Source organism: Stieleria varia (assembly GCF_038443385.1).
Classification (GTDB): domain Bacteria; phylum Planctomycetota; class Planctomycetia; order Pirellulales; family Pirellulaceae; genus Stieleria; species Stieleria varia.
Window position 1 is genome coordinate 2,998,918 of the sequence record NZ_CP151726.1, and the last position, 57,671, is coordinate 3,056,588.

Here is a 57,671-nt window from a genome sequence, read left to right on the forward strand (position 1 = left end):
CAAGTTCCAAACGCGAACCGTTTTATCATGGCTGGCGGAGGCCAGCAGTCTGCCATCACGTGAAAAATCGAGACTGTTCACTTCGTGTGTGTGTCCACGCAACAAATACGTCACGCTGCCTTTGCGTAAGTCGACGATTTGAATGTCACCGATGTGATCGTCCAGCAAGGGAGAACCACGGCCGGCAACGGCCAGCCATCGCCCATCCGGTGAGATCGCGCCGCAGTACATCAGCCCTTCTTGTCCTTTCCCGGCATGCAGTCGAATGGACTGACGCAACGTCGGATGCCAAGGATCCTGAACGTCCCAGATCCGGATCACTTTGTCGTTGCCGACGGAGACAAGAGACCGGCCATCCGGTGTGAAGTCCAGCCACATGCAGACTGCCGTGTGCCCGCCGGTCTCAAGCACCAGGAACGGAGTTTCGACAGACTCAGGATCGCGTTGCTCCACATTCTGCGAATTGCCGCGAGTGGCAAGCATCGCGATCAAGAGTGGCATGCAAACGGCGAGGACAAATCGATTCCGCTGGGACGAGGCCACGCACTTGAGTAAACATGGGTTCGTCTTCAGACGGAGGAGCAGTCTTTGACGGGGGATCAAGGAACGATCTCGGTGGGACGCGGGCGGGGCAAGGAAGGATTTTTTAGCGTCTCAACAGCATACCAGAATCCCATCGATTCTACGTAGTCGCTCGTTTGCCTTCCGTAGCGAAGGAGCCGACCACGCCCCACGTTCATCAACAGAGACGGTGAAATCAACCGCTGTTTTTATTCCAATGCCCGACGATAGCGGAATGCTGCGCCCCAACTCCCATTCCCAAAGTCATTCCCAGCGTCATGGAATCGCTCATGGAATCGCTCAAGGGATCAACGATTCCCAGCGACAGTGTTTCCAGTGAGAGCGATTCCGATTCAATCTTCTGTCGTGCCAGTTCGTTGATCACTTGCAGGGCGTCCAACGCGCTGACTCGATTGTCGCCACTGACGTCCCAATACCACTCTCCCGGATTGCGTATGGCAGGCAGCGTTCGACCGGGACCCTCAGAAAGTGCATTGACGATCAGCAAGGCATCCAGTGCTGTGACGATGCCGTCCGAATTCACGTCAAATCGCAACAGTGCGTTACGATAGGGCCGCGGGTTTGATTGAACGATGAAGGTCACGACAAAGCGTTTCAGGCCGAGCACGTTGTCATGGACGGCCACCGTCAGTCCGTTGTCCTCCAACGTCAGAACCGCGTCCTCTCTCAAACGAAAGACGCCACCGTCGACATAAAAACGTGTGTCCGCGCTGACAAACCCCTCCAGGACTTCATCAAGGACATCGGACACCTCAAAGAACTTGAGCCCGCGAACGTTTGCCGCAGCCCGCACTTCGACGGACTCGGAGACAACGGAGGCTCGATAGGAAACGAAATCGTTGAGAATGATACGATCGCCCAATGGAGATTGAACCGTCACCCGCGTGTCGATCCTGTGATTGCCCGCGACGGCAGCACCCCAAAGCTGATAGTGCCAGGTCTCACCAGGATCGAGCAGTTGATTGTGGTTGACGTCGCCGTACACCAATTCATTCGCGGCTGCGACAGCTGCGACATGGACCTCATTCCGGCTAGCACTGAGCCTGATTCCCAGGAGGTCGTTTCTCGCAATCAGGGTGTTCGGTGACCGATGCCCCGTAAGGTAGTCGTACACTTTGCTCCAACTGGAAAAACTGTCCGACCCAAACCGTGTATAGGACGTTCCATCGGCGGGATGCTTGGCCGTCTCCTCGTGGACATCACCGATAAATGCATTGAACCCGCCCAGATTGAAACCATCCGATACGCGGCGACGCGTGACGATGGCAAGGTTGAGCCCCGGAACGTAGGTGTCTGCGATGACATATTCGTTTCCGTTGCTGTCCTGACTAAACTCAATTCCTGATGCGTGTGGTTGCAATAAGTCTCGCTCGGCGGCAGGAGTCCGCCAACGTTCGATCGTCGCGGCAGCTCCGATGTCATAGCACACCAACTGAGAATTGAACCCGTTGCGGTAGTAGAGCCTGCCACCGTAAACCGCGATCGTGCCAACGTCCTGGCGAGGCGTGGGGATCGTCTCCATCAAGACGTTTCCCGTGTGGTCGAAACGTTCAATCCCATGGTCGCTCAGCAGAAAGAATTCGCCTTCTGGACTGAAGGTCAAATCGTGAATGGCGCCGCGCATCTGATCGGTCGATGGAGCCAATACTTGCCTGCCCCACTGCATCGAGTCGATGTTCAACTCCCAGACTTCGTGGTCGGATGTCCTCGCCAGCATTCGAGATGCTCCGGCGGGCAGAAGTTGCACGATCGACGCTGATCCAAAATCAAAGGGAACAGCGTCGATGGTCGAGAAAGAAGTTGCTTCGAACTTTTGGATCTTTTTGCCGTTCTGATCCGCGATGAAAATCAGTGGTTTTGTCAGGTGCATGCTGATCGCTGTGATGGCTGCATCCGAGAATCTCCTGGTGCCCAAATAGCCACGCATCGCCGCGCGTTCTTCGTCATCCGGCGGTAAGACAATCAATTCTGTGTTACCAGGATGTTCAGCCAAGGCGTCATTGTTTGCACCCCGGGTGTCGAAAAACGTGATGTCTTTGAGGGGAAAGTTTCCCGTGTTGGTCAATCGGTAATCCCAGCGAAGGGAGTCTCCCGCAGTGACTGAGCTTAAATCCTGAGCTCGCGTGCTGCCAAGCATCTCATCGGTCGCAACCAAATCGAAGTCAAATTCCAGTCCCATATGGGCCACGATCGGACCGGTGGCTGAAAGAACACGTCGAAGTAGTTTCACAGGAGCGTCCGTGTCGGCGGTGATGATCAGTTCGATGGTCTGGATACCCTCGGCTGCAGGATGCGTGACGGTGAACTCCCATTTTTCAGATTCAGCCATAATCCCGTCACGTCTCTGATCTCCAGAGATGTACTTCGCCTCGACGGAGTTTCCACCATTGACAGAGGCGAGGACCTGGAGATTCACGGCATCTAACAGACCTATTTTTTCGACCGAGATGTTCCACACAACATTCGACCCGGCGGTCACAATGCTATGCCCAAAACTTGTTCCGAGGAAAACAGACGGCTCAACTACCTCGCCACTAGCGGTATACGCATGAACTTTGAGAGCATCCTTGTCGATTTCCGCCGTGTAGACGTGCTGCGGAGCGCTCCATTCATTTCCGCCCTCTGGTTTAAAGACGGTTGAAACTTCGGCGGAGAATGTTGCTCCCGCGTGCCGATCACGGTTCACACCGTATGCCCACTTGTAGGTGAACTCCCAGGTCTCACCAGGATCGAACACCTTGTCCCAACTGGAGTAGAAGTCTTTTGGATCGTCTCTGAATCGTCCTGTGGTGCGAAAGCCCGCGCCGTACGAGCCAGCAGTACTCGTGATCAGGTACCGATCGTCATGACTCAACGCTAAGCGGTACAAATCTTGAGTATCCATCTCTGCGACCACCGATCCGAGATCCAGATTCAGGACGAGGATTCTGTCTGTGGAGGACAAGTACGCGAACCGCTCATCGTGGCTGATTACAAAATCATAGGCGTAAGAGAAATCTCTGGGCGGATCATCGATCGTCGTGTCCAACACGAATGTCCGCGAGATGAACGTTTCTGTGATGTATCGCCCGGACTCAGAGACTTCGATCCTGCCGCCCCCTTTATGTCCGACGCCCCATTGCTTTCTCACCGGTGATTCGCCGACCAAAACGGACACGTCAATGGATTCAGCGAAAACATCCAACTCTGGTGGCGGACTGATGAACAAGGTGCGACCATTATCTGAAAGCGTTGCATCGACGACACCGGTGAGAGGCGGCGCAAGTGGCATTCCGTTCTTCGGATCCAGCACATGCAGTCGCTGAGATTCGCCCACAAAGAGTTGACCGCCGGCAGATGCGAAGACCGTCGACGCCGCGTAGGGCAACTCGATGGTCCGCACGATCGTCCAGCTTGTGGTGGCGATCACGGTGATCTGGTTGGACAGATTCGTTGCGACAAACAGTTCCCTATCGTCGGGCGAAAAGGAAAAGCCCGTCGGGTAGTTTCCCACCCAGACCTTCTTGATCAATTGATGGGTGGACATGTCGATGATGGAAAGCGTCTCATCGTCCTCCGAAAATCCGATCAGCCAATCTTGGCTCGGATGACTCACGAAATCAGAGATGAGTGCTCCGCGAGCAGCGCCTGCTGACACAGCAAAAGCAGGTTGTCCGCGAACGATCGGGTTGGTGTCAAACGCCTCTCGGTTCACGGAGGGTTCCGGATCATCCAGGATCCGATCTCGAAGTTTAAAATCAGGATAGGTTCGATCGGATGAATTGGTGACGCGATACTCCGAGCGGACGACGCCGAGATGTTTCTTTTTAAGCCATTCCCGATTGTTGAACGTCGCGTCGTAGTCGAGTTGTTCGACGGTCACCTCGACTCCAAACTCACCCGCCAGCGGCAACCGCGATTGAAGTTTCTCGAAAACGAGTCGTCGACTTTTGAGATTGCCTCTAGCGTTCAAATCCTACATCCCCCGAGCAGGCGTTCCTTATCATTCGTATGTCGGAATTCGTCGGACGGATTCCAAACGGGCACTCACTCTACTCAGTCAGGATTGGTTGAATAGGCAAAGATCGTCGCTCATGCGCACTTTTCACAGGTGGTTTTCCGCTTGGCGACGATCGGCACCGACGATGACCATGGATTTCCGCAAATCTGATAGATTGACGGTGTCGTACAACGAACGATTTCAAGGCTTGCGGTACCGTGGAAAACCGATTTGGAGAAACGGATGAATCATTTTGAGCTTCTCTCGGTTCTTTTCCGACAGGCACTAGGCATATCGCTGGGAATCGTATGTTGCTTGTCAGCTTGGGGCGGGCCGCCGACCAACGGTCTGACGCTGAGAGCGAAGATCCAATTGTCAGACGGCTCCCCGGCTCCCCACGCCGTCGTGCATTCGCATGATCTGGATCGTCAGTCGACGATCACCGAGATGGCGGACGCGGAGGGCGTTGTAGAGCTGACGGACGAGTTTCTTTCGGGTGTACTGCTGCACGTCGCGTCAAAAGACCACCGTCACCAAACGGTGTTTCGAGAGTCGGCAGGCAACGCGCGACTACGACTTTCTAAACCGCTCTTGATCACGTTGCAGCCTTCGTTGCAGCGCTCGGTATCGGTCACACATGATGGCGATCCTGCTGCCAATGTAGCAGTCGCGGTAACAGGAATGGGATTTGAGATCGTGGGCGAGACGGACGCGAACGGGATGTTCGTCGCTGACTACCCATCCAATGATAAACTCATCTCGGTTGTAGCAATTCACGATGAACTTGGGGTGGCAGGCGTGGCAGGTGCGGCTGCCATGGAGGATGCACAAACCTCTCTGGCATTAATTCCTACTGAAACTCACGCGGTGAGGGTTTTGGATTGGGATGGAAATCCAGTTCCCGGCGTAACAGTCGCCGCCAACGCATACCTGTCAATGGGATATCGCATTTCCAGCAAGACAATGCAGCAAACTCGGGCGACCACGGATCAAGACGGTGTGGCGAAATTGACTTGGTTTCCCAAAGAAGAACCTTACTATGTCTTCGTTGAATTACTCTCCGACGGCTGGAAACAGGATTTGGTCGATCGATCGAGGACGGACGAAGGCCTCACAACCCTTTGGGTCAGGCGGATGTTTTCTGTTGCGGGACGAGTTGCACTGCCTGATAGTGTTGACGGACGAGGAATGCTGGTGACTGGCAATGGTTATGCATCGCCCAAATACGAAAGTTGTGTTGTCAATACAAGGATTACTAACGATGGATCTTTTAACCTTCTAGTGCCATCAAGACATGGGTTCGCATTGCTGGTGTCCGATTTGGAATGGACAAGCGATGTCTTTTCGAAACCTATACTGGCAGCAAACGATGCCGAACAAAGCCCATTGACACTGCACGCGGTCCCCGCGACCCCTGTTGAAATCGAGTGTACGCTGGGAGTTGACCGTGCTCCGGTGATGGAGTGCAAATTCAATCTCAGCAGTGATGTGGAAGTCACATGGATTGATCCATCGGGGCAGGAGAAAACCCGCAACGGACAGGTGCGTTATTCCGTTTGGCCGAGTGAAGACGGAATTGCCCGTCTGGGCATTCGACAAGCAGCCGTAAACGTCCAATTGCGATCTGACCTTTGGAGCGAAACGAAAATCCTGGCAGTAGAGTCCACCGACTCCCAGCGGGTCGTTTTCCATCGCGACCGTCTCGGAATGGTTCATTTTGTCGCACGACCGGTGACGGAAGATGGTCCCTTTGAGCTTTCTACAGACGTGAAATCCTACGGATGGAGTTTGGAGGCCGGTGACTTGCACGCCTTTATCAAGCAGTTGCCCGTTACCGACGGTGCCATGAACGTTTCTTGCGATGTCTCGCAGCTTTCGACGCTGGTGGTTGACCGGAAAAATGGTCGTTCAGGTTTTGCAACCGTGGACCGCCATATTCAAAACGTCGATCTGCCTATGGAATCCAACGCGAGCCTCACTGGCCAAATCATCGATCAAGACTCAGGAAAACCACTATCCAATGTGTTTGTCAGTCTCGCTTTGTCGTACGGACTTCCCGTCGGCTGGACGGTCCAGACGGATGAGGAAGGTCGATTCCAACTCGATTTCATTCCACCGGAGATTCCATTAAGACTCGTCATCGAAAACTCATCGAAAACGGATGTGACTGGTGTCTCACCTGCTGTACGAGTATTTGAGCCCGGTGAAGAGATCGAAAACGAAGTGTTCGAGGTGCGGTTGAGACACGCCCTCGAGCCGGATTGGCAAGATTGGAAACTTATCGCGTTGGATCGAGCTCGTGGCAAAGCAAAGCACCTTGGGATCCCCGCCATCATTTTTGTCGCAGCGGGCGATGCTGAACTGGCCCTGGGGCGTGAGATCCGAAAGCGTTTTACGATGGATCCGGTGCCACGTTTCAGCCCTGTTTTGATGACAGCCGATGAGATGCTAGCCGAGGCGGATCGCTGGGCAGCATTGGACTGGCCTCAACCGCGTCCCGGAGAACTGTTGATGTTTGTCACCACAGACAGCGCAACCGTATCGGACAAGATCACACTGGACGTCGCCAAGGCAGAAGTGACACGGGGCGTTGATTTCATCCAAGAAAACGTTCCGTACCAGAACGACGGTCGCCGCAAGCTGGAAAGAGCTCGCATCATGGCGAAGGCGAAAAAGCAAAACATTTGGTTGCTGACTGGGAACACGCTTTCCAATTCAGTCTACGATTTGGCGATGTGGGTCAATCGGCATCGTGACGTTCTTGAAAAGGATCTCGTCATCGTCACTCTGATTGATGGACTGGATGATCACGCTGCGGAGATTCGCCTTGAGTTGGGCAGCCAACGGACGATCGGAGCGTTCCACGCCATGCTGTCACTTGACTTGGGCGTGATCGTTTCGAGCGACGGGCCGTTGCGTAACGCCGGACTGCCGAAGTCACCTCAAGGACGTGAGTACTTTCGAATGATGCTGAAAAAAGTACAAAACCGAATGACGAACGAGGAAGTAGATGCTTTGATGGAGTCGCTGTGAACCATTCCTCTCCATGACATTTTGAAAACGGTAAAGAGCACATTGATGATGACGATGACACGATTGTTTTGCATGGCCGGCTTGGTGATGGGCATGTTGACGCATGCGTTATTTGCTGAATCTGAGAAGTCCAATGTCTTGTTCTTGATCGCGGATGACTTGAACACGGCATTGAGCGGATTTGGGCACCCGCAATGCAAGACTCCGAACCTGGATCGATTGGCCCAACGCGGGGTCAGGTTCGAAAACATGCATTGCCAATATCCCGTTTGCGGTGCCTCCCGAGCGTCGCTCATGTCGGGGCTCTATCCCTACTCCAACTTGACGTTGGGCAACGAAGGCACCTTGCGTGGCAACATGCCTGACGTGACGACTCTGTCACAAGCCTTCCGCAGCCAAGGCTACTTCGCTGCTCGCGTCAGCAAGATTTATCACATGGGCATCCCGCATGAGATCATTGCTGGGACTGCAGAGCGAGACGACTCGCTGTCTTGGGACGAAGCGTTCAATGTCACTGCACCGGAGCAGAACGCGGACGGTGAATTGACGAATTGGTCGCCCAAGGATAAAGGGTCGCAGAGTTTTACCTCGGTCGTCGCCTCCGGCGGCGATAGCGATCACGCCGATGGAATGGCGGCCGACCGAGCGATCCAAATCTTGGAACGAGTCAAAGACAAACCCTTCTTTTTGGCCGTCGGATTCGTGCGTCCCCACGTGCCGCTGGTCGCTCCCAAGGAGTACTTCGATCGCTACGATCGCCATGACATGGTTCCGCCGATCATACCCGAGGGTGACTTGGATGACGTCCCGCAAATCATCCGCGACTACAAGAGAAACAGCACCACGTACGGCGTCACGCCGGAGTTGCATAAGGGGTTGCTACAGTCGTACTACGCGAGTGTTTCCTACATGGACGCGCAAGTCGGACGGGTGCTCGATGCACTCAGAGATCAAGGGCTGGAAGACAATACGATCGTCGTTTTCACCAGCGATCACGGGTACCTGTTGGGGCACCATGAAAAGTTTCAGAAACAGCATTTATTCGAAGAAGCGACTCGTGTGCCGTTTATCATCAGCGTGCCTTGGTTGACCGACCAACACGGTCAAGCGACGGAGCGGATCACCGAGTTGGTGGACTTGTATCCGACGCTAACGGACCTTGCCGACATCCCCGCGCCCAAAACGTTGCAGGGATCAAGTCTCAAGCCGCTGTTGGTCGACATCAATTCACCGCAGTGGGCCAAGAAACACGCATTCACGATCAGCCGCAGCGGTGGCGAGTCGATCCGAACCACGGACTGGCGATTCACACAGTGGGGATTTGGCGAGGCGGGAGCGGAACTGTATGACTTACAAAACGATCCCGGTGAGTTTACCAATCTTGCAAATAATCCCCAGTACGCTGCCACGGTCGCCGAGCTGCAGAGCACGCTGAACGCGAGACGTAATGACGCCGGTTACCAGAAGAATGAAACTGCCATCAGGCGGAAGGTCAAACTGCCGAAGTCAATCACGGCGAACGGCAAACGAGGAAGCGGCAAATGATCCGTGGCGAACGCTGGAACGCTGATCGAAACCCGTTGGAGTGTTAGGCTTTAGCCGATCCGAGCACTGAGCAAACCCAGATTCGAACGGCTAAAGCCTGGACTCCAACAGAGCGCGACCCCTCTCCAAAGTTCCTTGGTGGAGGTGATGCGGGGGACAAAACGATGGCGGCAAAACACAGTGTCAACACCAAGTTTTTAGATGCCCAGGCGAACGGCCTGTTCACGATTGATCAACAGTTCACTCCACCGGGTCGAGTTGGACCGGCAGCGTGTTTTCCCACTTCTGCTTCTTTTCTTCTTCGCTGGGTTCGGTCAGCGGGCGGACGACACGAAAGCCGACCGACAGGGCATCGGTGTGATACCAAATGCTGCGTGGAACCTGAGGGTCTTGGTCCTTCCATTCGGGTGATGACGGCATTCTCGCTGCGCTGCGCAGTTGGTCGGCGTCATGCTCCCATCCTCCACCGCGGACGACGCGGGGATAAAGTTTGGTCGGAATCTGCAACGGGTTGTCCGTCGATTTGATCGTCTCGTAAGGCGTGTATTGATCGAGCACCCATTCAGCGGCGTTACCGTGCATGTCGTGCAGTCCCCACGGATTGGGCTTCTTTTGGCCGACCGGTTGGTAGTTAAAGTCCGTGTTGCCGGCATACCACGCGTACTCATCGAGTTGATCGGGATCGTCGCCGAACGAGTACGCCGTGGTGGTTCCGGCGCGGCATGCGTATTCCCATTCGGGTTCGGTGGGCAATCGATAGTATCGCCCGGTCTTGGCCGACAACCATTTGCAAAAAGTTCTCGCGGCGTGTTGTGTCATGCAGATTGCCGGATAGCCTTCGCGGCCCATTCCAAAACTCATGTCGGTGTAGGGTTCCGTCGGTTTGGAAACGCCGTCCACTGCGATGTCGCGTGGCGTTTTGGGCAGAGACAACAACTCGCGTCGTCGCTGATCCATTTCTTCGCCCCACGCGTCGTAGGCGTCCCAAGTGATCTCACACTTGCTCATCCAAAACGGTGCAACGGTGACTTTGTGTTGTGGGCTCTCGTCATCGCCTCGGTCCTCTTCCGATTCTGGACTGCCCATCAGGAATTGACCGCCAGCAATCGGCAGCATGTCCATCTCGACTTCCGTGTGCTCCAACAACTCCGTGTACGGCTTCATCTCCGCTTGGGTCTTGGCATCCGCGTCGGCCACGGGCAGCGGTACACGCTGAGGGGAATCCGCCGAAACGACGAGAGACAAAATGAAAATCAACGATAATGCAGAGAGTGTATGAAATCGCATTGCAGGACGCGGTTGGGTTGAGAGGAAACGAAAAAAGTGGTTCTGAATCAGTAATGGGATTCGCCAGAATTCATTCACCACGCATACTCCCCCTACTTATTGGGTTTTGCAACGCAGTAAAGGTATTGATCTGACCGAATCAGCAGACGGTCATCGGCGATTGCTGGAGTCGCGTTGAAGCGTTCGGATTCTGTTCCCAGATGATTGATGGCGATCTCGCGATAGGTCGGTTCGGCTGCCAACACCAACACACCGGCGTCGCGCGTGGTCAAGAACAGATGCTTGCCATCACTGACAATGGAGGCGTAAACGCGACTGCGTGTCGGCATGCGTTCACGAAAGACTTCTTCACCATCACTGGCTCGCACGCACAGTGCGATGGATTTGTCATGCGACCAATAAAGGTGACCAGCGACGAGTACTGGGCTAGTCACATTCGCCCCTCGGGAGGCTTCCCAGACCAAGTGGGACTCGCTGACATCGCCTCGACCACCGCTCTTGATCACAAAGGTCTTGTTTTCGCGTCCACCGCTGCAATACAGGGTTTCTCCTTCTGCAACGACGCATGGCACCACGTAGTCTTCGATCGCATCGCAACTCCACAGCTTGGAGCCGGTGGCGGGGTCCAATCCCAGGATCGCGTTTTGCTGATTGAGCACCATCTCCGTGCTGCCCTCAGCCGTTTGTACCAAGGTAGGTGTCGTCCACGCTTTGGTGATGCCGTCGGTTTTCCAGCGAATCTTGCCTGACGATTTTTCCATGCCGTATACAGATCCGTCTTCGATCGACGCGTTCATGATCACCAAGTCGTTGAACACAATCGGGCTGGCGGCGGCACCGAAACCGGCGGTGTTCGTGCCGACCTCCTGTCGCCAGATTTGCTCGCCCGAATGCGAAAACGCGACCACACCTGATGGACCGAACGATGCGTACACGCCGTCCGCATCGACGCAGGGAGTTGGCGATGCGTAGCCGTGGTCGATCACACGTTTGTTGGCATCTTGTTCGGCCGGTGACGGGGAGATCGTTTGGTCCCAAAGCAGCTTGCCATCGCTGAGCGACAGACACAGGACGTGTAGTTTCAACGCGGTACGGTCACCTGGGTTGTCTTCGTCCACCGCGTATCCGGAATAAGCCGTCAGGAAAACACGGTCAGCGAATGTGACAGGACTGCTGGATCCTTTTCCGGGAAGCCTTGTTTTCCAAGCAAGATTCTCGGTCTCACTCCAAGTCGTCGGCAGGTCGCTGGCGACAACGCCGCGTCCGTCTGGACCACGGAAACGGGGCCAGTCCTCGGCCTGCCCCATCCCGGCTAACAACAGGAGACCGACTGCGATTGAAATGCGTGACATAGTGAATTTCACGAGTGAGTGCGATTGCCAAGAACAAGCCCGGCGTGCGTGAGCGGCGTGCGTGAGCGGCGAAGTCGGCAATGTGATCACTGTATTGTATTCACTGTTGGTGGCTGGCGATACGCTGCGCCGTTGCCAACAACTCGTCGCGTTTGGCGATCTTTTGTTGTTCGCTGTCGGTGATGGTTTCCGGAGGGGGTGTGGGGATGCTTCTCAGCGTCGCAATGGCTTGGTCCGCGCGATTGAGCACCCGCAGTTGAACTTGGGCTAACCGCAACATCGCGTCCACGGCGAGGGCACCGTGTTGCGATGCGATGACCGAAAGCGGGCGAACGACATCCACCCATCGTTTCTCGCTTCCCAGCAACGTCACGTATTGCATCAGCGATTGCTCGTTCAAACCGATTGTCAATTGCAGCCGATCCAGTTGCAGAAACGCTTGTTGCGCGGAGAACAGATTCTTCTGCTGAACGCCTTGCCGGAACAAGAATGCCAAACGGTTGTATTCCGGATGCGACTGGGCGCGCTGCTGTACGGCTGGATCGATGCAGTGTGCCGTTGAGACTGCCCCCGCAAGCGAGACGCCGGGACGTGTGGCGTTTGGCATCTGACTGGGACGCGATGCAACTTGCGGTGACAGACTGGCTGTCGCGTTGGCTGTTGGCGATGCGACCGTTGGCGATGCCGATGCAGATGCGCTGGCGGCTGCCGGTTTGTTGCTGACCAAGCTGAGCCGTCGTCGGGCATCTTCTCCGGCACCCTCCAACGCCAATGCAGTGCCCACGGGATCATAAACTTCGACGACGCCTTGTTTGTCCTGTTGGCGTTTCTCTGGACTGTACAACAACGGATAATCGTGCAGCCACTCATTGCGAGAGATCACGTCCCAGCCTTCGCAATCCACCATGCCAAGCCGCAGCATTGCAAAACCTATCGGTAGCCCGATCAGGATACCGATCACGTGCAGCATCTCCGACGACATGCTTTGGCTCAAGAACACCAACAGGAATTGAATCGCGATATAGATCCCGCCGAACGTGATCACTCTCGCTTCGAATGTTCCCCAGTAGAGAAACACGAGATAGAAACAATCCAGTTCGTTCTCGGGAGCCCAAAGCACTGCGATGGTCAGAACGGCAAAGATCACACCGGAGGCGCCCAACGCGGCGCCTTCGCCGCTGATGAAATACATCGGGACTTGAGTGACCGCGCCGTCGATGAATGCGATCACCAAGTACAGCCCCAAGAAAGGCAGGTTGCCGATCTTGCCCTCGACGATCAGGCCAAAGGCAAACAAGAAAAACATGTTGCCCAACAAGTGCATCAGGTCCGCATGCATGAACTGTGCGGTCAGCCACTGCAGCGGATTGATGGTGTCAAAATTCAAGATCAGCCACGTGACGGACTCTTCTTCGAGATTGCCTAAATGAAATTGAAATGTCGTTGTGAAGTAGAGCACGACGTTGACCACGATCAGCGAAATCGTGGTGATCGGCCAATGATAGAGAGGTGCGTCAGTGCTGTAAGGAACGATCATGACAGACGGCTAACCATGTGGGACGTCGCGTCGAGAGGGTTAATTTGTAGTGGCGGCACAATGAAGATTCTGTGAGTTTGCAAAATCGATTGAATGGGGTCTTGTGTGACCCCCTAAGATAATGGATCAGAGGCGAGGGGGGGCAAAATGGCTAGGAGCATTGGTTGATTAATTCCCTGCGAGTCGACGAGCATGTCCAAATTGGATCGTCAATTAGATGACGTATATGGCGAATCCCGAGTCCGATTGGACTGGAGTCGTGTGGAGGAGTGCATTGATGAGGTGCGGCAACATCTTAAAAACGAGATCGACGAGCACAAAGCCCGAATTCCGTTGGATCTCAGAAGCATCCGTGGAGCACCTCACGCATTGATCGACTTGCTCGTCGAATGTCAACAGTATGCCGCAGATCAAGGCAAGGTGCTGAGCGTCAGTACGGCATTGCCGCCGATGCAGGACGCCTTGTATGGCCTGAAGCGAAAAAAGCCGGGTAGACAAGAAGGTGCGGCATCTGAGGATGCAAGCCAGAGTGCACAGTCGATCTTGGATACACGGAGACAGGATGCGTCTGCCAGTATCCCACCACCCCATCCTCGCAAAACAGCGTCAAGCCCGAGTCGCCGAAAACTCAGGCCTTTTTGGAAACGCTACGCGATCCACATAGCGGTCATACTCGGTTTGACAGCGATGGTCGCTATCGTCGAGTACTTCCTCATTTTCCATGCCGATCATGAGACCGTGGCGGTTCCGACAAAGACCTTTGAACAATGAACGTGCGCAGCTAACGGACCGTTGATTCCGTCGGAATTGGGATCGCAAGAGTGGGCCGTAGGGATGTAGGGCAGTGCGTTAGGCTGGGCTGATCAAAATCTGGGCTGATCAAAATCTGGGCTGATCAAAATCTGGGGTTGACTTGATGTTTCGGCGTTTTTCTTGGAGCCGTTTCTTGTCCACTGGACTGCTCAAAGATTAGTGTTGACGCTGCTATTTTTGTCAATGTTTTTGTTCCACTTTTCGCAATCAAAGTGAGCCTCAGGCGCTAGCCGTGGGCCGGCACCACTTGTCGCAATCAACGTGAGCCTCAGGCGCTAGCCGTGGGCCGGCACCACAATCCGCCTCTGCCCCACGGCTAGTGGCCTGTTGATTTAATCGAAATTGGGAACGCAAGGGTGAGCCGTGGGCCGTAAGGCACCGGGCAACGCGGTAGGCCCGGCCGCTTACGCGTCGCGGCTCACTAAATCAACAGCCCGCTAGCTTCTGAGGCTCACTGGAGTCCACCAGCCCCAGGACTCGTGACCTCGTCCACTACACCAGTGAATGATTGCTCGTTGCGAATGAATCGTCCGGGCTTGTTATCGCATCGGCGAGACTATTGCAACGATCCTAGGAACCAAGCGACGCGTTTGCTGAAGTCCATCGGGTTGACGCCCACGACGGATTCAAAATCGCGGAGTCGATCCGCCCGTGAGTAGTCCGCATAGGTCGGCTTGCGAGACGTCAACTGGAGGATTTGGGCGAACGCCTTTGGTTCACGTTCGGCCAAGTAGTACATCATCGCCCATGAGATCGCGTACGCATCACTGACCGTGTCTCGGCCTTTGAACAGAGCGTCGTCGCCGATCAGTTCCATCATCCGCAGTGCGAATTCGGGTGACCTGCCTGAGTCGTAATTTCGGATCAGCAGCGTCATGCTGTCTTGGTTGACTCGATCTCGGATTGCTAAGCCGGCTTGCTGGCTGACCATGCTCTCCGGTTCGAACATTTGCCCGATGCCCTCACTGATCCACTTCGGCGTGTTGACCACTCGGCTGTGCACCCCGTAGTTGAATGCGGATTGGTGGGCGGCTTCGTGACGCACGGTTTGGGCGACCGAAGGCGTGTAGCCGCCGTCGTGAGTCATCACACGATTGGAGTCGCTGGAGTAAATACCGGCCACGCGTGGCATGTCGATGGATCGGCGTTTGAATTCTGCGTACATCGCGGAGGAATCCGGAAACACGACCGCGATCATGGGAAAACGACCGCGGCGAATTTCCACACCGCGTCGCGACATGTAGCTGACAAAGGCGCGGTGAGATTGTTCGAACAAGTCCGGCCAGCGAGTACCACGTCCACGAGGTTGCACGACCAGAAAATTCTGCGTTGTGAGCACTTCGAATTGCTTGCCAAACTCACTTTGCAAGCTGTTTTTGAGCTCCATCACGGACGCCGGTTCGTAGGACGCGTCCAACTGGCGGACGTTTTGCTTGGCCTGCCTGTCCAGCCAGTGAATCTCTCCGTGGCGATCCAGGACGACCATCTCGTGTTGCAGATCGATCAAGGCGATTCCGTGCTGCACCCGTCCAGAAGCCAGAAACTCCAGCATCCCTGGCGAGGCTGCGGAGCATCGCGGTGAGCCCACGAGAGCGGCAGTGATACTTGACATCACGAGCAATGGGGCGAAACAGCGACGGGCAATCGTAGAGATTTTGATTGCAAGGGTTGAGTTCGTCATGGCGGTTTTGGCAGAAGAAACCGAGCTTGTCGGTTGCGGACAGAGACGGGCTGCCAAACACTAGGTTAGAATCGCGACTGCCGCCTTTGCCGCGAACCGCCCACGCGACGCGTCGGGTGCGAATGAACGCTTGACACCCTGTCGCCCATACGTCTGTGAGGATTGTGATGATTTCAATGGCTGAAAAACGACGCCCGCTCTTTGCGATGAGGTTTTCGACCGGATCGCTGATGGCCAGGTGTTGTCCAGTTTCTTTGTTGGTCCTTGCCATTTTCGTGACGAACGCCCCAGGACAAGATTTGCCAGCCGATTTCAAGAGCGATGTGCTGGAATGGCTCGACGAACTCGACGCACCGAGCTTGTCCGTCCGAAAAGAAGCCGAGCAAAAACTGATCGAAGCCGGACCGGCCGCGTTTGAGTTTCTGCCAGAAGAGAAGGCAGGCCTTTCGATCGAAGCCGCTGAGCGTCTGAAACGTGTTCGTAGCAAACTGCTCGCGGCGCGTGTCACGGAGGAGTCGTCCGACATCACGGTTCGCTTGACCGATGTGACGAACTTGGCCGAAGCACTTGAGGCGATCAGCCGGGACAGTGGCATTGAATTCGAAGGCGGCGACAACGACACCATTGCCATCCAAAGCGTCAGTACGCCGCTACCCTTCTGGCATGCCGTGGATCTGGTCTTGGACCAAGCCGATTTGGACATCAATTTCTACAGCGGCGAAACAGGCACACTCGCGTTGGTCGAACGGGCGGAAGATCGACCCTCTCGCGTCGACTCCGCAGCCTACAGCGGTGTGTATCGGATCGAGCCCACCGCGGTCAGCTCGCGGCGAGTACTGAATCAACCCGACCAAAGTGCATTGAACATCAGTTTGGAGATCGCTTGGGAACCTCGGCTTACTCCCATCGGACTGACCATTCCCATCGATCAACTCAGCGGCACGCTCGACAACGGTCAACCGCTCAAGCCGCAGGAATCCGGCGGTACCGTTGACATCGCAGCCAACAGCGATCTTGCGTTCAGCGAGTTCTATCTGCCGATGCAGTTGCCCGCCGACCAGCCCGGAAAGATCGAATCGCTTTCGGGGGTCATCGAGTCATTGCTGCCAGGAAAGACAAAAGACTTTGAACTCGCGTTGAGCGATCCTGGCAGCGAAAACAAAATCGATTCGATGACCGTCAAGCTGGAGGATGTTCGCAAGAACGGTGCGATCTACGAAGTCCGACTGGGCATTGTCTTGGCCGACGCCGATCGGTCGCTGGAAAGCCATCGTCAATGGATCTTTCAAAACAAAGTCTTCGTGATGGACGAAGCAGGTAATCGCAGTGAGCATCTCGGATACGAGCTGTACCGACAAACAGAAGACAGCATTGGCATCGCCTATTTGTTTGACATCGGAAGTCTGGGGAAATCCAAGGTGATCTATCAGTCGCCCACCAGCGTTATCAAGAACGAAGTTCCTTTCGTACTGCAGGACATCCCGTTGCCATGACCACTGGAACACTTCACCGCCTTTGTTCTGCCGGCGTTTTGGCACGGCTGCTCGTCGCCCTGCTGGTCGTCGCTCTGCTGCTCGTCGTCTTGCCGGTCGCCTCCATCTCGCAAGCCGCTGATGATAAGTATTCCCCCGAAGATCCGATCGCGTCGGTCGCAGGCGAGCCGGTTTTCTTGGGTGAACTGAATCTCGTGCTGTTGCAGCGGTTGCAATTCAAGAGCTTGCAACAAGTGCCGATCCAGGTCCAACAAGCGACGGCCGCGTTGTTGGTTCGCCAACACTTGGCACGCAGGGCGTTGGAATCCAAAGGTGGCGCGGCCCTGCAGGCAATCATTGATCGTGGGATCGCGTCGTTCGAAAACGACTTGCAGCGACGCGGCGGCTCGCTCGCACAGCATGCCGAAGCAAACCGGTGCAACCAACGCGGTCTGCTGGATCAGCTTCGCTGGCAAATCGCATGGAGGGAATATCTCAAGAGCCGACTGAACGACAAGAATCTGAAATTGTTCTACGAACGCAATCGGGCAAAGTACGCGGGCGGCCGCTGGGAGGTTTCGCATCTCTTCCTACCCGTGGACCCCAAGGATCCGTCCTCCGCAGGCATCAGCGACGATCGCATCGAGCAGATCCTCAAGCATCTCGGGGACGCGTCAGACATCATCACCGAATTTGCCGCCGCTGCGCGAGATCACAGCGAAGGAGGAACAGCGCGTGAAGGTGGCTACGTCGGTTGGGTTTCCAAAGACGGTGACTTGCCGTCGTCGGTCATGAATGCGGTTCGCGAAACCAAGCCAGGTGCCGTCAGCACGCGAGTCGTTAGCCCGCTCGGACGTCATCTTGTTTTGGTGCACGCGTTCGAACCCAAAGAAGTCGCCTTCGAAGATCTGCCGGATCAGTCAGCGATTCGACGCGACGCAACGGACGCTTTATTTGATGCGTTGGTGGGCAGCCAATCGTCTGTGAATGTCCAATGGCTGATTGGTGCACTGAAGCCACCGGCAGGAACCGAGCTGGCTCCATAACAAGTCGTCAGTGTTGCTGAAAGCGCCACTGGATGGACACGAGTGCAACGAAAACATGTGGGTTAGGAGGCAAGTTCAATTAGCGCTCGCAGCGCTAGCCCGGATTATTCACGCGACTCAATACGGTCATCGCAATACGTTTGAACGAAACGACTTGCGCGGATTGGCACGAAAACAGTCTGCGCATATCAGCCGCCACGCGATAGCGTCCGGTTCTTGCACCCATACTCGGGAACCGGACGCTATCGCGTGCCGGCTGATGAATAATCCGGGCTAGAACGCGCCAACCACGAGCGCAAAAAAAACGCGTCCGAGGGGTTGGGGCAAAACCTCTCGAACGCTGGCGAATGCGGCGAACCGCTTTCGTTGTCGAAATGATAGAGCAAAGTTGGTTCGAAGTCGAGTCTAAAGTGAAAACTTCATTCATCTCTCTATAGGTACACCTGTTCCACCTATCCACTCTAACGGCGGTGTGATTTCCTCTGAGCCGTTGTTTTTCTCAATTGTTCATTGATTGTTTCGATCACTCGGGAACTTCCTGATTCGTCGTCGCAGCGCCCTCGATGCGTCTCGTTGTCGCACCGAACATCGCCATGGCTGTGAAACTCATGCGTGTAGCGTTAACGAGAAATGGTCAGCCTTTGAATGAGGCTGACCGGCGTATTATTTCTCATAAGTATCCGGGGCGTCCGATTCTTGATGGATTCCCGTAACCCTCGTTGGTCGATTAGACGCGGTCAAACTGCAAGCCACCGTTAGTGGAACCGTCGAGTTGAAAGGTAAAGCCGTTCGATTTTTCGCTCAGGGATCCCGCCATTTGCTGAAGGTCATTGGAGCGAACAAGCGTCAAGCGACCTCCATCCATTCGGTACTGCCCGTCGAACTGTGTCGTTTTTCCCGCACTGTCCCTCACGCTCCAGCTGAATTTGCCGTCTTGGTCCAGCGACAACGTGATGGTGACTTTGCTAGGCAGCGTGGCTTGCCAAGTTCCCACGAACGGCGACGCTGCGGCGGTGCTCGTTGCCGGTGAGAAAGTCGGTACCCCACTGTCGACTGCCGCGTTCGTCGGTTCGGGGGATGCGTTGGCGGACGTCAGCGATGCAAGTGCCGCCAAAGCAGAGGCCTCCGGATTTTCCGTGGGATTTGTCGCAGCGGGCTGGACAGTTGTTTGTTGAGCAGGTTGCTGCGCCGGCTGAGCCGATGGCTGGGTCGGCTGCGTTTGGCGAAGCGTTTGCGAACGTTGGTTCGGCGTCGAGTTCGTCGAGTTCGTCATGCCAGCCGAAGCAGCGAAGGCTTGACGCGATGTCGGAGCCGAGTTAGGCACCACTTGATTCGATGATGCGGTCGCAAACTGCTGGCCTTGAGGTGCCGACTGTTGCACGACCGGGCCGTTTTGGACGGGCTGTGTCTGCATCGGCTGGCCCAGATGAGTGGGCTGGCCGTAAGTGATCGGCTGTCCCTGTGTGTTCGGTTGTGCATAGGTGATCGGTTGTGCATAGGAGCTCGGCTGTGCATAAGAAACACTGGAGCCGTATGAAATCGGAGCAGGTGATCCGTAGCTGTTGCCGTAGCGAACCGAATGACCGCTGCTGTACGTGGCTGCAGGTCGCGAGTATCCCGAGAAACCGCCGCGGCCGCCGCATGCGGAGGCGTCAGAGATTTGGCCGACGGTGGCAGCTGCGAGAGTGGTCAGAGCGACGATGGATTTGATGGATCGTTTCATGGCTTGGTCCTGATGGAGGGTGTTTTGGCTGGTATGGGAAGCACTTGACTTGCCTCCTCTGCAGATCCAAGCGAACCCGTGGGCGATCTGTTACAGAAAAAAAATCAGGGAGCGTCGATTGGGAAATCGGCCGCTCCCTGATCCGTCAACCAAGCCATTGGTGTCGGTTTGTTCTGCCGGGTGTTTTGGGAGACTGCTGACCTTGTGAGCCGCATGGCGCTAGCCGCGGATTATTCATCAGCCGGCACGCGATAGCGTCCGGTTTCCGATTACAGGCGTGAGAACCGGACGCTATCGCGTGGCGGCTGATCTGCGCAGACTGTTTTCGTGTCAATCCGCGTAAACCGTTTGGTGCAAACGTATTGCGAAGACTGTAGTCAGTGGCGTGAATAATCCGGGCTAGCCGCGGGCCTCATGGTGTCGAGGAAAGCCTTCGAAGCCCGTGGCTAGCGCCATCGGCTCACAGGCCCGTGGCTAGCGCCATCGGCTCACAGGCCCGTGGCTAGGCCATCGGCTCACAGGCCCGTGGCTAGGCCATCGGCTCACAGGCCCGTGGCTAGGCCATCGGCTCACAGGCCCGTGGCTAGGCCATCGGCTCACAGGCCCGTGGCTAGCGCCATCGGCTCAAAGGTACAGCGCAACATGACCAAGTCAGCAGTCTCCATCGGGGGCCCGATCACTCGGCGAGCCAAGAAGCCAGGGTTTCTTCGGCTGATTTTTCTGTTGTTTTTGGCGTCAGCTCCTTGTTCATCGCTGCGGCGAGTCGGCCGACGTAGTCCACGGTGCTCTCCAAGGCTTCGTCACTGGCTGTGGCATCCAATTTGGCGACGAAAAACACGATGTAGCCTTCGGTTTCGTTCTTTTCGATCGCCCAAGCCCCCAGCTTGGTCGCCGAACTCTGACGCATCAGACGCATCATCAGGTCGGCATCCGGGGCGGTTTGGGACGTCAAGACGGTGGACCAGACGCGGCGAATGTCGGCTCGCTCGTGATATTCGGTATCCTTGGCGACAAAGACGGCCTGCGTATTGGTGCCGATTTTGCGGTCGATTTGGTAGTGCCCGCTGGTGTGTTTGGTGTACGGCATGCCGGTTTCGTCCAACAGCACCTTGCTGGGCAGCGGAGCACTTTTCCAGGGGCTTGCGATGATGTTTCGGATCTCGGTGACGTCCACACAGTAGCTGACCAGGGGGCTCGATGGCGAAAACGATTGAGCGATGGCGATGAGCTTTCCGTCGGCGTCCACGATCGGGCCGCCGCTGTCGCCCGGTTTGATCAAGGTCTGGGTTTCGACGGCCAAGAACTCGTGTTCACCATGGTTGGACTTGAATTTTTTGTCGTAAACCGATCGCACCGTCCCGTCGGTGTAGACCCACAAGATGTCACCATCGCCAGGGTTTCCGATCAAATCAATGTCGGCACCGGGAGTCGTGCTGGCATCAGCCAAGTCCATGGGGACCGCGTCACCGGGGACATTGGGTAATTGAATCAACGCCAAATCGCGTTTGCGATCCACGGCGACGACGTTGCCTTGGATGCCCAATTTCAGAATGTTGGACAGATAGTGTTTACGCTTGACTTGCGGTTTACCGTCTTTGACGTCTGCGAAGAACACGACGGCTTTGCGGCTTTCGCCGACCACGTGCGCGTTGGTGACGATCAGCTTTTTTTCGGCGTCGATGTAGACACCTGTGCCGGTGGAAGTCTGATTTTCCGCGTCGCTGGTGATGATCCAGGCGGTGCTTCGCAGGATCGTTTGGTAATCCCCTGCTGACGCGATGCCCGCGAAGGACGAGGATGCGGCAAGCAGACAGACGGCATACAACTGGCGGCGAATCAACTCGCCGGGTTTGAAATGGAACACGGCAGATACCTCAACGTGAATGGCTTGGTTGACACCCTGTTCGTCAAACGACAGGTGGACTGTCAGACCAAGCGAGCACGTTGAGGCGATGTTACACGACTTTTTTGAAAGCAAGCCGGAATAGATTGGTTGGCGACCACATAGACGCGTCTCTCGGGACGCGAATACTTTCGAGCCTCGGGGGACGTGCGGATAATAAGTGTCGCGAAATCCACGTAGCAATCATCGCTTCGCGTGATATTGGTAACGAGATTGGACACTCATTCTCCAAACCGACCACGAAGTGGTTAAACAACATAGCCTGGGATCGCGGCGAAGCCAGCGCACCCCGGGTTAGCTCCGATAGCTGCGGAGCAGCGACAGCATACAGCATGGGGTGCCAACCCCATGTTTCTGCAAGCGAGTCCGCCCAGAAGCTGCGGAGCAGCGACAGCATAGAACGTTTGGTGTAGCCTACAGCACGCTACAGCACGCGGTGGTCCGGATGCAATCTGTCGCCGCTCCGCGGCTTGTTGGCGGCGTCGGGCGGTGTTCACCTGGGGCTCGCGCCCTCTTTATCCTACACATCTTTTTTTCTACCCTTTGGTCGGTTGGAGTCGACAAAACACTTCCCCAGGGATCGGGACAATGGCAAGCTGGATAAAAGATGAGCTTCGGACTTTGGATTTAGGTGATAAGCGGCGGGAGCGACGTGTCGCCCTGATTCTTGAGCAACAGTCCGAGATTGCCGAATCTACGCCCAGTGCGTGTAAGGACAACGCGAAACTTGAGGCAACCTACCGTTTGGTAAACAATCGAAATATCCCTGTGGACGGCATTCTCAAAGCCCACAATGATGCTTCAATCGCTCGCACCGCCGAGCAACCGGTCGTCATCCTATCCCAGGATACCACCGTCTGTGATCTCACCAAACCACAGCGGCAAGTCCGCGGTGCCGGGCCGTTGGAGAGTCGGGACAAATTCGGTTTTTTTCTGCACCCACTCTATGCGATCACCGAGGATGGACTTGTTCTGGGCACGGTCGATCAGTGCATTTGGACGCGTGATGACATCAAGACGGATCTGAACAACACAGAAAAAGTCAACCTGCGACGCCAGCAAGCCTTTGAAGAAAAAGAAAGCTACCGTTGGCTGGAGATGTTTCAAAGTGGCGAGCAAATCGCACTGGCTCATCCCCAGACGCACTACATTGGCGTCTCGGACAGCGAGTCTGATATTTATGAATTGCTAGCGCAAACCGATGATCTGGCGGCCAACTATGACTACGTCATTCGTGGTTGCCAAGATCGCACAGTGCTCGATCAAGGTGAAACCAGGACGATCTCCGAAGTGATGCAGGAGACGGAGTTTCAGTTTCAGCGTGAAATCGATTTAAGCGAGCGAAAGTCATTAATTATCGGAGAAACGCGTGCTCGTCGGATGAGTCGCAGTGCCCGGGTAGCATCGATTTCGATTCGTGCCCGGCAGGTCACTTTACGCGGCCCGGCACGCCCTGGTGGTCGTGCTCCCGACGTGACGATCAATGTTGTCGAGGCCGTCGAAACGGACGCACCCGAAGGCGAAGAGCCGATCCGCTGGTTACTTTTTACATCGCTCCCCATTTCGACGATCTCGGAAATCGAACGAGTCATTGGTTCTTATTGTCGCCGCTGGGACATCGAACTGTATTTCAAGACGCTCAAGAGCGGCATGAAGATTGAGAAGCTGAAGTACGAGCAGATCGATACATACGTGCGTGCGGTGACGCTTTTGATGATCACTGGGTTTCGAGTCGAGCAACTCAAGACCGCCAATCGAGTTTGTCCGCAAGTCAGTTGCGAGCGTTTCTACGATGCCAGTTTTTGGAAGGCGACGTACCTCGTGGTCTTTGCCGGACGTGAGGTTCCCGAAACACCTCCCACGATCGGCGAATGGATGCTGGTGGTCGCCAAGCTTGGCGGCTATCTGGACAAGAAAGGCCAAGGCCCGCCCGGCTCCACAACGATCTGGCGAGGAATGCAGAAAATCGAGTCGTACCACGAAGCTTTCCTCGCCTACAAAAGGCTCATCGGAGATGTGTAGGATAAAGAGGGCTCGCGCCCCAGGCTGTATGCTGTCGTCGCATCCGCGACTGAGGGGTTAGCTTTTCACGTTCCGAGAGGCTCGGCTACGTGAAACCCGCTTAGAACGCGAGTTCAACCCGGCATCAACACTAGACCATGCGTTGGATTCGATTCACTTCAAATCCTTGATGACTTCGGCGATCTTTTCGGGGTCTTGTTTCGCGTTCACCTTCTCGTCTTTGTACGCGATCTTGCCGTCCAGGCCGATCACGAACGTCCAGCGTTTGGCGGTGACGTTGCGGGTCAGCGATTCATTTTTGCCCAAGATCAACTTCTCGACCGTTTTGGCACCGAGGCTCACTGGGACGCCGAACGCGTTGGCGACTTTACCTTCCGTGTCGGCCAACAGGGCGAAGTTCAGATCGTGTGCTTTTTTGAACAGTTTGTGGTTTTCCACGGTGTCGCCACTGACGCCGACGACCATGACGTCTTTCGCAGCCAGCTCGTCCATGCGATCTCGGTACGCACACGCTTGCGCCGTGCAGCCGCCGGTCATGTCGGCGGGATAGAAGTACAGCACGATGATCTTTTTGCCGACATGATCTGTCGACTTCCAAGTTTCACCCGAATCATCCTTCGCCTCAAACTTCGGCGCCTCATCACCGACCGACAGCGAGACCGCATCATCGGCCGAGATCGCGGGAGCAGACAGAACCAGAGCCAGCAACGAGAAAAGAGTCAACGCAATTGAGTAACGCATGGGTGCGGTCCAAGGAGGGGAAAGGGATGCAGAGGCAGGGAAGGCCAACCTGATCATGATATCTCCGATCCGAGAGTCAAAAAGATGGAAGACAGAAATAGTCAACAGCCCGCTAGGCGCGGATGATTCACGCGACTCACTATCGTCTTCGCAATACGTTTGCACAAAACAGCTTACGCGGATTGGCACGAAAGCAGGCTGCGCCTATCAGCCGGCACGCGATAGCGTCCGGTTCTCACGCCTGTCATCGGGAACCGGACGCTATCGCGTGCCGGCTGATGAATCACCCGCGCCTAGCGGCTTGTGAGCACAGCTCTTTCGCTTCTTGTGATGCAGGTTAAGCTGAGCGGCCCTGTGATCAGCAGTCCACCACAGCTCTTGCTCTGCTGCCGCTTCGTTGCCGGACCTACACTGCCTGGATAATGTCTGACCGTTCTCTCGCCGATACCCGTGTCCATCGCTGGATGAAGCGTTTTGAGCTTCATTCACTGGGCAAGTGGATTTTTTTGGCATCGCTGATCGGACTCGTCGCCGGATTGGCGGCGATCGCGTTTGATGTGCTTGGTCAGTTCGTGCTGCGATTCACGCTTGGCCAATTCGCAGGTTATTCGCCCAGCGAAGCCATCGGGGAACACTCCCGCTTCGGCCACGCCGAAGTTGCGTTCTCGCCTTGGATGGTGATTGCCGTGATGACACTCGGCGGCCTGGTCTCGGGGATCATCGTCTACACGTTGGCACCGGAAACCGCCGGCGCGGGGACCGACGCCGCGATCGATGCGTTCCACAACAAACGTGGCAAGATCCGAGGACGCGTTCCATTGATCAAGACGATCGCCTCGGCCATCACACTGGGAACGGGCGGTTCGGGCGGCCGCGAAGGACCGATTGCTTTGATCGGTGCCGGGTTCGGGTCATGGATGGCCAGCAAGTTGAAACTCAGTGACCGTGAGCGACGCATCATGTTGGCCGCCGGCATGGGCGCCGGGATCGGCGCGATCTTTCGCGCGCCGCTGGCCGGTGCCGTCTTCGCGGGCGAAATCTTGTACAGCGACGCTGACTTGGAAGCCGACGTGATCGTCCCGGCCGCTTCGGCATCCGTCATCGCCTACAGCGTCTACGTGCAATCGTTGCCAGTGGAAACTCGTTTCGTCCCGTTGTTCGGTGCAGGACTCGATCACACGTTCGTCTCACCGCTGCAGCTCCCCGCCTACGCTTTGCTGGCGGTTCTGTTGTTCGTGATGGGGGCCATTTACGTCAGAACGCTGTCGGGGACGCAATCGCTGTTCAATCGTCTGCCCGTCATTGAGCACCTGCGTCCCGCGATCGGTGCAGCGTTGGCTGGAGTGATCGGCATCGGTCTGTACTATGCCCTGGGGCAACAACAGGTCCTGCTGAGCGTGCTGGGAACCGGCTACCGTTCCTTGCAAGTCGCGGTGACCAGCGCCCAGACCATTGGCATCTCGTTCTTGATCGCGATCGCATTGGCGAAAATCGTGACGACTTCGCTGACCATCGGCTCAGGGGGGTCGGGCGGTGTGTTCGGCCCATCGATGGTGATCGGCGGATGCACCGGCGCCGCAGTCGGATTGTTGCTGCAGTCGGTTTGGCCGGATTTGTTCACGGAGCCGGAAGCGTTTGCGGTGGTCGGGATGGCGGGATTCTTTTCCGGGATCGCCAGAGCGCCCATCTCGACGATCATCATGGTGCGTGCCTTGACGGGGGATTACGGACTGCTGTTGCCCACGATGTTGGTTTCGACCTTGACGTTCGTGCTCAGTCAGCACTTTCGGCTTTATCAACGCCAGCCCAGAACGCGAATGGAGTCGATGGCGCACCGCGGCGATTTCATCGTCGATGTCCTGGAAGGCTTGCAGGTCGGGGATTTGTACCAGCGGAATCGCGAGATCGTGTTGATCCCCGAAGGCATGACGCTCGACGGCATCGTCCATCGGTTGGCTTACACACATCAGCACTATTTCCCCGTCATCGATGCTGATCAAAAGATGGTGGGGATCTTTAGCGACGATGACGTGAGGGCGTATTTGTACAACGACACGATCTGGAGTCTCGCCGTTGCTCGCGACATCATGCTGGACAATTTTCTCTCGCTCGCCCCGGACGATGACCTGAACACGGCGCTAAAACGATTCACCTCACACAACTTGGACGAGCTGCCGGTATTGGACCCCGACCGCCCAGGCGTATTTCTAGGGATGTTACGCCGCAAAGAAACCATCGCCGCGTACAACCAACGCTTGATGGAACTTAAACGCACGCACTCGGACGAACCGGAAACCGGCTCTTGAAGTCGTGTCGTATCATCAAGGTGCAGAATCGAGAATGATCCCTCATCACGCGAACCAACATAAAACGCCCTGAGCCGCGACGCGTCAGCGGCCGGGTAAACCAAGTCGCTACTAACACTTGCGTCGTAGTAACAGACACCCATGCAATATCCGGGCTAGCCCAGCGATTTTGAGGGAGTTTGGATCGCGCGAAGGAAGTTCCGGGAGGGAACCTTCGCTTGGGATGGCAAGAATGTGTTGTCGAACCCTCCTGCTTGCCATTCACTTTTGTTGCTGCGCCCAGGGCATCGAGCGATCATTGATTTCCGCCGGGCTCGTCCCGGCGGGAGCACAACTGGTTGCTACTGTGTGCGACTCCATTCCCTTCCTTTGCCCGCGAATCGCCGCAGGCGATTCGCGGGCAAAGGAAGGAAGAGTGTGAATGCGTATTTGAGTAGCTGCCAGTTGACGCACCGACCGGGGCAAGCCCGACGGAAGCGAGGAAACTTGTTTCGGATTGAAACTTGAGCCAGCCGAGCCCATTGCATTGCCAAGATGTTGAGATCAAGTCCATCGGAAGCAAGGCACCTGAATCAAACGGCATCATCCATCGACACGGATTGACGACCAATTTGCGCCCCAATCCGGCTGGTTTTCGGCCTAGAGAATTAACGGCTGTGGCAGGTGCGGATCGTTGATGCCCGGCAGCCTTCGAACAACGTCATTACTTCTCACGAAAGGTGGCAGCCCCGTTTCAGCGGCCAATTGTGAGAAGGCTTTTTTGCAGGCCCCAGCGTGCAACGGGGGAGACTCCGTCCATGGTGAAAACACCGGTTTACAGGAAATGCTTGACACACAATCACTTACGCGAAATAGCGTCGCCCTATGCATGACGCTCCACCGTGCAGCCGATTAGGTTGGAGTAGGTCAGGCTAGAAAGCCTGACGTACATGTGGAGCCGATGATGGTGGAGTATGTCAGGCTGGAAAGCCTGACGTACTGGGGGGATTACGGGGGGAATTCGCGTCGCAAATTTGCTTCAGGGGCTTTCTTTGCATTCCGGGCATTTTGGGGCCTGACCGATCCACGGGTGCTGAGTTAGTCTCTAGGTTGACGAGAGGGAGTGTTCTCTGCTGCGGCAGGCTCCCCGGCGACCTTACTTCCGAGATTTCTAACGAATGGGGAGCGTGTCGCCCTCATAGAAATCACCTACGGAAAGTATCTCAGTGTCTGACCAAAACCAGGCCGATGGTGCGACTCAAGTCGAGTCCGCCACCGGCAGCGATCACCTATTGTCTGTTGACTCCGCTTCGATTGAGTCCGCTCTTGCATCGTTGATGACCAGCGAACTCATCATGACTGACAGCGTCTCAACCGACAGTGTTGACTCACCCGTCGAGTCGACCGAGCCGGAAGCTACCCAGCCGGCCGAACCTGAATCGGCAGCCGCCCCCGTGCTCGACACCACTGCCATTCTGTGCACGGATCCTGTGGCTACGAGTCCTGCCGAAGTCGTACCGGCAGAAGAAGCGAGTCTTATTGCGCCACCCGCAGAGGATTCCCCACAAGCAGATGCTGCGCAGCCTGCTGACGATGAGCAACCGCCGGTCGAGTCCAAAAAGAAACGCAAGAAACGGCTTGCCGCTGAAGCAGCCGAAGCAGAACTGGCCGTCAAACTTGCTGCCCTAGCAGGTGGAGCAACCGACGCATCGGACTCCAGCGACGCAAACAGCGACAAGAACACGGCAACCGGTTTCGCTGCGTTGAAGTTGTGTGACCGAGTTCACCAAGCGGTCGAACAGTCCGGTTATGACACACCGACGGACATTCAATCCGAAGTCATCCCGCACATCATGGCCGGACGCGACGTGTTGGCTCAGTCGCAGACCGGGACCGGAAAGACGGCCGCCTTTGCGTTGCCCCTCCTGTCCCGTTTGTCATTGACCAAACGTGCCCCGCAAGTCTTGGTGCTGGCACCGACGCGTGAGTTGGCGATGCAGGTCGCCGATTCGTTCGCGACGTATTCCGAGCACATGTCGGGTGTTCGCGTGGCAGCCGTTTACGGCGGACAAGATTACGAGATCCAGTTTCGTCAGCTCAAACGCGGCGTCCACGTCGTCGTCGGCACCCCCGGACGCGTCATCGATCACATCAAACGCGGCACGCTGGATTTGAGCGAGCTGGATTGTTTGGTGTTGGACGAAGCGGATGAGATGTTGAACATGGGTTTCTTGGAGGACGTGCAATTCGTTCTCGATCAAACGCCCGAAAGACGCCAAGTCGCTTTGTTCTCGGCCACGTTGCCGGCACCGATTCGCGCCATCGCCGATCGCTATTTGAACGATCCGGCCAAGGTCACCGTCAAGACCAAGACCGTCAGCGCCGAGTCGATCCGACAACGAGCCGTGTTCGTCGCGCCTCGTGACAAACTGGACGTGTTGACTCGATTCCTGGAAGCCGAAAAGACGGACGGCGTGATCGTGTTTACCAAGACCAAGGACTCGACCGTCCAAGTCGCGGAGCAACTGTGTCGTCAAGGCATCTCGGCGGTCGCGCTCAACGGCGACATGCCGCAAAAGGTTCGCGAGCGAACGATCGAGCAACTCAAGGACGGACGGTTGGACGTGTTGGTGGCCACCGATGTCGCCGCCCGCGGCTTGGACGTGCGACGCATCAGCCACGTGTTCAATTATGACTTGCCGCACGACAGTGAGTCCTACATTCACCGCATCGGACGAACCGGACGCGCGGGACGAACCGGCGAAGCGATCATTTTCTTGACCAATGCACAACGCAACAAAGTGCGTTTGATCGAACGGGCCACCAAAGGAACTTTGGAAGTCGTCCAGGCACCCTCGTCAGAGCAGATCAACGCGCTCCGCGTGGAGCAGTTCAAACAACAGATTACCGCGGTTTCGGCCGAGCAAGATTTGACGATGTTCAAACAACTGCTCGTCGACTACTCCATCGAGACGGGCAAGTCGATGGAGATGATTGCCGCAGCGTTGGCACAGATTTCTTTACAAGGTCGCGACTTCTTGATGAAGGAACGACCCAAACGCGCGAAGACGCACGAAGCGCCCGGCCGCGAGGATCGTGCCTTTGATGGACGAAGTGACGACGATCGGGGGCCTCGACGCCCTCGTTATGAAATCCGGCCGGTCGAAGAAGGCATGTTGCGGTACCGCATCGAAGTCGGCCGTCGTGACGGTGTCAAACCGGGCAACATCGTCGGAGCCGTGGCCAACGAAGGCGGTATCGACAGCGAGTTCATCGGCCCGATCACGATCAATGACGGATACAGCACAATCGATCTGCCCCAAGGAATGCCCACGACGATCTTTGAAACCCTGCAAAAGACTCGCGTTTGTGGCAAAGTCATGCGGATCAGCGTCGCCAAAGATGAACCAAGTGACCAGGACGGAGGCTACAAAGGCTCGCGACCGAGTGGCGGATACGCCAAACGGGGCGGACCCAACGTCAGATCTGGAAAACCGGGCGGAAAACCCGGCGGGAAGTTCAAAGGCGGCTTCAAAGGCGGTTTCGCCAGTGGCAAATCGGCCGGCAAGTCCGGCGGCAAACCCTTCAAAGGCAAGAAAAACAGCAAACGCTCGGGAAGCCGCTGAGCTCCTGCCGTGTGCTGAAACGATCGGCGTTGGGGCAACCTGACGCCGGTAAACCTTGCCCAAAGGGAGGCCTCACAGGCCGCTGGAGGGCTTTTGAGTCAGATTTTCCCTGCAAATCCCCCGGCAGGGGGTGCAGTGAGACACGCAGCGTGGATAAATTGTCACCGTCGAAAGGGGTCGGTTGCAGTGGGTTCACCACGACAGCCGTCAAGACCACTTACGGCACCCTTACTCCACGCCGATCTTTGAAACAGAAAGCTACTAGATGTGCTTATTGGCCGTTCAGTACAAGTTGGTCCCGGAAAGTCCTATTCTTGTGGCCGCGAACCGCGAAGAGTATTTCGATCGCCCGAGTTTGCCGCCGTCCATTCAATCCGGAAAGCCACGTGTGCTGTGCGGGATTGATCAAAAGGCCGGCGGCAGTTGGTTGGGCGTCAATCAAAACGGTTTGTTCGTCGGCGTCTGCAACCGAGCAACGCCGACACCTCTGTTCGGACAACGCTCCCGCGGCTTGCTAGCCTTGGACTTGTTGCGATGCACCACTTCGGCGCGAGCGTTGGACAAAGCGCTCGACGAGCTGGCCAACACGCGTTACGACGGCTGCAACCTGATCATCGCTGATGGTCAAACCGGCTACGCCATTCACTCCGGTCAAACGCAAGACGTTGTCGAGTTGCGTCCAGGGTTGAACATCGTAGGTGCGCATAACTTGAACGACCCTGATGATCCACGCGTTCAGATGGCACATCGCCTGTTGACGCTGCAGACGTTGGACTCACCGGTCAAGTTTCTGGCGGTGGCGAGTCGTGTGTTTGCCCGTGCTCCGGTTGGCCCTGGTCGGCCCAGCATGGTGATTCGCAACAAGGATTACGGAACCGTCAGCAGTTCGCTGATCGCACTGGGAGTCAAACCCCGCGACGCGATCTATCAGTTCAGTAACGGAGCGCCGGATCGTTCAAAATACGAAGACTGCTCCCCGATGTTGCGAGACATCCTGAGCCGCGGACTTCGTGAGGCACGAACCAAAGCGAAAGCCAGCGTCTGAAAGACGCCCACGTAGCCGCGTCTCTCTGAGACGTGCGGTAAACAATTGTCGCTCGACTTTCCAAGTCGATAGCGTTCTCCGCTGTACGTTGTCGACTCGGGGGACGTGCGGAAAATAAGTGTCGCGAAATCCACGTAGCAATCATCGCTTCGCGTGATTTTGGCAACGGGAGAGGGCACTTATTCTCTAAACCGACCACGATGTGGCTAAACAACATAGCCTGGGGTCGCGGCGAAGCCAGCGCACCCCGGATTAGCTCCGATAGCTGCGGAGCAGCGACAGCATAAAACGTTTGGTGTAGACCACAGCACGCGGTGGGCCGGATGCAATCTGTCGCCGCTCCGCGGCTTGTTGGCGGCGTCGGGCGGTGTTCACCTGGGGCTCGCGCCCCAGGCTGTATGCTGTCGTCGCATCCGCGACTGAGGGGATTGCTGGGAACGTAAAGAATGATCCGGCGATGATCGCTGCGCTCTAACGCCGGCTACCGTCTGTGACCGCTTCACGGTCATATGCAGCAACAAAACTTTTCATGTTCCCCGAGACGTGATCGCGTGCGTTCTTTTGCGATCAACCAACGTCGATCGCGTTGACATGCTTGTGCTGCGATCGGAGAGGGAATTCTGGCGAATCCCATGACGGGGATGGCTACTTACCGATTGCTTGTTGGAGGGCATTTCCTGCTGCTTCCAGAGCGTTCTTGATGTCTTGGACGCCTTTGTCCAATTCGGCAGACTCGAGCGTCATCATTTCTACGGTCAGTTGCAGCGGCTGATCGTCGGTGATCTCGTAGCTCATCTCGCGGTCACCTCGGGCATCCGAAATCGGCATCAGATACTCATCGTGATACACAAGAAGCGACTCGCGTTTATTCAGCGGGATCCCCTTCAGAATCGCCACGCCTTTCTCATCCGTTTTGGTCTCGAAGCGTGACTCGCGACGTCGCATTCTCAATCTCGGTTCTGACTCGGAATCAATCTGTTGTTGAATCAGTTCGATGGCGTCCCATTTCCGTCCCAGAATCGTAGATCCGCTCAAGTGCATGCTTTGATTGGGCCACGTCGAGACAGGAGCATTGGGCAGAGGCTTTCCCTCTGGATCCAAGACGGTGACTTGCAACGTACCGGCGGGTTCCATGGGCACTGTAATGTCCTCCAGGTCGTCACGTTCGTCGATCGTGAGATACATGCCTTGTCTAAAGTGGGGATTGGGATCGATCACATCGACGTTCTTGACGACGTGGGTGTCGCAAACGGCAATCAACTGAATCAAACCTGTTCGTGGAAGTGAAGGAAACTCAAAGCTGCCGTCGTCGTTGACGTTCGTCCATGTTTCCCAGCAGAGCGAAGGGTTCTCGTCCGCGTAAACTCGCCCGTCGGGACGCGGGAGGCAATAGACGCTGATCGTTCCGTTGGTTACCGGGCGTGGCACCGAATCATCCAGTTTTCCCGCCAGTCGTAGACCGGGCGTCAAACGCAAGTTGCGGATATTGACCGCTTGTTGGTCACGCAATCGAATGGGCAGGACGCCACTGAAAAGGTGTTTGCCGGACTCACCGGGACTGACGAGCATGGTTTGCCAACTGCCATCGGGAATCGCTCGCGAACGACGCGTGCCGTTTTCGTCGATGGACCACGTCGCGTTGCGACCGGGGCCGGCCATGGTGACACCGAACTCAACGGGCGTGCCATTGCTGTCGGTAGCGCTGAACGAGAGCTGGCAACCAGCTTTCATCGTCGCTTCTGCTGTACCGCCACGTGGGTCCTCGTCCAGTCGTTCAGAGATGTACTCGGGATGGCTCAACAGGGCAGAGACTTCACAGGTCGTGTTCCACTCGGGCGACCGACCGAATTTGACGGGGTACATGATCGTTACTTTGCCCTCGGCATCGGTCTTGGGCGCACCTGGAGGTCCGACGTTGTAGGTCGGCCAACCGTAGTGGCTGCCACGGTCTTCCAAGCAACGGCACGCGTACGGCCGAACCACGACGCCCGCGATCGGTTTTCCTTCTTCGTCTTTCACCGATACGACCAGCGGAGCGGTTTCGGTGGGCTCGATGATACGATCTTCGTCCTCCACATCTTCCGCCAGAGAGAAGGAAACCGAGCAAGCCAGCAGGAATGCGATGGTCAGCAATCGTCTCATGAAGGGAACTCTCTGGTGAAGAGGAGTGGTTGGATGGTCGTGAAAATCACGTAAGCACATCCCTGCGGCGTTCTGCCGAGCAATAGGAACGGCTCCATCATAACGATCTGCTGGGGCGAAATCATCGAACCAAAGGCCTCGGATCCCACGGCGATACAATCGACCCATTCGCCACACAGTACCCAGGCTGTGCATTGCACCCAAAGTGGATGGTGACTAACATCCGACACTAAATACCCCGTGTTTCTGGACAAAAGACTGGAAAATCTGCATCCCATGAATCGCCCCTTGCATAGCTCGCCAGCCAACGCCCACCGCAACCGTAGCCGACTGCACCGCCACAAAGGTGGGACCTGGAATCTGAGCACTCTGGAGAAACGCGTGATGCTGGCCGGTGATTGCGTCGCGGCGCCCGTCGGCGCGCAACCTGTCGCCGCGCTGGAGTCCGCTGCGGACATCAGTGCGGCCAGCGGCACCGATGCGATTGTGTCTCATTCGTCCGCGAACCTTGTCTTTGTGGATGCCCGGGTCGACGACATCGATCAGTTGGTCGGCGGGCTTGCGGGGGACCACGAGCTGATCCTTTTGGATTCCAGCCGACCAGGCCTGGAACAGATCAGCCAGTTATTAGAACGCCGCACGAATGTATCGAGCCTTCACATCTTGGGGCACGGTGAAACGGGGCGATTGCGATTGGGCAATCAAACGGTTGATCTGCAAACTTTGAATCGTTTCCAATCGACCTTGCGTGGCTGGTCAGGATCGTTGACCGCTGACGCGGACATCTTGGTTTACGGTTGCGATACTGGTGCAGACGCGGAAGGTTTGAAGTTCATCGAGCGGCTTGCCGAGTTGACGGGCGCGGACGTCGCGGCATCAACCGACAAAACCGGTGACAGTGAACTGGGTGGCGACTGGGACTTGGAACGCCAAGTCGGTGTGATCAACGCCGGATTGGCTTGGACCGAGACTGCACGAGCCAGCTATCGATCCGTGTTGCCAATCACCATCAATGCGTCGGGCAGCACGGGTGCTGAGCAAATGTTGTTGCAAATCGATGAGGTCACGGTGGCGACGTATGACAACGTCGGTGTTGACCTGCAGCAATACACGTACGCGGCCGACGGCATCAATGCGGATCAAGTGCGAGTGGTGTTCACAAACGATTTGTATGACCCCGACAACGGCATCGACCGCAACTTGCGTGTGGACAGTATCACGATCGATGGTGTGACCTATGAAACCGAGTCCTCCGAAGTATTCTCGACGGGGACATGGTTGCCCGCTGACGGCATCGTGCCTGGATTCCGCGAGTCTGAGACGTTGCATTCCGACGGCTACTTTCAGTACGCCGGTACGGCAATACCACCGGGCGATCCCAGTGGTTTGGTCATCAATGAGATCCACTACAACCCGGGACCCGACGGAGTGGTCGATGGGGACGCGGAGTTCATCGAGTTGTACAACTCAGGGGACGAGGCGGTTGACCTGGGTGGCATGTCGTTCAGCGGATTTGACTTGACGTTTGCACCTGGAACGATCATCGAGGCCGGTCAGTACGCGATCGTTTCTCCGTCGATTGCTTTGGCGGAGTCCACGTGGGGTGTGACGCCCATCGCGGAATTCGCCGGTGGGGGAATCTCCGGCAGCGGCGAATTGATCCAACTGATTGCTGCTGATGGCGTGACAGTGATCGACGAAGTCGACTACTTGGACGAAACGCCGTGGAGTGCTCTGCCGGACGGAAACGGTCCTTCGCTGGAACTACGCGACTGGGCATTGGACAATTCGTTGGCAGAAAACTGGGGTCCGTCCGACGGGCAGCCGACTCCTGGCGTAGTGAACTCGATTTATGGGCAGGCGGCTCCCGATCCGATCACGGATATCGGTGTGGTTTCCGGCGAAGTGCTGCCGAACGAAGCGTTCACGATCAGCGCGAACATCGAGGGAGCCACAACCGCCAATTTGATTTACCTCGTCGGGTTTGGTGAAGAGCAAACAGTGGCGATGACCAATACCGATGGCAGCACATGGCAGGCTACGCTGCCTGGTGCAGATGCAGGCCAGTTGATTCGCTACCGCATCGAGTCTGATGTGGCGATTGCACCGTTCAACGACACGATCAATTATTTTGGCTTGGTCGTCACCCCGTCGGACATCATCGGCAATGAATTGCCCGTGTTCCAGTTCTTTGTCGATGAAGCTCAATTCACAGAACTGACGACGACGGAATTGGCTCTGACCAATACAACGATCCCAGCGGTCGTGTACTACAACGGAGAAGTGATCGACAATGCGACCGTGCGAGTTCGCGGCGGTGATTTTGCACGAACGAACTTTGACAAAAAGAGCTTGAAGTTCGAGCTGCCCAAGGGCTACGCGATCGACATCGGTAGCGAGGGCAGCTATCCGATCGACGAGTTTGCGATCAATGCTGATTTTGGTGATTGGTCGGTCGTCGCACCGGACATCAGTTGGGACATTTTCAACGCGGAGTCCGACACGTTTGCCAGTTCGTTCTTTGTGCGGGCTGAGATCAACGGCGACTTCCACGGCGTGTTCCGTTTCCAAGAGCTGTATGACGGAGCGTGGCGAGATGCCAACGGAGTCATCGGGGACGACGAACTGTACAAAGCCGATGGCGGTGGTTTTGGTGAGTTCACGAACTTTGACAAAAAGTCACCCGACGACGGCGACTACACTTCGATCAATGCATTGAACGCGGTGTTGAACGCGCCATCCTCTGCGGCCAAGACGGCTTATTTGTATGACAACGTGGACATTGCCAACGTCGTCAATCACATGGCGCTCAGCGTGTTGATGCGTCATGACGATCAGGAAGTGCAGAATTTCTACATGGTCCGAGACGCGGAAACCTCCGTGTGGTCGATCGTCCAGTGGGACTTGGATCGACTATGGATCGAAGCGGGAGATGAAACCGAAGGCGCGTTCACCACGCCCGAGCCGATCGAGCATGAGCTGTTCAGCTCCATTTGGGAGGTGCCCGAGTTTCAAGACATGTATTGGCGTCGCATGCAGACTCTGACCGACACCTATTTGAGCGAAGAAAATCGTGCGGCGATGGTTGCCCGATTCGATGAGTTGGTCGAACAGATCGGGCCCACCAATTCGTCATTGGAATTCGCACGGTGGAACCGAAACGACATCTATTCCAATCCGTTTTGGCGAAACGAATACGCCGACGCGTTGGACACGCGGTTCGATGCCTTTGCCGGTGAGACCCGGTTGCCGGGAACAGCAAGCGGTCAATACGACATCGTTATCAATGAATTGCACTACAACCCGCTGGATGGTGACGCGGAGTTCATCGAACTGTACAACGCATCGGCAACGGAATCGGTCGACTTGTCCGGCTGGACGATTGATGGCGTGAATTTGACGATCGGTTATGGCACCGTCATCCTGCCGCAGCAACGTATCGTCTTCACCGACGACTTGGCACGTTTCCGCGCCCAGGCGCCCGGGGATATCTTCATCGCCGGCCAGTATTCCGGCGGGCTCGCCGGTGGCGGCGAATTGATCACACTGCTGGACGCCAGCGGAACCGTGATCGATCAAGTCGATTACCAGGACTCGGACCCTTGGCCTAGCGAGCCGGATGGCAATGGCTACACGTTGGCATTGATCGATCCGTCGCTGGACAACGCTTTGGCAAGCAGTTGGGTTGCAAGCAGCCAGATCAACGGCACGCCGGGGAAAGCCAACGACTCGCAAACGGAGTTGTCGACATTAAAGATCTTTGCCGCTGGTTCGACGGGCGCGGAAGCGTTCACCGTGGAGGTTGCCGGTGAGCAAGTCGCGATCTTTGATTTGGCGTCGTTTGGCGGCAAAGCGGGAGATCTTTCGGCGCGGAATTTCATTGAATTGACGTGGCTCTCCGAGACGACAATCGATCCTGCTGATGTCCGCATCAACTTCATCAATGACGTCTATGATCCCGACAACGGAATCGATGCCAACTTGGCGATCGATCGCATTGAGATCGATGGTGTCGCGTATGAAACAGAAGCGCCGGACGTTTTCTCCACCGGGACCTACTTGAGTGAGGATGGAATCGTTCCTGGGTTCCGCGAGAGCGAGATCTTGCACATCAACGGTTATTTCCAATATGCCAGTGAGTCCCCGAATTCGACTCCCGTCGCAGTTGACGATGTCTACACGACTTTGGCTGGCAACCTGGTGTCGGGCAACCTGCTGGGCAACGATTCCGATGCCGACGGTGACACGCTGATTTTGTTGAGCCATACTGACCCTGGGGGTGGTTCGCTAAGCGTCGATGCCAATGGCAACTTTGTTTACACACCAACGCAAGGATTTAGCGGTTCCGATTCGTTCGGTTACGTCGTCGCTGATCCCAGTGGTGCGACTGCGACCGGCAACGTCTCGATCACCGTTGAGCCCGTGGTGCTCTTTGCCGACGGCAATGTGATTCAACTGCTGAATTTCCAATACGACGCGTACCTTGCGGGTTCCGGAAGCCGTGCGGTGACGTCGACCGCCAACAATACTGCGGCGCAATGGCAGCTGGTGGACGCAGGCAACGACAGCTACTTGCTCCGCAACCTTGCCAGCGGTCGGTACTTGGATGGAGATTTCGGGGACGTTGACACCAGCTCGAGTTCGGGATCCATCGGAACGCAGTGGAGGTTCATTGAGAATGGCGAGGGTTACCACTATCTCTACAATGTGTTTTATCGGGACTACGTCGATGCCAACGGCAGCAACACAGTGGTCGATTGGGATCCTGGAACACTGGATCCGGACGATCTGTGGCTGGTGACGCTTGTCTGATGCGGCGAATTCCGAAGTGAGCCGCGATGATTGTCTGTCTCGTGTTCTCCTGAAAAGGACGGAAAAAAGGACACTCCTCGCTGATCGCCACCACAGGCACCACTGGTTCCCAGGCTCCTGCCTGGGAACCCAATGTTTAGCAGGCTCCTGCCTGCCGATCAGCTGACAATTTGCAGGCCACGCTGATTTTCGCGAGCCAGAGCCTCCATGGCAGTGCGTTCCCAGGCGTGAGCCTGGGAACGAGCGTTCTGCGGGTTGGCGATCAGCGAGAAATGTCGAAAAAAGGCCAGTGACAAGGCTGGCCAGAATGCAAACATTCCCCGATCGTTACAGCCGGATCATGGTTGGGGGGATCCGATGAGAATGCAAGCTTTTGCGTTCAGCAGTCAAGTAGACCGGGCACCGTGTTATCGGTAACTTACACGCTGGCTTTTCAGCGCGCGACGCGACGATTCGCGACTCATCCGGCCCGAACACCTTGAAACTGTGCAGAACATGGTCAAACCCCTACTAGAGCGCCGCACGCCGGTAGGTGGTACGTACGCGTTACTGATACTCATCGCGTTCTTTTTCCTGTTGCCGTCGGCGTTTCGATCCGCCCGACTGAGCTTGAACAATCGAGAAAACGACGTCAAAGATTGGTTGCCGGACGATTTCCCCGAGACGGCGGAATTGGAGTGGTTTGCCAACGATTTTGCCGGCGAAAGCTTCGTCCTGGCAACTTGGGAAGGCTGTACGATCGAGGACCAGCGTCTTCGGTTGTTAGAAAAGAAGCTGTTGCACGAGTGCGACACCTACGACCCGGGTGAAGAAATGTCGCCTGAGCAGGCGGCTTATTATCGCAAAGCCAAGGAGATCGGTCGTGATCTGAGGCTGCTGCCCGCCGGTCGGCAACACGACAATTGGGGCGGCGAGCAAGAAAAGTGGTTGGCCACCCCCGAAGGCCAATGGTACTACATCAAGCCGGACGGGCGGTTGTACCGTTGGGAGGCTCACGAGAACGGGGTTTCCTCCGCAGTTCGGACGATCAACCGGGTGCGTGGCAAGTTTGAGTTGACGGGCAAGTTCGTGGCCGCGTTTGGGGACCAAACCGATTCGACGAAGACCAATCCGTTTTACAACGACACGTCGTTGGTGTGCGCACCATTGTTCCATACGGTCGAGACCGGCGTCTCGGTGGCAAAGAAACTGTCCGAGGAAGGTGGCCCGTTGTGGCCGCGTGACTTGACCGACAGTTCACGTCGTTCGGTCGTCGCCGAGCGTCTGGCGATGCAGCGACTCAGCGGTGCGTTATTCGCGCCCGCGGTACTGCACGGATTTCAGTGGACGGTTGCCAGTTTCCGCGATGCGATCGCCCCGGAAAAACGAGCTGAATTGCCAGAGGAGTTTGACGTCTTGGTTCAGCGTCAGTTGAACAAACTGATTGATGAGGATTTTGGCGGTGACGTCAAAGCACTCGCGTCCGCTCCGTCGGCGGTGCGAGACGATGCGTTTTACAGCGTGTTTGATGCCGCTGGCGTAGACGCACCGCCGCGTCAAACTTGCCTGTTGATCACGATGACCGACTTGGCCAAAGACAACTTGGCCTACGCGTTGGGACGCGGTGTGTTGGGTGGGCCTCGTGGTCGGTTGTTGCAACTCGCTGCGGATTCGGGCGTCCAGCCCCCCATGCCGCCGTCGATGGCACCGCCACCATTCAATCGCGCCGACGTGGAATCAGCGTCAGGACTGGTTCCGCTGAGAATGGGTGGACCGCCGGTGGACAACATCGCGATCGACGAAGAAGGCTCGATCACTTTGGTGCGATTGGTCGGATACAGCGTACTGGTCGGAATCTTTTTGTCCTACGTCTGCTTTCGCAGTGTCAAAATCACCATCATGGTGTTTGTCGTCGGAGGCTCCGCAGCGATGCTCAGCATGGCGTTTGTCGGCTGGACCAACGGCCGGGTCGACGCCATTTTGATGAGCATGCCGTCGTTGGTCTATGTGCTTGGGCTATCCGGTGCCATTCATGTGATCAACTATTATCGCGACGAAGTGCGTGAGGGTGGTCACTCGGGCGCCGCGGGCCGCGCGTTGAAGCACGCGGCGGTCCCTTGCAGTCTTGCTGCACTGACGACCGCCATCGGCTTGGTTTCTTTGTACACGAGTAACCTTGCGCCGATCAGCAACTTTGGACTCTACGCCGCCATCGGAGTGATCGCGACCCTCGCGGTTCTGTTTTCGTATTTGCCTGCCGCGTTGCAGGTCTTTATCACGGACACGCATCGCTCGAACGAAAAGCCAGTGGCAGAGGAAACGCCTGCCAAAGCTGAGGAGCCGGCGGAGTCCTGGCTGTCCGATCAATGGGCAGCGGTGGGGCGTTGGATCACGGGGCACCATGCCCTGGTCACGACGACTTGTTTGCTGGTCCTGGTGATCGGCAGCATTGGTTTGACCAAGATCAAGACTTCCGTTCAGTTGCTGAAACTGTTTGATCAGGATGCCCGCATCATTCGCGACTATGCCTGGCTGGAGGACAATTTCGGCAAGCTGGTGCCGATGGAGTTGGTGCTTCGCGTGCCGCCGTCGATGCAAGCCATTGAGCGAGTCGATGAGCCAACCGATGACGGTTCCGGCGATGGAATTGTTGAGAGTGCCAATGAGTCGCTTGCCGACGTTGACCCGGTCGACGCGACTCGTCGATTGGGAGTACTGGAGCGAGTGGAAGCAGTGGCTCGCATCAATCGCGTGGTCCGCAATACGTTGGGCGAACCCGGCTTGGGAATCGTCGGTCAAGCGATGAGTGCCGATACGTTCTTGCCGCCACTGCCCGAACCGGACAACGGCTATTGGAACACGCGGTCGTTGTATCGCAAGAGCCTGATTTCCGGACGTGCGGACTTGCTGCAGAGCGATTACCTCCGCATCGAAGACTCTGGGCCGTATGAGGGCAGCGAACTGTGGCGAATCAGTTTGCGTGTCGACGCGTTGTCAGACGTTGATTACGGACACTTCATCAACACCCTGCGAACCTCTGTCGAACCCGTTTTGCGAGCTTACGACGCGAGGCAGGAAATTTTGCGTCAGTTATGCACTTCACCCACGGGCGAGCCCGCAGCGATGAGTGGCAAGCAAAAAGTGTTGATCGTGGGCCGCTCCAAACCAGCACCTTCCTCCGAGACATCCATGTTGCTCTCAACATTCGATGGCCAGGATGGCAGCGGCGCGATGGCGGACGACACGGGGCAATCACAGATCGATACCGAAGCGATCTATTACTCGACTCTGAATGAGTTGTTGCAGGGCGAGAAGATTGCACGTCCGACTTGGGTGGACCCCAACTCGTCGGACACGCCGATTAAGATCGATGACCCGAAATGGCAGAACCTGATTGCCAGTCGCGACGCGGTCATTTGGGTCGGTGACGACGAGAAAGTAAAAGCGAGCTTGAGCGGTGCCAAACGGCTGATCGATGCTCAGGCGATCTTGAACAAGGACGTCCATCCGAGTTTGGTCGGTGATCGGATTCCCGATGTGGTCGGATCGGGCGGACCCGATAGCACGGGCTTGCAAGCGGTTTACACGGGCGTTGTGCCGGTGGTTTACAAAGCTCAGCGTACTTTGCTGGCCAGTTTGGTCGAGTCCATCGGGTTGGCCTTTGTGTTGATCGCGTTGGTGATGGTGATGTTGCTCAATCCAGGCCGGTCATTTCTGTCGGGGCTCGCTCCGTCCAACTTCGGCAACGGTTTGATGGCCGGATTGATCTCAATGATCCCGAACGTCTTTCCTGTGCTGTTGATTTTTGGACTCATGGGTCATTGGGGCCGACTGGTGGACATCGGAACCATGATGACGGCGTCGGTTGCCATGGGTGTGGCAGTCGATGACACGATCCACTTTCTCAGTTGGTTCCGATCCTATCTCGACAAGGGATATTCACGCATCGAGGCGGTGGTGCAAACCTATCGGCGTGTGGGTCCCGCGATGACTCAGACGACCTTGGTGGGTGGGCTTGGCCTTTTCGTCTTTGCCTTGTCGACGTTCACGCCCACACAGCGTTTCGGTACCTTGATGCTGGTGATGCTTGCGGCCGCGTTGGTGGGTGACTTGGTCCTCTTGCCTGCGTTGTTGGCCGGACCGATCGGACGATTCTTCAAACCGCGTGTGGGCACCAAGCCGCCAACAGAGACCAGCCCCACTGACTCGAGTGTTCCGCAGCCTGGCGAGATGGCCCGAGAGGATGTCGAACCGGCGGTGCCGGAAAAAGACGGAGAGTATGAAGCGTCTCCCGAAGAAGAGTCACTGCCCCATCTGAGAGTACATTTTCCGCACTCGGGCAGCGACAGCAAGCGACCGCTCAAAGGCCGCTGAAACACGTCGCTCAAAAACACGTAGGCGAGTCTCTCCGAGACTCACAGCTTTCGCGTCTCAGAGAACGTGAAAAGTATTGTTGCTGCATATGACCGTGAAGCGGTCACAGACGGCAGCCGGCTTCACGTTCCCCGCAATCCCCTCAGTCGCGGATGCGACGACAGCATACAGCCTGGGGCGCGAGCCCCAGGTGAACATCGCCCGACGCCGCCAACAAGCCGCGGAGCGGCGACAGATTGCATCCGGCCCACCGCGTGCTGTGGGCTACACCAAACGTTTTATGCTGTCGCTGCTCCGCAGCTTCTGGACGCACTCGCTTGCAGAAACATGGGGTTGGCACCCCATGCTGTATGCTGTCGCTGCTCCGCAGCTATCGGAGCTAACCCGGGGTGCGCTGGCTTCGCCGCGACCCCAGGCTATGTTGTTTAACCACTTCGTGGTCGGTTTGGAGAATAAGTATCCTCTCCCGTTGCCAAAATCACGCGAAGCGATGATTGCTATGTGGATTTCGCGACACTTATTTTCCGCACGTTCCGAGAGACGCGGCTACGTGTTTCTCACCCTTAGTATCGCAGTTCGACACCGAAGGACAGGCCGTAGATAAAGATGTCGTCGTCGATACGTACTTGACGTCCCATTGATGGACGGATGGTGGAGTCGACTTGGCTGACCGCGGTAGAGACACCGGACAAGTAGATGAACTCGCTGCCGGCTCGCACCGTGAGCATTTCGCCGAGTTGGTAACGGACGCCCGAACCGACTTCGAATACACCCGCGATCTCATCGTCGCTTTGCGAGTTGTTCAAGATGAAGGCCCCATCGTTTTGGAGGTTGACATCCGTGTCGACGAAGTTGGCGTAGACGCCGGCTCGACCACGGAAATCGGTGGACATGTGGCGGCCGATCGGAGTCATGACATCCAATCCGACTTGCACCCCATACATTTGATTGTGGGCTCCGCTGGACAGGACGCCGGTTTCGGCCATGTTATTTTGGCTGAGGTAGAAGTAGTCTTCGTCGAAGTCGATGTAGCGGCCACCGATCAGCAGTTTAGCGGCGTCCCAACCGATCCAAGTCTTGTTGGCTTCCACGCTCCAGTATTCGCTGGTGTGCCGTTGCTGTTGGATTCCAGCGGTAAAGAAGTTGTCGAGATCCACTGCGGCAACAGGCAGGCCGGGAACAAAGGCAGCATTGAAGGGTGAGTTCACGGTGTCGCGGACGACCGCTTCACGTTCCCACTCCAGAGGTCCGGTCCAAACCAACTCGTAGCCGTGAACACAATCGGGAACGCTGCCGATGGTGATGCGGGGAGCCCATTCGTAGTCGAATTTGCCCATGCCAAAGTTCTGCGCCAGTGTGAATCCGCCGTCGCCGCGACGTTTCATGTACAACGCCTCTGCTGAGACGTAGTAGTAAGCAGGGCAGGGAACGCCGCAAGCATCTCCATAGCTGCCATGGCTGCCGTAGCCACTGTATCCACCGTGGCCACCACAGGCACCGCCGCAGTTGCCGGTCCCACAGCTTTGGCAACTGACTTGCTGGATACCGAATGAGTCGTCGGAGAGCGTTCCGACGGCTTGGCTGATCGCACCAGGGCCGAGTCGAGTGGGGCCAAAGGCCTGACTGACGCTGCTGCCGACGGTTCCTCCGGAGCCTTTGTTGAGGTCGGCTGCCGTTCGGACGTCGGATGCCCCGATGACCTGAACGTTGGAATTGGCAAAGCCGTTGACGTTGCCCATCGGCGAGCCTTGAGGGGCAGACAGTGCCGACCCTTGAGGTTGCGTGGACAGGTAGTTCAACAAGCCGGATTGAGCGTGCGCCTGGTCACTGCAAGCCGTGGCCAGCAGTGCGACCGCTGCCATCGCAAATGCGCGACTGGCATTTCGGCACACGTTGAATCGGATCTGACGGATCTTCATTTCGAACCTCGTGACACGATGCGGACTGATCCGCTGTTGAATGAACCTGTTGGATGGTTGATGACAACGTCAGGTGTCCAATGCCAGCCTGACGTCACTGCTTAACGCTACAGAGTGCTATGGAAAGGTGAGCGAATCTCGCACGGGGACCAAACACGTTTTTCGAACCATACGAACGATCTGCTTGGCCGTGACCTCGTCCGGGCATCGTCCAGAGACCAACAAATGGTCCTCGTTCTGCGTGACGCGAATCTTGGCCGATGGGAACATTCGTGAAATCGTTTGATTCAGCAATTGCGTCTTGTTTCCAAGTGACCCGCCGGTGGATTCGACGGCATCTTGAACTTGGATCTCAAAGGTCTTTACTCGCGTCGGACCGCCGGCTTCGGTGTCCGCCCACACGACCAGTTTGGTCGAACCGTTCCCCGTGCCGATCAGCTTTAATTGGTTAGGTCCTGACGCGATGACTTGGCAAACATCTTTGTCGGCCACCGTTACTCGTCGCAGTTGACCGCCGATCGTCAACGATCGCACTTGGGTCCGGGACATGTTCAGTGTCGTCACGGCTTCGACCGCCGGTGGGCTTGGCTGTGCTCGAAAGCTTGCAGGGCTGGCCGGGACCGACTGACTTGGCGTGTTGCTCTGCGTCGCCGGTGGCAATGTCGGCAGCGATTTGGATTCCGCCGCCAACAAGTCCGGCAGAGATCGACCGTCCGACATGGGGGTGAAAGTTTCAAAGTCGGCACCAGGTGCCTCGAAGACAACGGTTGCATCTTGTTGCTGGCGTTGAACCGGGTTGGCTCCTGTGACATCGATCACAGGGGCGACCATCGCAATCGAGTTGTCGGAGCTTTGCACCGAAATCGGCGGAGTCGTGACAGCGACCGGCGGACGGTTTCGCGCTTGTTGTGCCGCAACGACTTTTTCATTCTCTCGGATGACGCCAGGCTGCAGTTTTGGTGGTGCATTTTCCGGCGATTCGGACTTGTAGAGGATCGATGGTGTCGCCGGCGGATCGGCCAGTAGTACCATGGGCCTGGTCGCCACGATCAAGCCATCGGGTTGCGATGAATCGAACTGCGGGGCGGCTTTCAATGAAACGGGATCGCTCGCGGCCAACATGTCCTCTGCCGAGTCAGCGGCTTGCTCGTCGCTGAAATCCATCGACGGTGCGATTGCAACAGGCGACGATCGGGCTGTCAGCGGAGTGGCTCGCTCGATGTCGCTTGCCGACAATGCGACTTCATCTTCGTCCTCGGCTTGGATCACCAGCCGACGTGTCTGATCTTCCAGGGTGATCGGTTCCGGCATCGACATGGGATCGCTCGCCGAAGTCGCCGGTGCGCCCGTTGCATTCTGTGATGCGTCGTTGAAAGCAAAGTCGACGGGTTCGGCGGGCTGAACAAAACCAAGAGATGCCTGTGGCGACGACACCAGGTCGGCGTCTTCGCTCATCGTGGCGTCGATGGACTCGCTGTGCTGATCTTCAATCGCACTCTCCGCATCCTCAGCGGTCGTCTCAACATCCGATGCCGGCGTCGCCTCGGATTCTTTATCGGAGAACGTAAAAAAGATCGGCTGAGTTTCTTGGATGGGCTCGCGACCATCGCGTGCATCGGCAACGGGACGAACCGTCTGTAGAGCGGCAGCCTCCGCTGGCGAAGCCATCGGCGTCAACATGGCCGCTCCACCGGCATCATCATTTTGACGTGCGAGCGATTGTTTTCGTTCAAATGCGTTGCCCGTCAGATCGCCTTCGTTGTCCGAAGGCTCCACCACCGGCAACACGAATTCTTGATTGGCGAGATCCGTCTCTGCCTCGGCACGCACTGGCGATGGAATCGGGTTGCCGAACTCCAGAGTCTGTGATCGATCAATCGCCTGTGATCCACCCGAACCGATCAAATCGGTCGGCTGGAACGACTCCGACGCGATCAGCGGAACGGCTTGATCCACCAATGGATTCGTAACCGGTTGGCTTGGTGGCAAAGATTCCGAGATTTGAATCGAAGGCTGGGACGGCTGGACAGGCAGCGCACTCGCCGAGCTGTGGATTGGCATCAGGGTCGACGTGTTTCCCTGCGGCTTCAATCGAATCGATGTCTTGCTATCTCCCGAGGCGAGCTGTACCGGATACCGGTCGCTTCTCGGCGTGGTAACAAATGGATTGGATTGGACATCACCGGATGCCGCCTGTGGCACCTCGCGATGGGTGACGATTCGCATCGGTGAGCGAGTCACGGGTGGCGCGATGCTACGAGTTTGTGGCTGCTGTGCGGCCACTGGAGAAGCAGCCGCGAGAAGCCAGGCGAACAGAACCGCACGTTTGCTCGTGCGACTACGTCGTCCTCGGTGAACTCTCTGTTGTTTTGCGTTACAGTCACGCATGCCGCGTCCTTGCATCCAGTCAGTGGAAATCGGTAGGCCGTCTTCGGCGCACCGCCGGTCGTGCTCCGCCGCACGTCAACAGTCGTGCCCTTGAGCACCTCACGGATTCAGCTGCCGGCGTCAGACCAGCAGCCCTGAATGCCTGCGCACTCAATGTCCGTTGGGATTGGTATCGGATTCCAGTTGCCCCGACATTAACGATTCTGGCGGTCCGACCGCTTGTACGGCTGGTGCCTGTCGCAACGAAGCTACGTTTCAGACCGATTACGCATCGCCTCGTACGCGATCACGGCGGCGGAAACGGACACGTTCAAGCTATCAACATGCCCATTCATGGGGATTCGCACGCCCGAAACGGCTTGTCCCCCAACGGTTTTCCAGCGTTGTGCCAGGCCTTGAGATTCACTGCCCAGCAAGATCGCCAGGGGGCCAGACCAATCCACCGTCCAAAGTGATTGAGACGATTCGACACGCGCCGCCAGGACGCGAAAACCGCCTGAGACAAAGAACGCTTCCAACTCCTCGTCTTGGGCTTGTGCGTGCGGCACCGTGAAAACTGCACCCAAGCTGTTCCGGATTGCGTTGGGATTGAACGCATCAGCACCATTACCGCTCAAGATGACCGCATCGACACCGACGGCATCGGCACAGCGGAACACGGCACCGATGTTTCCCGGTTTTTCCAGTCCGTCCAGGACCAGAATCAGGGGCGCGGGGGGCAGTCGCTCTGCAAGTCCGGCCAAGCCACATTCTGGCTGCTGGAATTCCGAGACGACCCCGCGTGATGACTGGCCGTAGGAGATTTTGTTCAACAAGTCGTCCGAAACGAATCGCATGACGCCATCGGCCAGCACTTTTTCGCCCCGCGGACGCCCCAATTGTTCAAGCACTTGTTGGTTAGGTCGCTGGCCACCTGGGTCACCAGATTCGGCCGCGACGTACAGCCCAATGAGATCCAGGCCGCCTTCCAAAGCACGCAGAGTTTCACGCCAGCCGTCCACGAGCACGCGTTTCTCGCGTCGACGTGTGCGATTGTCTCGCATCCGGATCAAATGCTTGATCGTGGGATTGGCATGACTGCGAAGAACCTCGCCCACTGTTCTCTCTCCCAGTACTCTGTCGTTGGGGGCTCGCGTCACTCTTGTGTCATCCGGAGTTGCGTAGGAGGTTGAAATTGTCGACGTGTTGCGACGATCGGCCACAGATTCGATGCCGTCGGTAAACCGGAAAACGATTTTCCTGACTGCTTTTTTGGTGTCACGCCAGCGGCTCGTCGATGCATTTTGATATTCTGCTGGGCCTCCCCATCCTACTACAGCATCGCGCGACGAACAGATCATGAGCAGTGAACCGGCCAATTCCCCGCACCCGAATCCGCAATCGCAGAACCGCTCAACGACGGTCAGCGGACCGTATCAGTGCAAGCCTGTTACCAGCAAAGCAGATCAGAAAGCCTTCCTGCGGCTGGAAGTGGAGTTGTACCGCGACGACCCCAATTGGGTCACACCTCTATGGAGCGAGCGAAAATCGCTGTTGGGGTTCAAGTCGCATCCTTTCTATGACAACGCGGATTCACAAGCTTTTCTGGTGCTCAAGTCGGGAAAAGTCGTCGGGCGTGTTTTGGCGATCGTTAACCACGGTCACAACCAGTATCACGAAGAGAAACGAGGATTCTTTGGCTTTTTTGAATGCATCGATGACCTCCAGGCCAGCAGCTTGCTGTTGGAGACCGCCTGTGACTGGCTGCGTAGCAAAGGCATGACCGACGTTCGCGGTCCGGTGAACCCGAGCTTGAATTACGAATGCGGACTGCTGATCGATGGGTTCGATACACCGCCGACGTTCTTGATCTCCTACAACCACGCATACTACGGGCGGCTGATCGAAGCGTTTGGGTTTGAGAAGTCGCAGGACCTGTATTGTTACGATGCGAGCATGGACGACTTGGATGATCTCGACCCCAAGTTGAAATTCGTGATCGACGAAGCCACCAAACGTTTCAAGGTAAAATGCCGGCCGGTTGATCCTAAGAATCCCAGCGATATCCAAGCCTTTCTCGATATCTACAACCAGTCACTGCAAAGGACTTGGGGTTACGTCCCGATGAGTCAAGCCGAGCTGTTGCATCAGAGCCAGCAGATGAAACACTTGATCGTACCTCGACTGACAAGCCTCGCGGAGATCGACGGAAAACCGGTCGGAGCAGGATTCGGCTTGCTGGATTTCAACCAAATCCTGATCGGCATGAACGGTCGCCTGTTTCCGTTCGGCTGGCTGAAGCTGCTGTTGGGCAAGAAAAAAATCGATCGACTGAGACTGGTCAGCACCAATGTGCTGCCCGAGTATCAGAAATGGGGCTTGGGCCTAGTGACCTTGGCACGGATCCTGCCCGACGCCATCGACTACGGCATTCGAACGGGCGAATTCTCGTGGGTTCTGGAGAGCAATTCGCTCTCCAGAGGCACCATCGAGCGGGGCGGCGCCCGTCGCACCAAGGTGCAGCGTATTTACGACATGTCACTCTCGGGCGACTCAGCTGGCGATTGATTTCGACGGCGAGTTGCGTGCCGATGCACCGGTAAATACGACTTCAATCGGCCTCCACAGCATCGATTCAGCGTCTTTCTGCGGCAAATCGGGCAGTCCGGTAGCATAGGTTCCGATAGCGAACCATAATTTCGCTTCTACCAACTCACGACTGTCCGTTGCTGGCTCACACACGGCACGGGAATCAACACCGGTAACATTTACCGAATCACTCACGACCACGGCGATTTTCAGAATCGCGTTGCCCTCTTCGCAGACTCTCATCCATGTCACCCAACCCCATCATGATCACCGGCGTCGGCGTGGTCAGTTCGATCGGGATCGGCCGCAAAGCTTTCTTTGAGGGACTGCTCAATAAGAAATCCGGTATCTGTTGGCTTTCCGAGCGAACCGACGACGACGCCAAGCCAGATGTCGACAACATGGAACCCAAGGGGATTTGGGTGGGCGGTCCGATTCTGGACTTTGACGCCAAAGAATTCGTGCGGCCACGAAAAGCGTTGAAGGTCATGTGCCGCGAGATCCAACTTTCGTTCGCCGCCTCCATGCTGGCGATTGACGACGCCGGGCTGACGGACGCTTTTCCCGCAGCGGAGGACGGCGTGATCACGCCCGACCGAGTGGGCACGGTGTTCGGCGGGGAAATGTTTTTTGGACCGCCTCAAGAAATGGTCGACTCCATCCAGGCCTGCTTGGCCGAAGGCGATCAGATCAATACATCTGTGTTCGGGATGGCGGCGAAAAAAAATCTGATGCCCCTGTGGATGCTGAAGTACTTGCCCAACATGCCCGCCTGCCATGTCGGTATCTCCGTTAACGCACACGGACCCAACAACTCACTTGTGCTGGGCGATGTCTCTGGGCCCGCTGCGATCATGGAATCCATCTCGTGCTTGCAACGAGGAATCGCCGATGTGATCCTCAGCGGCAGCATCGGCAATCGACTCAATACTTCACGAATGACCTGTCGCTATGACTCGCCGATTCCCGAGGTCAATGGCGAAGTAAAATGGGCGTCGCGGCCACACGATCCCGATGCGACCGGCGTTGTCGGTGGCGAAGCCGCTGTGACCCTGGTGCTGGAGTCCAGTGATCACGCCAAACAACGTGGCGTCAAACCGCTTGCAACCATCCTGAGTTCCGCCTCACGTTTCGTGGCCTCCGAGGCAATCCAACATGGCGAGCGATCCGGTGAGCTGAATCCGCCGTTCCATCGTGGCAGCTCCAAGGCAATCCGACTGGCAATCTCGGGAGCATTGACACAAGCCAACCGGGTGGCAGCAGACATCGGACTGGTCGTCAGCCACGCGATGGGAGACCCGATGATGGACAGCGCAGAACGGATCGCCTTGAGTGAGCTAGAAATCACGGCGCCGCTGGTCGCTCCGATCGCTGCACTGGGGCACACAGGCGCTGCATCCGGCGGCATCGCGGTAGCAACGGGTGCCCTCGCACTGGCCAACGGCATGATCCCACCGACCGTCGGTGTCGAGCCAGCTCCCCAAGAGACGAGCTCTGAATCCAATTCGGCACCCCATCGTTGCGGACTTCGCTCGACCGCAGAACCTCTTCGTTCTCCGTTGGTCTTGTGTCTTGCCAGCACCGCAGAAGGCAGTGCGACTGCGATCCTGCTGGGCGATTCTGCCCGGTAAGCTGGCTTTGCATGGCAATAAGGAGGGCGGCGGATAAATCTGTACCCGCCGTAGTGGACGAAGTCACGAGTCTCTGAAACCCTGAAGCGAAAAACCAGGGCGAGGACTCGTAGCCTCGTCCACTACAGGTGATTTTTTCATCTGCCTCTCGCCGGAATCGCCCATTGGCCCCCTCTGGTAGGCTGTTTGTGCTCATCAAAAGCTCGCAAACTCGATTTTATGGCATTCTCCCAACCACAAGAACCGCATACAATTGGCTAACTTGGGCAAGTAAGCCGCAGTCGTAAACAACCTAGTCTCATCCTCAGGACGGACTCGTGCAAAACGGTGTATAACTTTGCACGCAGCATGTCGTGGCGTCAGGGACGGCCAATCATCGGGCGGCATCGAGATCATGTTCGGATCGAGTGTGCCCGAGACCAAGCGGCTGGCGACCGCTTGGCAGTCAGACAGGACAGTCCATTCGAGGGATTCGATTTTCTTCAGGTGATCCATGCAAGTAAAGCTCAAGGTAATGACCGGCAGTCACGGGGGCAAAGAGATCTCGGTTGCCAGCGAAAAGTTCCTGATCGGACGTAGCGAATCGTGCCAACTGCGTCCCAAGAGCGAATCGATCAGCCGCAAGCATTGCATCATCGTGGTCCGGGATGGCAAAGTCCTGATCCAGGACCTCAAGAGCCGTAACGGCACCTACGTCAATGACAAACGCTTGCCAAGCGATCGCGCCAAAGTGCTCGCGGCCGGTGACGTCATCAAGCTCGGAAAGCTGACGTTTGAATTGGTCATCGATCATGGATTGCAGGGCAACAAGAAACCCCACGTCGCCGATGTCGGCGATGCCGCCGAGCGTACAGTCAATGCCGAAGACAGTCGGTTTGAAGAAGTCGATGTGACGAGTTGGTTGGACGAAGCCGATCAGATTGATCGCGTCCGAAAACTTTCCGATCCGGAAACCAGGCAGTTCAAATTGGATGAGGCTGGGTCGGACGACTCCGGAAACAAAGTCGGTGATTCGTCGGGTGACAGCACAGAACTGTCCGTCAACGACACTTCAATGATCGAAAGGCTCAAAGAAGCCAAGAAGAAAAAGGAGCCGGGTAAGTTGCCCGACAACTTGAAGAAATCGATGAAGGACAGCTCACGTGACGCCGCCGATGACGCGCTGAAACGTTTCTTTAGCGGACGATAGGAATCCCCCAGCGATGGCAGATCATCCCCCTGGCGCAGTCGCACCCGATGCGTTGGAATCCAACGCAGTGCTCGCTGAACGCTTCGGGAACCATGACGCCGGGGCGATGACCACGCTGGTTGCACGCTATTACGAGTTCGTTTTTCAAGCCTGCTTTCGCATTCTGCAACATCGTCAGGATGCCGAGGATGCCACGCAAGAAACGTTCACTCGATTGGCCAAGTACTTTCATCGATGGGACAAACGTCGACCGCTGGAACCTTGGCTGATCACCATTGCGGGAAATCGATGTCGGACGGCGATGTCCAAGAAAAGTGGTTTTGCAGAACTCACCGAAGCCGCTGAACCTGAAACCTTGGCTTGCACGCAACAGCAGGCCGCCGATGCCTTACGAGAGGAAGTCTCTCTGGTGCTGCAAGACTGTCCGGAGCAACAGCGAGTCGCGTTCGAACTTTTCCATGAACATGCGATGACCTATGCGGAAATCGCTCATCGTATGCAATGCCCAGTCGGAACAGTCAAGACGTGGGTACACCGAGCTCGAATGGTCCTGATTCAGCAATTACAACAACGTGAAGTCGTACCCCCACGGGGCGCCAGTCGATTGCAGGCGATCGCGACAGAGTCAGTTCGCTCTCCTCATCACGGAGGCCACTGCGATGAATGATTCCAACCGTGACCAAATGACGTGCTCGTGCTTTGAGCAGCGTTTGCAATCTTTGCTGGACCAACGCGTCGACCCGCAGAGCGACACACACTTGCTCGCTCACGCTCAGTTCTGTCCGTCGTGCAGCAACGCTTTGATGACATGGTCTCGTGTGCAATCGTTGTATACGAAACCAGATGTGACGACGGAGTGCGACACACCGGTGATCTCGCCGCGTCGACGCTCGGAAAGCCGCGTCGTGGCCACGCTCACTGCCGTCGCCGCCGCGATCGCGCTGCTCATCATCGCGGTGCGTCCATCGACAACGCCACAGCAAACCGCTGCCGTGGTCACCTCTCGGCCGCAGAGCAGCGAAACAAACACGGTGCCGCCACCCACTGCTGCCACGTCGACGATTGTTTCATCCATCGATTCACAACACGGACCATCCACACCTGATGCCGATCAAGCGTTGTTGGCGCGACAATGGATCGAATCGATGCAGGGCCGCGATTGGATGGCCGAGACGATGCCCGCGGTTCAGTCCGTTGGTCAAGGCGTTGCACCGTTGGGACGATCGCTCATGCAAGCCGTGACGATCTTGACGCAGTCCACTCGCAATCAAACGTCCTGATGTCCCGGACCATCATCCGCCCCGACGGACGAACCATCCGGCTCTGCTGGCTCCTGGTGAGTTTGATCAGCATCGCAACGCTGGGCAAACACTCTGCCGCTGAGGAACAAATCGTCCTCAAAAGCGGATTGACCTTGCAAGGATTGAGCGCGCCGATCGCAACGCTCAATCAAAACCCGTTTCAGGCAGGTGGCGCAGGTGCAGTCAACACGTTGCCGATCTTGATGGTCAGCGACGGACTACGGCGAATGTACATCCATCGCCGCGGGATGGTTGTTGGCCCTCCCGTCAACGTGCCCGGTCTGCAACAGGATATCACGCTCAAGCAACCGGAACCCCTGGCGGGAAAACAAGTTCAGGGCATCGGCAATATTCTCGGGATCTCACCCTTCAATAAATACGGTCGCAGAACGATCACGGTCCGTGGCCCCGACGGCAGCCCGTTGCCGATCTTTCAAGGCATCACGGAGATCAATTCTCGATACGCCAAACTGATCGCTCTGAAGCAAACGCCGTCTTATGACTGGGACATGCGTGTCGCCACGAGTTCGTTGGCTTCGCCGATTTTGCAACAAATCTTGCATCAACGACTGACAAAACAGATCGGACTGTCTCGACAACAAGTGTTTGATCGAAGACTCGAAATCGTACGCTTCTTCATGGAGGCCAAACGTTTCGCTGTGGCGCAAGAAGAACTCGAAGGCGTGATGCGTGATTTCCCCGATCAACAAAAGATGGACGCCCAGTTGGCCGGGATCGTTCGAGAGCAGGCCACGCAGTTGATCAACGAAGCCAACTTCCGAGCCAGCGTCGGGCAAGTCAACTATGCGAAGTCGATCTTCTCTCAATTTCCACGGACGGAAATCGGTCGTGTCACGCTGCAAAGTGTGATCGACGGTGAGCAACGCTTGGCAACAATCGATCAACAGATCATCGACTTGATCGAGCAACTGCGAACCCAGGTCCAGCAGTTGCCGGCCGCTCAAGGCTCACAACTGACCCCGATCGTCGACGAGATCGCTGCAGGACTCTCGGCGGCGACGTTGCCACGGTTGAGCGACTACTCCCGCTTGGGCAATTCCGAAACGATCCCTTTGGACAACCGCGTGGCACTCGCCGTCGCCGGTTGGTTTCTCGGTTCGGGATCAGGCGAACAGAATCTGTCCGTTGCCATTGCGTTGGCAACCGTTCGTGATCTGGTCCGTGAGTATCTCGGAGTCGCCGACGCAGCACGCAGGCAAGCGATCTTGGCGCAGTTGAAAACTTTGGAAGGCGCCGACATCCAATACGTCTCACGCATGTTGCCTTTGTTGGTGCCACCCCAAGCTTGGCCGGACAGCGCAGCGGATCCCGATGTCGCTGGACTCTTTCGCATCGGCATCAACGACTCCGGAATCGCAGATGAAGCCGTCGTTGCCGAGGGTTCAGCGAGCTACGTCGTGCAGTTGCCGCCGGAGTACGATCCGCTTCGCGAGTACCCGTGCATTTTGGCTTTGCACGCACCCGGCGACAGCGCGGAAAATCAAGTGGAATGGTGGGCTGGTCCCTACGATGCGGAAAGCAAAGTCCGCCATGGCCACGCAGCGAGAAACGGTTACATCGTCGTCGCACCCGCTTGGACTCGTCCTACTCAGCGGCAATACGAGTACACGCCCCGGGAACATCAACGCATCCTCGTCTGTTTGCGCGACGCGATGCGACGTTGCAGCATCGATGCCGACCGAGTGTTCATCGTAGGACATGGCGATGGGGGAACCGCCGCTTGGGATATCGCCCTGTCGCACCCCGACCATTGGGCCGGCATGATTTCGATCACGGGCGAACCGAACAAGACGATCCAACATTACTACCCCACGGCTCAATACGTTCCGATGTATTTGGTCATGGGTGAATCCGCCGGCACGCCACCGCCATTGATTCGGCACGGCCCGATATTGGACGATCACATGAACGTCCGCAACGATGCGATCGTCGTGATGTATCTTGGCCGGGGCTCGGAGTATTTCTACGAAGAAATCCTTGATCTCTTTGAGTGGATGAACGCACCGACTCATAAGCGAAAACCGACGCCGCAAGAGTTCGAAGCGGTCACGATGCGCGAGGGTGATCAGTATTTTTGGTGGCTGGAACTGGGACCGCTCAAACCACTGGCCCGCATCAATCCCATTCTCTGGGACGACGCACCAAGGAAAGTTGGCTCAAAGGTCGGCGGAAGAGTCCTGACCGAGAATCAGATTCGAATGGAAGGTCCCACGGACGAGTACACGCTGTGGCTCAGGCCCGATATGGGTATCGATCTGAATCAGCAAGTCGTGATCAGAAACGCCAGCACTCCCCAGCGATTCGATTTTGATGGCTCGCTCGACGTCATCTTGGAAGACGCTCGGACGCGAGCAGACAGAAAACGTCCCTTTTGGGCGAAGGTTCGAGTACCCTGATCTCCTTTGTCGCACCTCCCGAAACCCGCAGAGAAACACGAACGATGAAACGCCGCGAATTCTTGACCGCTCAAGCAGCACTGGTCGGTGGCGCCGCATTGGTCGGCAATCGCTTGGCCGCACACGAACCTCTGGTTCAATCAGACGGTGCCGATGCCGCAAAGGCTTCAGCGAATCCGATCCGGCAATCCGTGATGGGCTGGTGCTTCAATCCCATGGACACGCTCACTTTGGCCAAGCATTGTAAGGCGATCGGACTCGAAGCGATGGAAGGGATTTCGCCCAATCACTACGACGCCGTGACAAAGCTCGGGCTCAAGATCTCTCTGGTCGGCAGCCACGGCTTTGCCACCGGACCACTGGACCCCGAAAATCACGCGGAGGTCGAATCGAAACTGCGAAACGGCATCGACTTGGCCGTTCAATACGGGGCTCCCAATGTGATCACCTTCACCGGGATGCGGAAAGCAGGAATCAGCGACGAAGCCGCACGCCGAAATTGCCTGGATTGCTGGAAACGAGTTATCGGATACGCGGAAGAAAAAAACGTGGGGCTTGTTTTGGAGCACCTCAACAGCAAAGCCCACAAGAACGCCGACGGCACAATCCACCCCATGAAAGGGCACCCGGGATACTGGGGTGATGATATCCACCTTTGTGCCGAGTTGGTCAACGAGATGGGCAGTGAAAAATTCAAACTGCTTTTCGACATTTATCACGTTCAAATCATGAACGGTGACTTGATCGAGAATCTCCGCCGTTACCGAACGATTACAGGCCACTATCACACCGCTGGTAATCCCGGCCGACGAGAGCTGGACGACCAGCAGGAGATCAACTACCCGCCCATCATGCGTGCGATTCAGGCCAGCGACTATAACGGGTACGTCGCTCAGGAGTTCATTCCGACCAGCGACGACCCCATCGCATCACTTCAGCAGGCATTTGATCTCTGTAACGTTTGATTTTGCCAGCATCAGGGTGCGAACCACCGTTCGCCAGGCCTTGGCTGGGAACCTTCCCCTCGGCTAGGTGTCTCATACTCCAGGTGCCCCGCAGCCATGTCGTCCCAGCCGCCCGAAACTGCCCCCAATGGAACCGCCAATGCTATAGAGCAGGTCGGTGATCAATCGGGGTGGACGGCGAGGCTTCGTCGTCCAAATATAGGCTTGGTCAGATGACGGAACCGGACCGCGACACTGTCGCCGACACCCCTGCGAGCATCGCAACAGATGGGGTTCAGATACCTGATGATGAGGATACGCAAACTGTGGTTTCA

33 protein-coding genes (2 of these 33 only partly in view) are annotated in these 57,671 nt (G+C 56.5%); 19 read left to right on the forward strand and 14 right to left on the reverse strand.

Annotated elements, in window-relative coordinates; all coding sequences use genetic code 11:
• Both Pla52nx_RS09975 and Pla52nx_RS09980 read right to left on the reverse strand, forming a co-directional pair.
• On the reverse strand, positions 1–501 hold the 5' portion of the coding sequence (locus Pla52nx_RS09975) for a caspase family protein (RefSeq protein WP_146519715.1). It extends 2,913 nt beyond the left edge of the window; 501 of the gene's 3,414 nt are visible here — the first part of the coding sequence; its start codon is at positions 499–501; its stop codon lies off the left edge, out of view.
• A 256-nt stretch (positions 502–757) separates the two neighbouring features.
• Positions 758–4,444 carry a dockerin type I domain-containing protein gene (locus Pla52nx_RS09980; RefSeq protein ID WP_231741916.1) on the reverse strand — a complete coding sequence of 1,229 codons (3,687 nt, stop codon included), beginning with the start codon at positions 4,442–4,444 and terminating at the stop codon, positions 758–760.
• A 360-nt stretch (positions 4,445–4,804) separates the two neighbouring features.
• Between Pla52nx_RS09980 and Pla52nx_RS09985 the strand changes: the two genes are divergently transcribed.
• Positions 4,805–7,594 (forward strand): hypothetical protein, encoded by a 2,790-nt coding sequence (locus Pla52nx_RS09985; RefSeq protein WP_146519713.1) that lies wholly within the window; start codon positions 4,805–4,807, stop codon positions 7,592–7,594.
• Between the two features lie 54 nt (positions 7,595–7,648).
• Positions 7,649–9,139, forward strand: a complete 1,491-nt coding sequence (locus Pla52nx_RS09990) for a sulfatase (RefSeq protein ID WP_197454523.1) — start codon at positions 7,649–7,651, stop codon at positions 9,137–9,139.
• 240 nt (positions 9,140–9,379) lie between these two features.
• Here Pla52nx_RS09990 and Pla52nx_RS09995 read toward each other — a convergent pair whose 3' ends face one another.
• From Pla52nx_RS09995 to Pla52nx_RS10005, 3 genes are all read right to left on the reverse strand, one after another.
• Positions 9,380–10,426 carry a formylglycine-generating enzyme family protein gene (locus tag Pla52nx_RS09995; protein ID WP_146519711.1) on the reverse strand — a complete coding sequence of 349 codons (1,047 nt, stop codon included), beginning with the start codon at positions 10,424–10,426 and terminating at the stop codon, positions 9,380–9,382.
• A 92-nt stretch (positions 10,427–10,518) separates the two neighbouring features.
• On the reverse strand, positions 10,519–11,778 hold the full coding sequence (locus Pla52nx_RS10000) for a PQQ-binding-like beta-propeller repeat protein (protein WP_146519710.1): 1,260 nt from the start codon (positions 11,776–11,778) through the stop codon (positions 10,519–10,521).
• Between the two features lie 100 nt (positions 11,779–11,878).
• Positions 11,879–13,315, reverse strand: coding sequence for a rhomboid family intramembrane serine protease (locus Pla52nx_RS10005; RefSeq protein WP_146519709.1), 1,437 nt, complete (start codon positions 13,313–13,315; stop codon positions 11,879–11,881).
• Between the two features lie 192 nt (positions 13,316–13,507).
• Between Pla52nx_RS10005 and Pla52nx_RS10010 the strand changes: the two genes are divergently transcribed.
• Positions 13,508–14,086: a hypothetical protein gene (locus tag Pla52nx_RS10010; protein WP_146519708.1), complete on the forward strand. Its 579-nt coding sequence runs from the start codon at positions 13,508–13,510 to the stop codon at positions 14,084–14,086.
• A gap of 598 nt (positions 14,087–14,684) precedes the next feature.
• Here the strand turns inward: Pla52nx_RS10010 and Pla52nx_RS10015 are convergent.
• Positions 14,685–15,740: a DUF1570 domain-containing protein gene (locus Pla52nx_RS10015; RefSeq protein ID WP_197454522.1), complete on the reverse strand. Its 1,056-nt coding sequence runs from the start codon at positions 15,738–15,740 to the stop codon at positions 14,685–14,687.
• 344 nt (positions 15,741–16,084) lie between these two features.
• Here Pla52nx_RS10015 and Pla52nx_RS10020 point away from each other — a divergent pair, with 344 nt between their 5' ends.
• Both Pla52nx_RS10020 and Pla52nx_RS10025 read left to right on the forward strand, forming a co-directional pair.
• Entirely contained in the window at positions 16,085–17,302 is a 1,218-nt protein-coding gene (locus Pla52nx_RS10020; RefSeq protein WP_231741915.1) for a hypothetical protein, read from the forward strand.
• Positions 17,299–18,327 carry a peptidylprolyl isomerase gene (locus Pla52nx_RS10025; protein WP_146519706.1) on the forward strand — a complete coding sequence of 343 codons (1,029 nt, stop codon included), beginning with the start codon at positions 17,299–17,301 and terminating at the stop codon, positions 18,325–18,327. Before Pla52nx_RS10020 ends, Pla52nx_RS10025 begins: the two co-directional genes overlap by 4 nt.
• A 727-nt stretch (positions 18,328–19,054) precedes the next feature.
• Here Pla52nx_RS10025 and Pla52nx_RS10030 read toward each other — a convergent pair.
• Together Pla52nx_RS10030 and Pla52nx_RS10035 are read right to left on the reverse strand one after the other, a co-directional pair.
• On the reverse strand, positions 19,055–20,050 hold the full coding sequence (locus tag Pla52nx_RS10030; protein WP_146519705.1) for a hypothetical protein: 996 nt from the start codon (positions 20,048–20,050) through the stop codon (positions 19,055–19,057).
• Between the two features lie 676 nt (positions 20,051–20,726).
• Positions 20,727–21,914: a S1 family peptidase gene (locus tag Pla52nx_RS10035; protein ID WP_231741914.1), complete on the reverse strand. Its 1,188-nt coding sequence runs from the start codon at positions 21,912–21,914 to the stop codon at positions 20,727–20,729.
• Between the two features lie 627 nt (positions 21,915–22,541).
• Between Pla52nx_RS10035 and Pla52nx_RS10040 the strand changes: the two genes are divergently transcribed.
• Positions 22,542–23,975, forward strand: a complete 1,434-nt coding sequence (locus Pla52nx_RS10040) for an IS4 family transposase (RefSeq protein ID WP_342190379.1) — start codon at positions 22,542–22,544, stop codon at positions 23,973–23,975.
• 153 nt (positions 23,976–24,128) lie between these two features.
• On the opposite strand, the gene Pla52nx_RS10045 is transcribed toward Pla52nx_RS10040, so the two are convergent.
• Positions 24,129–24,716 carry a peroxiredoxin gene (locus Pla52nx_RS10045; protein ID WP_146521564.1) on the reverse strand — a complete coding sequence of 196 codons (588 nt, stop codon included), beginning with the start codon at positions 24,714–24,716 and terminating at the stop codon, positions 24,129–24,131.
• A 422-nt stretch (positions 24,717–25,138) separates the two neighbouring features.
• Here Pla52nx_RS10045 and Pla52nx_RS10050 point away from each other — a divergent pair, with 422 nt between their 5' ends.
• The 3 genes from Pla52nx_RS10050 (at position 25,139) to Pla52nx_RS10060 (ending at position 31,672) form a co-directional block, all read left to right on the forward strand.
• On the forward strand, positions 25,139–27,022 hold the full coding sequence (locus Pla52nx_RS10050) for a chloride channel protein (protein ID WP_146521565.1): 1,884 nt from the start codon (positions 25,139–25,141) through the stop codon (positions 27,020–27,022).
• Between the two features lie 1,205 nt (positions 27,023–28,227).
• Complete coding sequence (locus tag Pla52nx_RS10055) at positions 28,228–30,627, forward strand: DEAD/DEAH box helicase (RefSeq protein ID WP_231742164.1); 2,400 nt, start codon at positions 28,228–28,230, stop codon at positions 30,625–30,627.
• A 265-nt stretch (positions 30,628–30,892) separates the two neighbouring features.
• Positions 30,893–31,672 (forward strand): NRDE family protein, encoded by a 780-nt coding sequence (locus Pla52nx_RS10060; protein WP_146521566.1) that lies wholly within the window; start codon positions 30,893–30,895, stop codon positions 31,670–31,672.
• 645 nt (positions 31,673–32,317) lie between these two features.
• Here the strand turns inward: Pla52nx_RS10060 and Pla52nx_RS10065 are convergent.
• Positions 32,318–33,814 carry a hypothetical protein gene (locus tag Pla52nx_RS10065; RefSeq protein WP_146521567.1) on the reverse strand — a complete coding sequence of 499 codons (1,497 nt, stop codon included), beginning with the start codon at positions 33,812–33,814 and terminating at the stop codon, positions 32,318–32,320.
• A 276-nt stretch (positions 33,815–34,090) separates the two neighbouring features.
• Between Pla52nx_RS10065 and Pla52nx_RS10070 the strand changes: the two genes are divergently transcribed.
• A complete protein-coding gene (locus Pla52nx_RS10070; protein WP_146521568.1) occupies positions 34,091–38,626 on the forward strand; it encodes a DUF4347 domain-containing protein in 4,536 nt (1,511 codons plus the stop codon).
• A 495-nt stretch (positions 38,627–39,121) separates the two neighbouring features.
• Entirely contained in the window at positions 39,122–42,979 is a 3,858-nt protein-coding gene (locus Pla52nx_RS10075) for an efflux RND transporter permease subunit (protein ID WP_146521569.1), read from the forward strand.
• Positions 42,980–43,542: 563 nt separating this feature from the next.
• Here the strand turns inward: Pla52nx_RS10075 and Pla52nx_RS10080 are convergent.
• From Pla52nx_RS10080 to Pla52nx_RS10090, 3 genes are all read right to left on the reverse strand, one after another.
• Positions 43,543–44,898 carry a hypothetical protein gene (locus tag Pla52nx_RS10080; protein WP_146521570.1) on the reverse strand — a complete coding sequence of 452 codons (1,356 nt, stop codon included), beginning with the start codon at positions 44,896–44,898 and terminating at the stop codon, positions 43,543–43,545.
• A 117-nt stretch (positions 44,899–45,015) separates the two neighbouring features.
• Complete coding sequence (locus tag Pla52nx_RS10085; protein ID WP_197454815.1) at positions 45,016–47,286, reverse strand: pilus assembly protein N-terminal domain-containing protein; 2,271 nt, start codon at positions 47,284–47,286, stop codon at positions 45,016–45,018.
• A gap of 248 nt (positions 47,287–47,534) precedes the next feature.
• Complete coding sequence (locus Pla52nx_RS10090; protein ID WP_231742165.1) at positions 47,535–48,383, reverse strand: TrmH family RNA methyltransferase; 849 nt, start codon at positions 48,381–48,383, stop codon at positions 47,535–47,537.
• Positions 48,384–48,624: 241 nt separating this feature from the next.
• On the opposite strand from Pla52nx_RS10090, the gene Pla52nx_RS10095 reads away from it, so the two are divergent.
• A complete protein-coding gene (locus tag Pla52nx_RS10095) occupies positions 48,625–49,833 on the forward strand; it encodes an N-acetyltransferase (protein WP_231742166.1) in 1,209 nt (402 codons plus the stop codon).
• On the opposite strand, the gene Pla52nx_RS10100 is transcribed toward Pla52nx_RS10095, so the two are convergent.
• Positions 49,819–50,097 (reverse strand): hypothetical protein, encoded by a 279-nt coding sequence (locus tag Pla52nx_RS10100; protein ID WP_146521572.1) that lies wholly within the window; start codon positions 50,095–50,097, stop codon positions 49,819–49,821. The genes Pla52nx_RS10095 and Pla52nx_RS10100 overlap by 15 nt on opposite strands.
• A 2-nt stretch (positions 50,098–50,099) precedes the next feature.
• Here Pla52nx_RS10100 and Pla52nx_RS10105 point away from each other — a divergent pair, with 2 nt between their 5' ends.
• The 7 genes from Pla52nx_RS10105 to Pla52nx_RS10135 form a co-directional block, all read left to right on the forward strand.
• A complete protein-coding gene (locus tag Pla52nx_RS10105) occupies positions 50,100–51,485 on the forward strand; it encodes a beta-ketoacyl synthase N-terminal-like domain-containing protein (RefSeq protein WP_146521573.1) in 1,386 nt (461 codons plus the stop codon).
• Between the two features lie 493 nt (positions 51,486–51,978).
• Entirely contained in the window at positions 51,979–52,674 is a 696-nt protein-coding gene (locus Pla52nx_RS10110) for an FHA domain-containing protein (protein WP_146521574.1), read from the forward strand.
• Between the two features lie 13 nt (positions 52,675–52,687).
• The gene (locus Pla52nx_RS10115) at positions 52,688–53,341 is read left to right on the forward strand and encodes an RNA polymerase sigma factor (protein ID WP_146521575.1); all 654 of its coding nucleotides are present in this window, start codon (positions 52,688–52,690) and stop codon (positions 53,339–53,341) included.
• Positions 53,334–53,954 (forward strand): hypothetical protein, encoded by a 621-nt coding sequence (locus Pla52nx_RS10120; protein ID WP_146521576.1) that lies wholly within the window; start codon positions 53,334–53,336, stop codon positions 53,952–53,954. Before Pla52nx_RS10115 ends, Pla52nx_RS10120 begins: the two co-directional genes overlap by 8 nt.
• Positions 53,954–56,392 carry an alpha/beta hydrolase gene (locus tag Pla52nx_RS10125; RefSeq protein ID WP_146521577.1) on the forward strand — a complete coding sequence of 813 codons (2,439 nt, stop codon included), beginning with the start codon at positions 53,954–53,956 and terminating at the stop codon, positions 56,390–56,392. Before Pla52nx_RS10120 ends, Pla52nx_RS10125 begins: the two co-directional genes overlap by 1 nt.
• Positions 56,393–56,436: 44 nt before the next feature.
• Positions 56,437–57,357, forward strand: coding sequence for a TIM barrel protein (locus tag Pla52nx_RS10130; RefSeq protein WP_231742167.1), 921 nt, complete (start codon positions 56,437–56,439; stop codon positions 57,355–57,357).
• A 212-nt stretch (positions 57,358–57,569) separates the two neighbouring features.
• Positions 57,570–57,671, forward strand: the 5' end (the start) of a protein-coding gene (locus tag Pla52nx_RS10135; protein ID WP_146521578.1) for a hypothetical protein. Its footprint extends 2,502 nt past the window's final position; 102 of the gene's 2,604 nt are visible here — the first part of the coding sequence; its start codon is at positions 57,570–57,572; the stop codon falls past the right edge of the window.

Coding starts and splice junctions, on each gene's coding strand:
- Pla52nx_RS10085 (WP_197454815.1), bottom strand. CDS start 47,286: ATGCGTGACTGTAACGCAAAACAACAGAGAGTTCACCGAGGACGACGT.
- Pla52nx_RS10130 (WP_231742167.1), top strand. CDS start 56,437: ATGAAACGCCGCGAATTCTTGACCGCTCAAGCAGCACTGGTCGGTGGC.
- Pla52nx_RS10075 (WP_146521569.1), top strand. CDS start 39,122: ATGGTCAAACCCCTACTAGAGCGCCGCACGCCGGTAGGTGGTACGTAC.
- Pla52nx_RS10095 (WP_231742166.1), top strand. CDS start 48,625: ATGAGCAGTGAACCGGCCAATTCCCCGCACCCGAATCCGCAATCGCAG.
- Pla52nx_RS10060 (WP_146521566.1), top strand. CDS start 30,893: ATGTGCTTATTGGCCGTTCAGTACAAGTTGGTCCCGGAAAGTCCTATT.
- Pla52nx_RS10050 (WP_146521565.1), top strand. CDS start 25,139: ATGTCTGACCGTTCTCTCGCCGATACCCGTGTCCATCGCTGGATGAAG.
- Pla52nx_RS10025 (WP_146519706.1), top strand. CDS start 17,299: ATGACCACTGGAACACTTCACCGCCTTTGTTCTGCCGGCGTTTTGGCA.
- Pla52nx_RS10105 (WP_146521573.1), top strand. CDS start 50,100: ATGTCACCCAACCCCATCATGATCACCGGCGTCGGCGTGGTCAGTTCG.
- Pla52nx_RS10080 (WP_146521570.1), bottom strand. CDS start 44,898: ATGAAGATCCGTCAGATCCGATTCAACGTGTGCCGAAATGCCAGTCGC.
- Pla52nx_RS09985 (WP_146519713.1), top strand. CDS start 4,805: ATGAATCATTTTGAGCTTCTCTCGGTTCTTTTCCGACAGGCACTAGGC.
- Pla52nx_RS10000 (WP_146519710.1), bottom strand. CDS start 11,778: ATGTCACGCATTTCAATCGCAGTCGGTCTCCTGTTGTTAGCCGGGATG.
- Pla52nx_RS10100 (WP_146521572.1), bottom strand. CDS start 50,097: ATGAGAGTCTGCGAAGAGGGCAACGCGATTCTGAAAATCGCCGTGGTC.
- Pla52nx_RS10065 (WP_146521567.1), bottom strand. CDS start 33,814: ATGAGACGATTGCTGACCATCGCATTCCTGCTGGCTTGCTCGGTTTCC.
- Pla52nx_RS10125 (WP_146521577.1), top strand. CDS start 53,954: ATGTCCCGGACCATCATCCGCCCCGACGGACGAACCATCCGGCTCTGC.
- Pla52nx_RS10005 (WP_146519709.1), bottom strand. CDS start 13,315: ATGATCGTTCCTTACAGCACTGACGCACCTCTCTATCATTGGCCGATC.
- Pla52nx_RS10030 (WP_146519705.1), bottom strand. CDS start 20,050: ATGAAACGATCCATCAAATCCATCGTCGCTCTGACCACTCTCGCAGCT.
- Pla52nx_RS10115 (WP_146521575.1), top strand. CDS start 52,688: ATGGCAGATCATCCCCCTGGCGCAGTCGCACCCGATGCGTTGGAATCC.
- Pla52nx_RS09995 (WP_146519711.1), bottom strand. CDS start 10,426: ATGCGATTTCATACACTCTCTGCATTATCGTTGATTTTCATTTTGTCT.
- Pla52nx_RS10110 (WP_146521574.1), top strand. CDS start 51,979: ATGCAAGTAAAGCTCAAGGTAATGACCGGCAGTCACGGGGGCAAAGAG.
- Pla52nx_RS10010 (WP_146519708.1), top strand. CDS start 13,508: ATGTCCAAATTGGATCGTCAATTAGATGACGTATATGGCGAATCCCGA.
- Pla52nx_RS10120 (WP_146521576.1), top strand. CDS start 53,334: ATGAATGATTCCAACCGTGACCAAATGACGTGCTCGTGCTTTGAGCAG.
- Pla52nx_RS10040 (WP_342190379.1), top strand. CDS start 22,542: ATGGCAAGCTGGATAAAAGATGAGCTTCGGACTTTGGATTTAGGTGAT.
- Pla52nx_RS09990 (WP_197454523.1), top strand. CDS start 7,649: ATGACACGATTGTTTTGCATGGCCGGCTTGGTGATGGGCATGTTGACG.
- Pla52nx_RS10015 (WP_197454522.1), bottom strand. CDS start 15,740: ATGTCAAGTATCACTGCCGCTCTCGTGGGCTCACCGCGATGCTCCGCA.
- Pla52nx_RS10070 (WP_146521568.1), top strand. CDS start 34,091: ATGAATCGCCCCTTGCATAGCTCGCCAGCCAACGCCCACCGCAACCGT.
- Pla52nx_RS10045 (WP_146521564.1), bottom strand. CDS start 24,716: ATGCGTTACTCAATTGCGTTGACTCTTTTCTCGTTGCTGGCTCTGGTT.